This is a genomic window from Sediminitomix flava (assembly GCF_003149185.1).
Taxonomy (GTDB): domain Bacteria; phylum Bacteroidota; class Bacteroidia; order Cytophagales; family Flammeovirgaceae; genus Sediminitomix; species Sediminitomix flava.
This window is the reverse complement of sequence record NZ_QGDO01000003.1, coordinates 230,685-288,355: the sequence shown is the minus strand read 5'-3', so window position 1 is coordinate 288,355 and position 57,671 is coordinate 230,685. Positions and strand designations below refer to the sequence as shown.

Genomic DNA, 57,671 nt, shown 5'->3' with positions numbered 1-57,671 from the left:
TTTCTTCTCCTGTATTATTATCCCTTACTACTTTTACCCCTTTTATTGATTTTTGAGCAGAAAGATGAGCGATATGCCACCTTCGCATATCCCACCAACGCTGAAATTCGCCATTCAACTCAACACTTCTTTCATTCCAAATTCTAGTTCTAAAAATCTCTTTATCTGAAGTATATACAGCATTTACTTCAGGCATTCCTACTCTTGCTCTCACTATATTTATAGCTTCTAATGCTGTTAGGTCACTTCCTTCGACTTGTCCCGTTGGACCGACTGCTTCATTTGCTGCTTCTGCAAAATCTAAATAAGCTTGAGTAAGACGCATATAAGTCCAATTCATGAAATAGTCTCCGTCTTGCGCCCAATTATTCGCCGTCTTAGGAAGAAATTTACGCATGTAGTAACCCGACTTTAGGTCTTCTCCTGCTCCATTATAATCGATGCCATTAGCATTTCGATTTCCACCTTTATCAATTGAAAAATCGATAATTCGCTTCTTACCTTTTTCATCTAAACCATGTTCAGCTCCATGATAAAGTACTGAATATGTCAAACGTGGGTCTCTATTTTTATATGGATTCTGAGGATCATACGAAGGGTCATCTTCAATCGCTAAACCATTTGTAGTTTCAAACATATCTACCAAATTCTGAGTAGCCAAAGTATATCTATTGCTATTCACTCCAAATGATCTAGGAACATAGAGCTGCTTCAATGTTCCTCCCCAACCCACAAATCCTTTACTCAATCTAAAGAAGATAGATTCAGTAGATACGATATCTTCTCTACTGTAAAATATGTTAGAATAGTCGTCGATTGTACTTCCATTATGCAGAGAAAAACCATTCTTTTCCGCAAAAGCTATCGTTTCTGCTGCTGCTTTCGCGACTTCCAATGCTTTGGTTTGATTGTAAGAAAGACTGTATCCATTTACTGCATTCATAGTCGGACTCATGTCATACAACAAAGCCGTACTTTTCAGCATATAAGCCGCAGTAGCAGTAGCTCTGCCAAAAGTAAATCCCGATCTTGAAGCTGGAAGTAACTCAATAGCTCGCTCACAATCTTCTACTATTTTTTGAGTGATGAACTCATATGATTCTTTCGGTAAATCTAAATCTTCATCAGCTTCAAAAACACGATCAATCCAAGGCATTCCTCCATATCTTTTGATCAGCTCAAAATGATAATAAGCTCTTAAAAAGTATGACTGTCCTGTAATCTCTTTTTGTTGTCCTGCCGTAAGAATTGGAGAAACTTCAGCTTCTTCAATACATCGGTTTACTACCCTTAAAGCTGCCATTGCATTGTAAAAAGTAGCTGCTTGTCCATACCCATTCCCACTTGACCATCCTACTTCAAAAGCTCCCGCTTTATTATCATACAAACCTGTATTTACATATTGTGCATAATCTTGCCAAGCAGTCGTACTTGGACACTGAAATTGGTCTGAAACTGTACTTATTGCCGTATTTTGAGAACTCAGATGGTAATCAAACAAACCTTTGTATGCATAATCTAGGTGCCCCAAAAAAGTGGTATAGTTTGAAAAGACTTCATCCTTAGTAATTCCTGAGTCTTCTACTTTATCTAAATATGCTTCACAGGAAAATATTAGTATCGAAGAAAGTGATATCAATATAAATTTTATCTGTTTCATAGCTCCTCAATTAAAAAGTGACTGTCAAACCTGTGTTATAGCTTTTGATTAATGGATAAGAAGCCAAAGTTGCAGCCTCTGGATCAAATCGGTCATCCATATCTGTAAGTGTTAGAAGATTGTTAGCTCCCACATACAATCGAAGTGAATTAAATCCTAATTGCTTTTGTAAGTAATCGGACTTTAGTTGATAACTAAGCTCCAATCTTTTTAACCTTAAATAATCTGCTTTCTGATATGCATAATCGCTGAATTGCTGATTGTGTGATCGAGTACCATTGTTTGATCTAAGAATTGGAACATTTGTAGCCAAGTTGTTAGGTGACCACGCATTCAGATTATGAGGATTTGCTGTTTCATAATCTGCATTTGTAAACTCATAAAGCAGAGCATCGGGTACAACTTTGTATACTCCTGAGACACCCGAAAAAAGACCATTCAACTGAAAACTCTTGTAGGTTAAGCCAAAATTAAAGGCCACATTTATAGATGGATATTCCTGATAGTCTGATACTACTTTATCATTTTCATCAATAACGCCATCTCCATTAAAGTCTATATATTTGAAATCGCCAGGAATTCGATCTTCAGCTCCCCAAACTGAACTTGGTGAGTTATAAACATCGTCCCAATCTTGATACAAACCATCTGTGATTAATGTATAATTTGAACCGATTGGTTTTCCAGCATCTTTCATATAATCTGGCATTTTCACAGGGTCATCTCTAAATACAACTCTGTTTTCAGCATAACTCATATTTAGCTGAAGCATGTATGAAAAATCCTTTTGCACAGGCTTATTCCAAGTCAATGAAATTTCATAGCCTTGACTTTTCGTTTCTCCAATGTTTGCTTCTGGAGCTTCTAGCCCAAACCAATCAGGAATTGTTCTACGCTGCATCAAAATTCCTGTACGATGTTCATTGAAGAAGTCTACTATTGCAGAGAAATAATTAAACAACAATACTTCAAAACCAAGATTTGCCTTTTTTGCGACCTCCCAAGTAGCTTCAGGGTTTGCTGCTTGTCCTTCTTTATATGTACCTCTATTTCCTGCAGGATTGCCTATTGAAATATTTCCACCACCTTCATACAACTCCAAATATGTCCACCTACTAGCACTTTTATCATAACCAACTTCACCATAAGAAAAGCGAAGCTTCAATTCATCAATAAAGTCAAGAGCTGAATTATTTCTAATGAAATTTTCTTCAGACATCATCCACCCCACTGCATAAGAAGGGAAGAAACCAAACCTCAGACCTGGCGCAAATTTTTCAGAACCATTATAAGCTCCATTCATTTCCAAGAAGTATTTGGAGTCATAAGCGTAAGTCACACGACCAACCCAACTTTCTTCAAAAGCAGGCCATTTTACTTTATTGATTGACTGCGAGCGCATGAAAAGACCTAAGGCAGAAAAGTCATGCAAATTTCTGAAAGATTGAGCGTACCTTACAGCGGCCTCATAATACAAGTTTCTTTTATAGGCATTGAGTTTTTCATCTCCTACACTTACAGGCCCTGGAATGTAATTTCCATTTGGAAAACGCAATGTATCTGTTTCAGTATATAAATACGATGGGACATTAAACTCAGAGTTTCGATTGTTCTTATTACTAATCGTTCTGATGTAATCGAACTTTGTGTTGTAAGCAAATTTCCCTGTGAGCGACAAACCTTTAGCTAAGAAGTCTAGCTTCTGATCAAGATGTAAATCTGCGGCTAAAGTATTTGTTCTATTGATATGAACACCGCTATAATTCAGCAATAAATAAGGATTAGAACCTCCTCCATCATGACCGATTTCTCCATTCTCATATTGGATCGGGAAAATATAGTTTGGGGCTTTATAATAAATCAGTTTAAAGAAATCTGATTTCGCCCACGAATCGTCAGAGCTATTCCCATAAGCAGGCTGATTCTTTGTAGAAATGTTACCTGCCAATCCCAGTTTTATATTTGTGGTCGGAGTTACATCCAAATTGAGATTTGTTCGGTAGTTATACTTTTCAAATAGAAATCCAGGATCGTATGATTCGTGCTCAATTGTATTGAAAATATCACCTTCAGTAGCATAACTCAATGAAATGAAATAGTTTGACTTCTTAGTTCCACCACTTACATTGATATTGTAATTTTTTGTCACACCATAATTGTTCACCAACTCATCGTGCCAATCTATTTCAGGATACATGTAAGGGTCTAGCTGGTCTCTATACTTTCGGATATCTTCATCAGAATAATAAGCACTCGGGTCAAATACTCGATCATTAAATAATGCTTGATTTTTCATTTCCATAACCGATGCTCTATCAGCCATTGAAAAATTCGAAATCGGTTGCTTGAATGATAAGTTATGTGAAAAGTTGAATTTCGCTTTTCCCTTCTCTCCTTCTTTGGTAGTGATCAAGATAACTCCATTTGCTCCTTTTGTACCGAATACAGCAGTTGCAGAAGCATCTTTTAATACAGAAATACTTGCTACTTCATTAGGGTCAATATCATTATAATCTCGTTCGATACCATCTACTAAAAATAAAGGTGTATTGTCTACCCAAGACGATTTCCCCCTAATGAAAATACTTGCCGCATTTTCCCCAGGCTGTCCAGACTCTTGGATACTTGTCATACCAGGAACCAAACCAACTAAGGCATTCGATAAACTTAAATCAGCTCTGGACATTAATAAGTCCTCTGATTTAACCACATCAATTGCCCCGACCACACTTTCTTTCTTCTGGGTGGCATAACCAACAATGACAATTTCTTCAATTTCTGTCGCTGCTCTTTCTAGGTATAATGTCAGATTTTTCTGTCCTGTATATTCAACGGTAAGCGAATGATACCCAATATAACTCACCAAAATAGATGTTGTGTCTTTTGGTAATTCAAACTTAAAACGTCCATCATAATCGGTTGTAGAACCAATTGTAGTATTAGGAATATAAACACTTGCTCCTATTAACTCTTCTCCTGTTTCTCTATCTTTTACGATCCCCTCAATTGTTGTGAGTTGACCTTGTCCTAACAAGAAAATAGGCATACAACTGAGTATTATCAGAAATAATGGTTTCTTATAATTCATCATAGTATAGCTCTCTAAAAAGTGGACACTCTAGTTTATAGAATGTTTGCTAACTTATTATGAAGCAAAATTTTTTAATCAATTTTGATGAGGAACACTTCTTCAGAATACTTGGATGAAAGACTAAACAGAAAGGTTCCTTCATTTAGTCTTTCTAACCTAATTGTTTCAGATGGATTTGGATGATATCCTTCAAAAACTAAAGAACCATCTAAAGCAAAAATTTTATAATAAAAAGCGTGTTCCTCTTTGAGATAAAGCACTCGATCATGAATTAGAATGAGGCTTTTTTTTTATGTTTCTTTTTCTTTTTGTGTTGATTCTTATTTGATAAAACTAGCTGTTCACCTTTTGCCCATAAAAGGAAAGACTTCGCTAACCTCCCATTCATTTTACTATTCTTACTAGGGTTTTCATGGAAGAGATGTGTTCCATAAAACAACAGCTTACCTTTTCCGAAACTTCTTTCTATCAAAGCAGGTGTACCATCATTCCAAGAGGCAATTACGTTCTGATCTGCTTCACTAGAAAATACGATCTGATCTTTAGCTACATCAATCGTATTTCCCATATTCAGTTTATGGAAGTTCTGATCGAAATAAAGTGTTGCGGCATCTTTCCCCTCTTTGAAACGATCAATTTCAATATCTAAGTAAGGAATTTTACGTTGCTCACCTTGATACTTTAACTCAGCATTTTCTTCATAAATGTATTCGGCAAATCGACCATTGATCACCGCTTTTAGCTCATCATTTTTAACGTATCCAGCTAATGCCTTTATCGTAGATTTTTGAGTAAATGGCATTGAAGGAATTATTAATGGAATCTCTTTATTGAAGTTTCCGCTTCTGAATTGCTCCTCTGTAACGACATCTATATTGTAACCTTTATCGTAATAGAACCACTGTCTCGCAGTCACGTAACTCCCATAACAATACTCCGCATCTAAATAAGCCAAACGCATATTTGAACTCGGCCATAAGTAGTTCACTTCAGCTTTAACCACTGGTGTATTTAGAATGTTAGACTCCTGACCTACTATAAAGTTTTGTAGAAAGTTCTTCGTTTCATACCATGATGGTTTTTCCACACGATTTCTATCGAGTAATCCATAATGTTCAATCCCGTATTCTTCCGCCCCCTTTTCTGCTTGGCCATTGTAGGTGAAATAAACAAAACCAGTACAACCTGCTTGGAATGCTTCTCCTACCATGTCATTTAAACCTTGAGCAGTAGCATTTCCATTTTTATTGTTGAACTCCCCTAGAAAAACAGGTTTCTCATTCTGAAAAATTGAGCGAATAAAGTTGACTTGAGTACCTACTTTAGATGCATTTTTCTCATAAGGATAAGTATTTATTCCGATCACATCGGCATAGCTATAATTGATAACAGGATCAAGAGCTACAGTGGCGGCAAAAGCACCAGACCATTTCCACATCATGTTTTGAATGTAAAAATGTTGATCATCTATTTCTTTACACTCTTTGATGAGGTCTCCGATAAACCTTGCTTTGGCAATACAATTCCAAGTACTCCAATCCAAGAAATGCTTGCGTTCATTATCAGGCATTTCTTGCCAATTTTCTGGTGGTGTATTTGTATAAGGCTTTACTTTAGAAAAACTCTTATAATCTGTATTCCAAGCTTCATTTAGAAGAGTTATGTTCTGATATTTCTCTTCAGCCCATTCCTTAAATGCCCTTTTGTTGTTCCAGTTATAATCTAACCATTGTACTTTATCTGCAAAGTGCGGTTCTGTGTAAACAGAATACCCAATTATTGAAGCTCTTTCTTTGAAGTGACTAATTGTTTGTTTTACATAATTGTAGTAATGCTCTTTTAAAACGGGAGATGAAAAAGTCATTCGATCATACTGATTGTTCCCTTTCTCATCTTTTACTAGCAATTCTTTCTCAGTGTATTTTTCCAAAAACCAATCAGGATGCCATTCGTGTGCCGATTGATTGAATTGAAGAATCACCATAAGACCAGCATCATCTAGTTGATCAAAGAGTTCATCCAGTTGGTCAAAAGAAAATACGCCTTCTTTAGGCTCAATGTGATCCCAAGCTATATTTAATCTGACCCCATTAAAACCTAAATCTTTAATCTTTTCTATATCATTTTCCCAATGTCCCTCATTCCAATGATCTAAGCCCCAATACTGTATTCCTGCAAACAGAATTGGTTTCCCATCTCTAAGGACAACAGGCTTACCGTTTTTCTTTCCCACCGTTGTAGGTATCAACCCTCCAAAAAGAAAATGGGTATTCAATAAAAGTATAAGAAATAAACTAAGGTTTTTCATTGTGTCGTCTAGCTACGGAATGTGTTGATGATAGAGAAGAAAGGCTAGAAGGAACATACCACTACTCCTTCTTCGCCTTTCTTAAATTGATTTACTTACTTGGCTTGTGCTTTTTTCTTTTTACCCCCTTTGCCTTTTTTCCCTTTTTTCTTTCCAGACTTTTTAGGAGGGAAATCACCTACACGCTTAAATTCTGCAACCTTAGCTCTTAAGTGACGGTATTGTGCTTGTTCGTCTTCTGACAAAACTGTAATTGAATCGGCTAAATTATTCTTTTCCTCAGGGTCAAGCTTTGTATTGTAGAATGCCCCATTGTCGTAATATTTCCACTCTGTATTGAATGCAAATTGTTTTACTGGATAAGTTTTCTTTCCGAAATAACTGATGAAAACAAAATCTCTGCTTTCATTACTTTTCTTACCAATTAATTGCGGATAGAAACTGATTCCATCTAGACCTTCTGGACGATCAATTCCAACAATATCTAACATTGTAGGATAAAAATCTGTCAAGTCAATTAGGTTTACATTCACATCTTTTTTCACCAAACTCGGACAATTGGCAATAAATGGGACATGAGTACCTGTGGTCAGAGATTTACCTTTACCTCCTTTAACTTGCTTATTATTTTGGCTTGTATATACTTTAGATGAAGTACCATTATCTCCCATGATTAGGATTACTGTATTTTCTCTGATGCCTAAATCATCCAATTTATTAACGAGTCTGCCAAGCATTTTATCCATATACTCAACATTTGCCCCGAAGTATGCAGGATCATTCAATGTCAAATCTTCTAATGCAGCATACTCCTCTTCCATATCTGGTGTTGGTTGGAAAGGATCATGAGTTTGTATCATTGGATAATAAAGAAGGAATGGATTGTCTTGATTCTTCTCGATAAAATCTAAGGCAAAATCATTGACTACATTTGGACCGTACTTTCCTTCTCCATCAAGTGCTTCTCCATTTTTGTGTAAAACAGGATTCTTGAATCTAGGTAAACCTTTTTCAACCAAGTTCCACAGACAATACTCGTCAAAACCGAAATAGTAAGGCTTATTCAGAGGGTCTGACTCGCCATAGCTCAATTGCCATTTACCTGCAATTGCTGTAGCGTAACCTTCTTTCTTAAGTGTATTGGCAAATGTAGTTTCCGATGCAGGTAACAGACCAAACTTTTTATAGTTTCTAGAATTGTATTTTCCTGTCATCAACTTCACTCTTGAAGGTGTACAGATTGGAGATGCATGTGCATTTTCAAACTTCATTCCTTCATTGGCTAGCTTGTCCATTGTTGGCGTTTTGATATCATCTGCGCCATAACAACCAACTGCTTCTACCCCAATATCATCTATGAATACCATGATGATATTCTTTTTGTCTTTTTGTTGAGAAAACACCAAAGTTGATGTACTCAACATGTATAGGAATACAAAGAATGCTGATATTTTTTTCATAATGCTTCGCTATTAAAAAATGTGTTTATAGCTATTTATTGTTGATGCTTCTTAAAGATCAAAGCCTAAAAGTGTTATGAGAAAAATTTGAAATAGATTAGAGTCATAAACACTTCTAGATACTTTGACCAACGCTAAGTAGTATTATGCTTTAGCTTTTTTCTTCTTTCCCTTCTTTTTCTTTCCTTTTTTCTTCTGTGTATTTTCAGCTCCTGCTACGCCTTCTTTTACTTCAGGTTTAAACATCGTCTGATACACATGTTGTTGGAAAGTTTTCATCTCTTGAACAAACTCATCGAAGATTCCTTGCTCTTCTTGAATAAGGTTGTTTGTTTCTCCAAGATCTTTTGAAAGGTCAAAAACAGATGCCTCTAGTTTCTTTCTGACAACCTTCAACTTTCCATTTTCTTTGTTGTCATTATAGGCATCAGGATCAATACCTCTATAGTTGTGTGCTTTATGGACTTTCTTATCTCCTTTGCGATAAGCTTCTATATTTTTAGCATTGAAATAATAGAAATCTTTTCTTGGAGAAGCTTCTCCACTCGTCAAAGTATTCCAAATGTTATAACCATCAATGCTATAATCTGGAAGGTCAGCACCAGCAATAGCTGCAACTGTTGGGTAAAGATCAATCTGAGATACCATATCATCAATCACTTGACCACCTTTGATTGTACCTGGCATATAAACGATTCCTGGTACTCTGTGACCGCCTTCAAAGGTTGTTCCTTTCCCTTCTCTGAATGGCCCTGCACTTCCAGAATGTGTTCCTTGTTTTTTTGAAGGCCCATTGTCCGATGAAATAACAACTAGCGTGTTTTTAGCTAAACCTTGCTTCTTTAACTCCTTTACGACTTCACCAATTGACCAATCAATTTCCATCATCACATCAGCGTACAAGCCATGTCCCGATTTCCCTTTAAATTTATCTGAAACAGCTAAAGGCGTATGTGGCATGTTATGCGCTAAGTATAAGAAAAATGGTTCATCCTTATGTTCTCTGATATATTTTGTAGCTTCTTCAGTATATCTGGTTGTAAGTGTACTATTGTCAGGATTTTTCTCAATGATTTCCTCATTTCTGTAAAATGGCAACTCACCATTTACTTTAAGGTCATGTGAGTGAGGTACTCCATAGAAATAATCGAAGCCGTGATTTAGCGGTAAATACTCATCGTAATAACCCAAGTGCCATTTTCCGATAAGAGCAGTTGCATAATCTCTTTTTTGGAGCATTTCTGCCATTGTTTCCAAGTCATAGCTTAAGCCTTTCGGAGTATCCAAAAGTACTTTTGGCATACTAGCTCTAGGAGGATAACAACCTGTTAGAAGAGCAGCTCTTGAAGGTGAACAGATATTTGAGCCTGCATAGAAATTCGTGAAACGAACCCCTTTATCTGCAATTTTATCCATTTGGGGCGTACTGTTTTCAGGCGCACCATAGCAAGACAAATCTGCATAGCCCATATCATCCATATAGATGAACACAATATTTGGTTTTTCTACTCCTTTGATCGCCGATTGAGCTTGTGTCTGCTCAAGAAGACAAAGGATAAGGAATGATATAAAAAATATTGCCTTTTTCATTTTCAAAAAATTAAGATTGTGTCACACCCTTGATAATGATCTCTTTTAGTCTGAAATCATTTTTAGGATCAATTTCATTACTTACTCTCACTTTCAAGCTGTACTTCCCTTTCTTAAGGAATAGCTTACCCACAGATTTAGTACCCCAAGTGTATTCGTGAACCTCAGTTCTCTCTTCTCTATCTGGACTTGGGATTAGCTCTGAAACAAAAGCATCGGTCATTGAAGCTGACAATTGTTGCTCTCCAAGTTCAAGGATCAGTTTAAAACCTGTAAAAGATTCTGAGAGGCTATAAAGTGCATCGAAAGTGTATTCTCCATCTTCAACTACTTTAAGATCCCAACTGATCACGCCTTTTTTATTCTTGAAGTTTTTAGCCCAGTCGTTTGACCAACCTTTTCCTTGATAGCGAACTTTGTTCTTTGTTTTTCCATCTACAGCAGGAAGATATACATACTCTGTATCACCTACTTCAATGCGAGGAACCTTTGGTTCATGACCACCGCTAGTTACATCTATAAACCACTCATGATAAGCCTTTCCCAAATCTTCTACAACTTGAGGATGTTTAGCACTAATGTCAAGCTCTTGATTTGGATCGATCTGCATATCATATAAAGTGGTATCATTGTCTTTACTGAATACCAATCGATACTGCTCCGTTCTTACGGCTCCTGCTGGTGCTTCTTCAAAGTTCCAAGGTTGGTTATGAGTAAAAATTGTACGTTCCTCCCATGACTGTCCTTTCAACAATGGACTTAAATCACTACCGTGAATGTCAAGTTCTGAAGGCACTTCTACATTACATAGTGTTGAAATAGTAGGTAAAATATCAATGTGCGCTGTTAACTCTTTAATATTTCCCTCCCCATATCCTGGCACTTTCATAAAAAATGGTACTCTTACTCCACCTTCATGAACTGTAGCTTTTTTACCTTTCATTCCAGCATTGTATCGCTCTCCATTTGGTCCATTATCTGATGTATAAATGAAGATTGTATTTTCCCATAGTCCGTTATCTTTTAAAGACTGAATCAATCGACCTACATTATCATCGATATTTTCAACCATACCATAAACAGCCGCAGTACGATCATCTAAGCCTTGTTTTTTATACTTATCAAAGTACTCATCTGCAACTTGAAATGGTGCATGTGGTGTATTGTAAGGAACAAAACACAAAAATGGTTCCTTATTATTTTCTTCGATAAATGAAATTGCGTGATCTGTAAGTACATCTGCAATATAGCCCTTAGTTTGTACAAACTCACCCTTTTCATTCTCTAATTTTGTATCAAAGTAATTGTTCCAGTGACCTGCGCAAAAACCTAAAAAAGTATCGAAACCTTGTCCTACAGGGTTATGCGGATATTGAGCACCATTATGCCATTTCCCAAAAAGTCCTGTTTTATACCCATAAGTTTTGAAAAGCTCAGCAATTGTTACTTCCTCGCTATTCATCACTTCTTTTCTTCGAGTCACCCAATTTACACCTGTTGCCAAGTTGTGCCTTCCTGTCAAGAAACTCGCTCTTGTAGGAGCACATACTGCATTGACCATAAAACGGTCAAAAGTAATATTCTCTTCAGCAAAATTATCAATGTTAGGTGTTGAAATATATTCATTACCAGTAATACCCAGATCACCATACCCTTGATCATCTGCCATTACAATAACCACATTGGGTCTTTGCTTTTGCGCTTGTACAGACTGTACACCAATTAGGCATAGTCCGACAAGGATGATTTTCTTTAAAAAGCTTTGCTTTAACATCTTTACTATCTTCTGAGTGTAACTTAAAAAGTAGAAAGGTTCTTTAGGTTCTGATTGCTAAAGAACCCTTTCTGAAAGAAAATTTATTTACTCATCTTTTGTACTGGCTGCTTTGAAAGCATCTGATTCATGGTAATAGCTTTGAAGCTCATTTCTTCAGTACTATCTGAAGATGGATACCACACGACTTCCACAGACTCTCCTGGTAGCATATCAAAATAATTATCTGACCAGCTTCCTGTATGATCTTGACTTTCAAGCTTAACTCCCCTTAAAAGCTTATCAGTTTTAAGTGTAATTGAATACGAATTATCTGCATTCTTAACGATCTCTTGCTCAAGTGTATAATCCGTTACTAATGCCAAATCTTTATTTCTGATACTGAAGTATTCGTTTCTATCAATGACTTTTCCATCTCTAGACAGCTCTGCTACTACTACAAGATTTGCTCTATTTAAAGGAACTAGTGTGCTCGGAATCACAAATTGGAACTTACTTGAATTCGCTTGAACTTGTACAAGCTCTTTATTCTCATAAATTACTTTGCCATCAAAGTCCATTACTTTAAGCGTTAAGTCCGCAGACTCATCTTCAAGTTTATCTGAAACGGTATAGATATGGAAATCTTTATTTTCTTCTGAAATAGATACAATGACATTTTTATAACTATCTCTTACGGCATAATGAACAGCTTTCCAACGTCCTTCATAATCAATACTTGCCCAACTCGCTACTGGCCAACAATCATTTACTTGCCAGTATAAAGTACCCATACAATGTGGCATATTTCTACGATGTGTTTCTACGGCGAATTTCACATCATATGCTTGGTACATCTGAGAGATATAGACAAACTTTTCAAAATCGTCTTTACCATTTACATCAAACTCTTTCTGTACATTCTTAAGAATTCTTTTGTTACCATACTTAGCTTTCTGATGGTTTCTCATAGCCGGAGACCACAAATTCATATCCTCTTCTTTCACATAGTTTTTAAGCGTAGCAACTTCAGGATAACCTTGGTAACCATACTCACTCATAAAACGAGGTACATGTTCTTTGTAGTATGTCCAAGCTTTTGGCCCTTTCCAAACATCCCAAAGGTGTCTGTCTCCTTCATTTTCTAGGTGATCGCCATACTTTCTGAAATAAGGAGAAGAAGCCCAATAATCTCTGTTGTCATACTCACCTAAAACGTTTGGAATTTCTTCAGTAAATAATCTGAAGTAATCATTGATGATTTTGGTAGAATCTGCTTCAGACCATTTCATTTGCTTCTGGATTCCCCATCCAAACCAAGCCCACTCAATCTCGTTATTTCCACACCACATTGCCAATGATGGGTGATTTCTCAAACGAATCACGTTATCTTTTACCTCAGCTTTCACATTTTCAACAAAAGCTTCGTCTCCTGGGTAAAGACTACAAGCAAACATAAAGTCTTGCCAAACTAGAAGTCCATATTTATCACAAAGGTCATAGAATAAATCTCTTTCGTAAGTTCCGCCACCCCAAACACGAATCATATTCATATTTGCATCAGCACAAGCTTTAATTGTTTCCTCTAATTTTTCATCCGAAACTCTGTCTAAGAACATATCTCCAGGAATGTAATTTGTTCCTTTCATAAATACATCTTGACCGTTAAGTCTGAATGAAAATGCGGCTCCTATTTCGTCTTTTGCTGTATTAAGTTCAATGGTACGAATACCAATGTTTTCTACTTTCTCATCTTGTACTTCACCATCGATTGTAACCTGAGCTTTTAATGTATAAAGGTTTTGCTCACCCAACCCGTTTGACCACCACAGTTTCGGATTTTTGATATCAAAGGAGAATGAAACTGCATTTTGTCCTTTTGATAATTTCACCTTAGTATCAGTGTAAACTACACCACTCTTAGCATCCACAATCTGTACTTTTGCTTTACTTTTAGCATGTGAAGTAAGGTTTACCTTTCCTTTTACTGTCACATTTTTCTCAGACATATTGTGCTGCGTATAATGTACATTTTCGATAGTTGTAGCACCCCATGACTTTAGCGTAATTGGACGGTAGATACCTGAACTCACCAAACGCGGACCCCAGTCCCATCCATATTGGTATCCAGCCTTACGAGTCATCACACTCAATTTTTTATCTCCTGTACCTCCAGTTTTCGCATCATCATTGATCGCATAAAGAGGGTAACCTACCTCATCCCATAATGGCTCTGCTACTTTTATTGGAGAATGGAAATAAATTTTCAGTGTGTTTTTTCCTTCTTTAAGGATATTTTTCACATCTACTTTCCATGTACGGAACATGTTATTTGCAGAAAGAATTTTTTCTTCATTAAGATATACATCAGCGTATGTATCTAGTCCCTCAAAAATCAACTCTTGATGATTGTGAGATGAAGTATTCTTATCTACAGTGAAGCTTGTTTGATAGATCCAATCCTTTTTATCAATCCATTGGACTTTCTTTTCGTTGGTTCCAAAAAAAGGATCTTCAATTTTATTATGCTTTAAAAGGTCAGTATGAACACAACCAGGAACAGATGCCTTTAACCATTCTTTCTTTTCTGCTTGGCTAAACACCCAATCCTTATCGATTGTCATCTCTAGAACTTTTGACTGTCCAAAACCTTGGAGCGAAAGCCCGATAAAGCATAATACTAATTGTAATGTTTTTCTGAAGTTCATCCTCATGTCTATATCTATTATCTATGAACGATCAATTTTAAATCTCAATCCGGATAGAATATTTTTTGACTTTGAATACGTTTCAAAAGTACACTTAAAGAAAATTGCAAAAAGGGTGAAATCTCAAAAATAGAAGGGTATATATCTTTAATTACCTGCCTTTAAAGTATCATAGACCCTACTTTTAAAAAGTAACCTTCAAACCAATAACTTTTCTGTTTTTAAGATATGTAGATGTTAAAAGTATCAACTCTAAAATTCAGCCATAAAAAAACTCTGCAAACTCATGATCTTTATCACGAGCTTACAGAGTTAAATTAATCGATTACTTATTTACCTTATTCTTTTACAACCTTGGTCACACCTACATCTTCTATCTGGATAAAATAAACTCCAGTATCTAAACCTTTCAGATCAATTTCTAGTAGCGTTCCATCAGACTTCAACTGCAATACTTCTTTACCTAGTACTGAATAAACAACCACTGATTTACCCTTCTCTATATTCTGGATATTGACAATTCTTGAAGTAGGATTTGGATAGATATTTACAGAGATGCCTTCTGGAGCATCTAGTACTTTTATCTTTTTGAAAATTGCTGATATGGTTCTATCTCCTGCGACACTTTCAAACAAGTACTCTGTTATAGCTCCAACAGACATAGAATCGATAAATACTTCTTGAACTTCATATCCCTCTTCAGGAATGATTTCAAATAATTGATCTTGTCCTTCTACAACCTCTGCTATTTCTGGATAAATACTACCGTTTTCCCCTGCTAAAGCCGGTATGGTATAGATCGGGTAATCTCCAAAAATCACTCGAATGATTTGATCTTCATAAATGTCTGTGAGATTTAAAGTTTCAACCCTACCTAAACTGACTTCATTTTGTAAGACATCTAAAATAGTATATCCAACTTCTGGTGTAAATACCAGTTCAATTATATCATCGAATACCATTGTGGTATCTTGAAGACTTAAAGTACCATTTCCTTCAGAAAGGACTTCTATTGAATAAAGAGCTTTCTCAAAAGTAGCTTCAATAGTATGATAATCTTGAACGTTACTAAATTCATAATTCTCTACAGATCCTATACTATCTCCATCAACCCAAACATTTGATACTTTATAACCTTGCTCTGCTATAAACTCAAAGTTCTTACTTTCTCCCTCATTTACTTCAATTGAACCTGGAGAGATAACTCCATTTTTTGTCCCTTTCACTCTAATGATATAAGAATCTACTGTGCTCTGATCGAAGAAATGAGGACGAACAACACTGTCAAGCTCGGTCTGTACTTTTAGTTTCCAGTCTTTTTCAAAATCCCATGATTTAAAGTTTATTGTATCTGCAAATTGTAAGGTTTCTAGTCCTGCATCTTTTTCAGAAGCTGAAGATATAAGCTGTCCTGTAGTTTCTATGTCCCAGTAAGCATTAACTACACTTGCAGAAGAATTTGAGTTACCAACCAAGCCTCCAACATCTTGAGCCCCCTCAATATGCCCTACAGCATAACTTTCTTGTATTAATGAGGTATAATTTGCTCCAGCCAAGCCACCGACATTTTTATTCCCTATTACAGTAGCATAAGAATAAACTTTACTTAAGATTGATTCATCAGCAATTTCACCTAAAATACCTCCTACGGATTTATTCGATGAGGTTATTAGACCTGAAACCCAAGACTTTTCTAGAATCGTGGCTTTAACTTTACCTGCAATTCCTCCTACAAAATTAAACCCATCAATACTTACGTCTTTAACTTTTAACTTTTTAATCACCGCTTCTTCTGCAAAACCAAACAGCCCTACATACTTTGCTTCAGGTCGATTAATTGTCAAAGAATCAATCTCAAAACCTTGACCATTCAAACTTCCTGTAAATGGTATTTTGTCTGTACCGATTGGTGAAAATCCTTCTTCCAAATTCCAGTGGAATGTCTCTGAAGCATCTATATTTTCTGTAACCAAATAGTGCTTGCTCCAACGGACTGAATCAGACATTCCTGTTTCCAATCCTTCGGATAACCATCTCAATTCGGAAAGATTACTGATTTGATAAGGATCAGAGATTGTTCCTGTACCTATTGTTGGCTCTGTTGCTACGGCCAATCCTGATTTGATAAAGAAGACTTCAAGCGTTTGATTAGCAAATATATCTTGGAAAGTATATTCCGAAATCACTCCCAAATCTTCACCATTCACATAGACTGAATGAACCTCATAACCTTCATCTGCGGTGAACTTAAAGGTCTTCACTTCATCATAGAAAATCGTCGTACTTGACGAATCTACCTCGCCATGGTTTCCTACATTTACCGTAATCTCATAAGGAATTTTCTCAAAACTTGCTGAAATCGAATGTGCAGAAGAAACCTCTACAAAAGTATATTCACTTAAAGCTCCTTGACTTACAGAGTCGACGAACACATCTACAATCTGATAACCATTTTCTGCTTTAATTTTATAAACTCTTGTTTCTCCTTCAGTTAAACTCAAGCTTCTCGGACTTATACTTCCTCCTACACTATCTGCTACACTGATAAAGTGAACATTCGTATTTCCATCTCGGAATAAATAAGGCCTGACCAAACTATCCAATTCAGAAACTGTTTCTAGACTCCAAACTACATCTAAGTTCCAATCCACGAAACTACTGTCTGCTGCAAAGTTCTCGCTAATCAATCCAAACTTCGCTTTTGAACCTGCTGATACAGTCTGCTGAGTAGTTTCTGTATCCCAATAAGACTTTTCAACCTTGGCAGTTGAGTTTACTTGCCCTACTAAACCGCCGTTATTTTCTTCTCCTAAAACTTTACCTACAGCATAACTTTCTAGCACACTTGAATTGTAACAGGCTCCTAAAAGTCCTCCGACATTTCTAATTCCTGTAACATTGGCTAGTGAAAAGCTTCGGTGAACAAAAGTATTTTTACCAATCTCTCCAATTAGTCCACCAATTGATTTCTCTGTAGATTCTAAATCTCCACTTACATAAACTCGTTCTATGATCGAGCCAACAGCTTTACCTGCTAGACCTCCAATAGATGATTTACCTAAAAGTGAGACATCTGTTAAGCCTAATTGATGAATGTGAGCATCTGACACAAAACCAAACAATCCTACTTGTTTACCTTCTGATCTATTAATTGTCAGGGAATCAATCTCAAAACCTTGACCATTCAAACTACCTGTAAATGGTATTTTGTCTGTACCGATCGGTGAAAATCCTTCTTCCAAATTCCAGTGGAATGTCTCTGACGCATCTATATTTTCTGTAACCAAATAGTGCTTGCTCCAACGGACTGAATCAGACATTCCTGTTTCCAAACCTTCAGACAACCATCGCAATTCTGAAAGATTACTGATTTGATAAGGATCAGAGTCTGTTCCTGTACCCATTGTTGGTTCTGTTGCAACGGCCAATCCTGATTTGATAAAGAAGACCTCTAGCGTTTGATTGGCAAATATATTTTTGAAGGTATATGACTCTGACACCAATTGTTCTTCCCCATTCAGTTTAACTGAATACACTTCATAGCCGTCTTCAGGAAGAAAATTAAAGGTCTTTACTTCATCAAATTGAATAGTGGTATCACCTGAATCAACACTTCCATATTTATCAGTAATAAACGTAATTGTGTAGTCTATTTTATCAAAAGTAGCTGAAATCGTTTGTGATGAATTTACATCTACAAAGGTATACGCAGACAGAGCTCCTTGACTTTCATCATCAACCAATACATCTGCGATCTGGTAACCTGCATCTGCTTGTATTTTGAATCTGACGGAATCACTCTGATTCATCTGTAGAGTTCTACTTCTAATTTGCCCTCCTTCACTTTCCAATACTTCTATTGTATAGAGTGGTAATGACTCATGTAAGAATAAATGAGGACGAGCGACACTGTCTAATGAACTGATATTCTCAAGCTTCCATGAATTCTCAAAATTCCAGTCTTCAAAACTCAAAGAGGTATTAAACTCAGAAGTTATCAGTCCAAAAGCATCTGCAGAAGCTGATGAACTTGCCTGATTACTCGTCTCTTTGTCCCAGTATGACTTTAGAATTTGAGCTGAAGAATTTGTAGTTCCTACTAAACCTCCTGTATTACTAGATCCTAAAACTTGACCTACAGCATAACTTTCTAAAACATCTGATGTATATGCTGCCCCTACAAGACCTCCCACATTTTTGGCTCCAAATACATTTGTCAAAGAATACGATTTATGAATCAGAGAACCTTTATTTAGTTCTCCCACTAATCCTCCGACATTCTTATCTGTAACAGAAATATTACCTGAGACATACGTTCTTTCAATCGTCGAACCATATACTTTTCCTACCAGTCCACCAACAAAAGCATTAGCTGTAACACTTACATTAGTTAGACCAACTTGTTCTACATAAGTTCCTTCAGTAAAACCAAATAGTCCAATATTATTATCATTTGGTCTATTAATAACTAAAGAATCGATGGTAAAACCTTGTCCATTGAAAGTTCCTTTAAAAGGTATGTCTTCTGTACCAATCGGACTAAAACCTAATTCCGAATTCCAATCTTTGCTACCCGAAGCATTAATATTATCGATAAGAATGTAATGGCTATTCCAGCGTTCTTTTGTACTTACATCCCTACCTGTTAGTTGCTCACTTGTATTTTGACTTTCATCAATTTCATTACTCAATAAAAAGTATCTACTTCCACTAGCCAAATCATTTGATGTTGATGATCCTCCTTCCGATAGCCACCTTAAATTTGAAAGTGTTTCAATTTGGTATGGATCATCAATTGTTCCGTAGCCCTTAGCCGGCATAGAAGCTAATGTAAGGCCCGATTTTGTAAAGAACACCTCTAAGGTTTGATCTTCAAAAACATCCGTAAATGTATATTCTGTTACGACACCTTTCTCCTTTCCATTAACTAAGACAGAAGAAACTTCATAACCATCTTCAGGCATAAAAGTGAAAGTTCTAGAATCATCAAAAGTAATTTGTAAAGGCGTTTCTGTATCACTTTCTGTTACTGTTCCATTTATAGAGTAACTCAAAGATATATTATAAACAACTTCTTTATATTTCGCCTCGATTTCATGGTTAGACTGAATTGCATCGAAGGTATATTTTGTCAAAACACCTTGATCTACTCCATCTATTTTAAGTTGCTCAATTTCAAAACCTTTATTAGGAACAATATTAAATGACATGCGCTCATTTTCTGCCAACTGAATAGTTGTTGGAGATATTTGTCCACTATCACTTTCTACTACTGTAATCGAATAAGTATTAGAAGGCTCTACCGATAATAAATATGGTCGAGGTGTATTATTAAATTCGTCCTTTAACTCAATATTCCAAACATCTACAAAATTCCAATTCTCAAAATTTGTAGCGACTTCAAAATCTGCAGTCGATAAACCTGAAGTATCATCAGAACCTGCAGAAACTAATTGTCCTGTTGTTACACGATCCCAATATGAATCTAATACTGTCGCTGTTGTATTTTCAATACCAATAAGCCCTCCTGTTTTGTCAGAGCCATTCACTAAACCTACAGCATAACTTTGCACTAAACTTGATGAATAATTTGCTCCGACTAAACCACCTACATTTTTTGGGCTATATACAGATGCAAAAGATGAAGCTCTTAATAAAACAGAATTCTCAGTTAACTCCCCGACAACTCCTCCAACACTTTTACTTACGGCTGAAATACCTCCAGTTACAGATACATTTTCGATAATAGACCAAGATGCCTTTCCTACTAAACCTCCAACAACACTACTTCCTTCTATTTCGGCATTCCTTAAATTCACACGTTTAATCTTAGCCTCTTTGATCTGACCAAAAAGTCCTACTTTACCCGTTTCTCTCTGAATATATAGACTGTCAATGTAATTACCTTGACCGTCAAAAGTCCCTTTAAACTTGTTATTATCATCACCTATCGGAGTAAAACCATAACCTGCATTCCACTCTCGTGTTTCTATTGCGTTAATTGTATCAGTAAGAATATAATGCATTGCCCAACGGACAGAATTTTTTGGTGCACCATTCCCTCCTTCTGATAACCATCTCAATTCTGCTAATGTACCAATCTCATAAGGGTTTTCAACTGATCCATCTCCATTCTCGGGCTCTGAAGCTAAAGTTAATCCAGACTTGGTAAATAACACCTCAAGGGTCTGATCTTTAGTTACATTTGAAAAAGTATAAGAATCACTTGGTGACTTTACCTTTCCATTGACTAAAATTGAAAAAACCTCATAACCAACTTCTGGTGTAAATTGGAAGTTTTTTTCTTCGTCAACATAAATTTCCGTATTTCCTAAATCTATACTTCCATGTTCAGTAGGAAGTACTGTGATTTGATATAGCTCTCTTTCAAATTCACCTTCAATTGTATGATTCTCTTCTACCTCTTTGAAAATATAGCTACCTAAAGGACCTAAACTATCGCCATTTACCAAAAGATTTGATAGCACATAACCAGGACGCTGCCCTAATCTGAATTCTAAACTTTCTCCTCTAAAAAGAAATACTTTTTCATAAGTATATACCCCTTCAGTATTTTTAATAACATCTATAACAAATTCTTGTGCTTGATTTGTATATAGATATGGTCGAGAAACAACATCCCACTCCTCTATTCCGATTTCCCAAGCATGTTCAAAATCCCAAGTTGGAAAATTGTTCGAATCTGCAAACTCTACTGTATTCAAACCATAAATTGATTCATCAGAACCCGATGAAACCAACTGTCCTGTTGTTTCCTTGTCCCAATATGAGTCTAAGACTGTAGCATAATTAATTCCTATTAGTCCTCCAGCTTTGCTGTTTGCTATTACTTGACCAACAGCAAAAGACTCTTTAATCATTGCTTCTGTTGTATTTCTTCCAACAAGTCCTCCAACATTACTATCACCTATTACTCCTGCAAGTGAATAAGCGCGATAGATAAATGCATTTGAAAAGTTATCTCCGACTAAACTCCCTACTGTTTTATCCGTTGCCTCTACCTTTCCTGTCACAAAACATTGCTCAATACTAGATGCCTCACTTTTACCGGCAATACCTCCAACAAACTTTTTCCCTTTGATGTTCGAGTCTACTAATCCTATACTTCTAACTTTTGCACCGTCTTTTAAATGACCAAATAAACCAATAGATTCTTCATTTTCTCTATTAATTACAAGCCCTTGAATAAGGTTAGTCTGCCCATTAAAACTCCCTGTAAAAGCATGAGTACCATCTCCTATTGGAACAAAACCTTTCCCATTATGCCAATCTAAGGTTTCTGAAGCATCTATTGTATCTGTTAAAACATAATGTTTTGTCAAACGGTCGACATCATCAGTATTTTCTGATAACCAACGTAAGCCTGCAAGTGAACTAATCAGATACGGATCAGTAAAAGTACCATTTCCTGTAGGTGCTACTGCTGATCTGATAAAAACAGCTTCAATATTCTGATTTTCATAAATATCTCTAAAAGTATATTCGGTAATTGCGCCTTGGTCAACACCATTGACAGACACTGAATAGACTTCAAAGCCTAAATCTGCTGATATTGTAAACGTTTTCTCTTCGTCAAAATAAATGCTTTCTGTACTTGGACTAATTTGACCATTACTTCCAGCTGATGCAGTTATTGTATAAAGTTCTTTTTCGAAACTAGCTGATATTGTATGATCTCCTGTTACATTCTCGAAAGTATAACTTTCTACAGCACCAACACTTGAACCATCAACTAATACATCAGATAATATGTAGCCTGCATCAGCCACTATTGTAAAAGTTTGATTTCCATTTTCTACCACAGTACTTGACGTTGGTGATATACGGCCACCTAAACCTGAACTCACACTAACCGTGTATCTATCGATAAACAAATAAGGACGAGGGTTCGCATTCAAATTTGTGGTATAAATTGCCCAATCAGAAGAAAAATCCCAATCCACAAAATTTGAAGAATCAGAAAAATCAATTGTTGCTAAACCTACTTCAGTACTTTTCGCAGATGTAATACTAGAAGTTTCTGTATCCCAGAATGTATTTGTGATCATTGAAGAACCATCAGCCAAACCAACTATTCCTCCTTTAGAATTCTCAGAACTCACGACAGAACCTACTGCATAACATTCATCAATTGTAGAGCCGTAGTTTGCACCAACTAATCCTCCTGTATTTGTTAGTCCTTCTACATTTACAAAAGAATATGATTTTTGCAGAATTGAGCCAGCAGTCATACTTCCGACTAAACCACCTCCATTTTTAGTAGTAGCCAATAACTCCCCACTTGCATAAGAAGTATAAATAGTTGTAGATTCTGCTTTACCTGCTAATGCTCCCACTGCATTCTTACCGATAATATTTACCTCTGTAAGACCTAAGTTTTGAACTTCTGCATTTGATAAAACACCAAATAAACCTACAAATTTATCATCTATACGGTTTATTGATAGACCTTCAATTTTGAATTCTTGCCCATTGAAACTTCCACTAAAATTATCAGTATCATTTCCAATCGGGTTAAATCCTAGATCAAAATTCCAATGTACTGTTTCCGAAGCATCGATATTTGATGTCAAAATATAGTGCTTGCTCCAACGATCTGTATCAGTCATACCGCCATCAATTCCCTCAGACAGCCATCTTAATTCTGAAAGATTACTAATATGATAAGGGTCTGTTATATCTCCTGTTCCTGTTGGAATAGTAGCTTCAGCCAATCCAGACTTTATAAAAATAACCTCAATACTCTGATCTTCATAAATATCTCTAAAAGTATAGCTTGTGATAGCACCTTGTTCTTCTCCATTCACAAGAACTGAATAAACTTCATATTCTAAATCAGGAGTTATCGTAAAAGTTACCTCTTCATCAAAATATAAACTTGCAGAACTTGGGCTTATCTGACCATGATCACCTGCAGTTGCTGTAATCGTATAAGGTACTTTCTCAAAAGTTGCTGAGATGGTATGATCCGTTGAAATATCATTAAAAGTATAACTCTCTACTACGCCAACACTTGCTCCATCTACCAAAACATCTGCTACTTCATAACCTGCATCTGCCTCAATCGTAAAGATTTGATTCTCACCTTTTAGAAATTCAGTAGTACCAGGTGAAATACTTCCACCTACATTTTCTGTTACACTTACTGTAAATCTATCAATAAAAAGGTAAGGACGTGGATTAGCATCTAATGCTGTTGAATAGATTGCCCAGTCAGAAGTAAAATCCCAATCAATGAATTGTGTAGCATCTGAAAACTCAGCTGTTATTAAACCAAATAAACTTTCATCTGATCCAAATGAATTTGATTGAGTTGTTGTCTCAATATCCCAATACGAATTTTCTACTAGCGATGAACCGTCTGCTAAACCGGCTAATCCTCCTACTGAAGCTTCTGTACTCAACACACTTCCTACTGCATAACTCTCTCGTATTGTTGAACCATAATTGGCACCAACCAAACCACCTGTATTTGTGAGACCATCAACATTTACAAATGAATATGCTTTCTCAAGTACAGAGCCATTAGTCATACTACCGACTAATCCTCCTCCATTTTTTGTTATTATCTGAACTGATCCACTCGCATAAGAACTTTCTATATTTGCACCATCAAGTTTTCCTGCAATACTACCTACCGCATTTTTCCCTTCTATATCCACAGAAGTCAATCCAAGATTTTGGACTTGTCCACTCGATATTACACCAAACAAACCTACAAACTTCTCATCACCTCGTGCAAGCGTAAGTCCGTCTATCACAAACTCTTGTCCATTGAAACTTCCACTAAAATTATCAGTATCATTTCCAATCGGTCTAAAACCTAGATTTGAATTCCAATGTACTGTTTCCGAAGCATCGATATTTGATGTTAAAACATAATGTTTGTTCCAACGGTCTGTATCAGTCATACCGCTATCAATTCCCTCAGACAGCCATCTTAATTCTGAAAGATTACTAATCTGATAAGGGTCTGATATGTCTCCTGCTCCTGTTGGAATAGTAGCTTCAATCAATCCAGACTTTATGAAAATAACCTCAATGCTCTGACCTTCATAAATATCTCTAAAAGTATAGGTCGTGTTCACACCTTGGTCTTCTCCATTCACAAGAACTGAATAAACTTCATATTCTAAATCAGGAGTTATCGTAAAAGTTACCTCTTCATCAAAATATAAACTTGCAGAACTTGGGCTTATCTGACCATGATCACCTGCAGTTGCTGTAATCGTATAAAGTACTTTCTCAAAAGTAGCTGAGATTGTATGATCCGAGGAAATATCATTAAAAGTATAACTCTCTACTACCCCAATACTTGCTCCATTTACTAAAACATCTGCTACTTCATAACCTGCATCTGCCTCTATCGTAAAGATTTGATTTTCACCTTTTAGAAATTCAGTAGTACCAGGTGAAATACTTCCACCTACATTTTCTGTTACACTTACTGTAAATCTGTCAATAAAAAGGTAAGGACGTGGATTAGCATCCAAAGTTGTTGAATAGATTGCCCAGTCAGAAGTAAAATCCCAATCAATGAATTGTGTAGCATCTGAAAATTCAGCCGTTGTTAAACCAAATAAACTTTCATCTGATCCAGATGAAATTGATTGAGTTGTTGTCTCAACATCCCAATATGAGGTTTCTACTAGCGATGAACCGTCTGCTAAACCTGCTAATCCTCCTACTGAAGCTTCTGTGCTCAACACACTTCCTACTGCATAACTCTCTCGTATTGTTGAACCATAATTGGCACCAACCAAACCACCTGTATTTGTGAGACCATCAACATTTACAAATGAATATGCTTTCTCAAGTATAGAGCCATTAGTCATACTACCGACTAATCCTCCTCCATTTTTTGTTGTTATCTGAACTGATCCACTCGCATAAGAACTTTCTATATTCGCACCATCAAGTTTCCCTGCAATACTACCTACCGCATTCTTTCCCTCTATATCCACAGAAGTCAATCCAAGATTTTGGACTTCTCCACTCGATATTACACCAAACAGACCTACAAACTTCTCATCACTTCGTACCATTGTAAGTCCGTCTATCACAAACTCTTGCCCATCGAAACTTCCACTAAAATTATCAGTATCATTTCCAATCGGTCTAAAACCTAGATTTGAATTCCAATGTACTGTTTCCGAAGCATCGATATTTGATGTTAAAACATAATGTTTATTCCAACGATCTGCATCAGTCATACCGCTATCAATTCCCTCAGACAGCCATCTTAATTCTGAAAGATTACTAATCTGATAAGGGTCTGATATGTCTCCTGTTCCTGTTGGAATAGTAGCTTCAGTCAAACCAGACTTTATGAAAGTAACCTCAATACTCTGACCTTCATAAATATCTCTAAAAGTATAGCTTGTGATAGCACCTTGATCTTCTCCATTCACAAGAACTGAATACACTTCATATTCTAAATCAGGAGTTATCGTAAAAGTTATCTCTTCATCAAAATATAAACTTGCAGAACTTGGGCTTATCTGACCATGATCACCTACAGTTGCTGTAATCGTATAAAGTACTTTCTCAAAAGTAGCAGAGATTGTATGATCCGTTGAAATATCATTAAAAGTATAACTCTCTACTACCCCAACACTTGCTCCATCTACCAAAACATCTGCTACTTCATAACCTGTAGCTGCCTCTATCGTAAAGATTTGATTTTCACCTTTTAGAAATTCAGTAGTACTAGGTGAAATACTTCCACCTACATTTTCTGTTACACTTACTGTAAATCTGTCAATAAAAAGGTAAGGACGTGGATTAGCATCCAAAGTTGTTGAATAGATTGCCCAGTCAGAAGTAAAATCCCAATCAATGAATTGTGTAGCATCTGAAAATTCAGCCGTTGTTAAACCAAATAAACTTTCATCAGAACCTGCTGAAATAGACTGATTCGTTGTTTCAATATCCCAATAAGAATCAGTGAATGATAAGCCAGAATTATTCAATCCTATCAAACCACCAAGGGCTGTAGTTCCTGTTACATATCCTACAGCATAACATTCAGATATGCTACTTGAGCTATAATTTCCTCCTACAATTCCTCCTACATTAGTTACTCCACTTACATCTGCAAAAGAATAAGATTTTGAAACCAAAGCTTCATTTGCATTATCTCCTACAAGTCCTCCTACAGTTTTATTTGTTGAAGTGATTGAACCACTCACATAACACTGACTTACAGTTGATTTCTCATTTTTACCAATAAGACCTCCCGTAAAATTTTGTCCTGAAATGGAAACATCGATTAAACCTAAATTCTTTACTTCTGCACCATCCTTCAAGTAACCAAATAAACCAATATATTTTTCAGTTGATCTATCTATCGTAAGATTTGAAATAACATGTTCTTGACCATCAAAACTACCAAAGAATTTCAGACCATTCCCATTATTTCCTATTGGCCTAAAGCCCGATTCCAAATTCCAATGCTCAGTCTCTGAAGCATCGATATTTGATGTTAAAACATAATGTTTGTTCCAACGATCTGCATCAGTCATACCGCCATCAATTCCCTCAGAAAGCCACCTCAATTCTGAAAGTGTACTGATCTGATAAGGGTCTGCTATATCTCCTGTTCCTGTTGGTACAGTTGCTACTGTCAAACCCGATTTTATGAAAATAGCTTCAATGCTTTGATCTTCGAAAATATCACTAAACTTATATGTCGTTATAGCGTCTTGATCTACTCCATTTACAAGAACTGAATACACTTCATATTCTACATCTGCAGTGATACTAAACGTCACCTCCTCATCAAAAGAAATACTCGCTGTACTTGGACTAATCTGACCATGATTGCCTGAGGTTACTGTGATTGTATATACAGACTTGACAAAGCTTGCTGAAAGTGTATGATCAGTAGTTACATTTTCGAAAGTATAACTTTCCACAGCCCCTACACTTACACCATCAACCAATACACCTGAAATCTCATAGCCTACTGCTGCAGTGATTGAAAACGTTGCATCCTCGCCATCCAGCACGGTCGAAGTTTCTGGACTTATACTTCCATTTGCACCAGTATTCACAGTAATATCGTGCTCTACAACTGTAGGAACGATAAACAGATAAGGACGGACATTGATATCCAGAATTTCTGTAGATAAAGTCCATACGGATGTGAAGTTCCATGTTGAAAAATTCGAAGCATTCCCAAATTCAGCTGTAGTTAAACCTACTTCTGTATCAATAGGAGTACTTATACCCGAAACATCAGTATCCCAAAATGAATCTTCAATAGTTCCATAGTTAAGACCAAGTAAACCTCCAAATTTCGCATTCCCAGAGATCAATCCTACTGCATATGATTCTTGAATGATTGAATTAGTATTATTTCTTCCTACTAGTCCCCCTACATTTTCATTACCAGTAACACTCGTAAAAGAATATGATTGACTCACAGTACCTATATTACTACCATCAGAAGCATTATCTCCAACTAAACCTCCAATATGCTTTGCGGTTGAAGTTACAGAGCCACTCACATAACATTTTGATATCGTACCGCCTTTATTTTTTGCGACTAAACCAGCCGTAAAATTAGCTCCTTCAGTGTTGACATCTATCAAACCTAAATGCTCTACCACACCACCCACGGAAAGGAAGCCGAACAAACCGATATATTTTTCAGCAGGTCTTTTAATGGTCAGACCACTGATCACATTTTCTTGTCCATTAAATGTTCCAGTAAAATTCTGGGTGTCGTTTCCTATGGGCTTAAAGCCTACTCCCGAGTTCCATGAACTTGTTTCAGAAGCATCAATATTTGCTGTCAGAATATAATGAGATGCCCATCTTTCAGATTCGCTAGTTCCATCACTTCCACCTTCAGAAAGCCATCTTAAATGAGCTAAGTTTTCAATCTGATATGGATCTTCTAATGTTCCACTTCCCAAGCTTGGCTGCTGTTGAGCAAACAAGTTCAAGCTCGAAAATTGAAGAATTAATATGAGTAGTATAAAATTTCTCATGGTAAAAAATCTATATAGGCGCTAAGACTTAACAATTGTAAACGATACATTTAAATTCTAAATCAAAGCTAGGAGTCTTTAAACCGCACTAAGGGGTCATATTTTTAATTTCAGAGGGGAAATATCTAAAAAGTGTATTTCTGATTGATTTTGAAGGATATTTTAATTGATGACCAACTTCTTCGTGTAAAATTGACCTCTAAAAAAATACCTAATTAAAAAGAGTCCCTTGTACTTATCTGCTAATTCTATGTGAATAAAGTTTGAAGTATTGTCTTTTAGTTCATCTATAACCTGCCCTTCCAAATTCAGGATTTGTAAATTAGAAACTCCTGAATGTATTATTTTGAACTTTCCATAACTTGGATTAGGCATTATTTTTAAAGTGTGTTGTTCTAATATGTGTTGAATATATATGACGCTTGAATATTCAATTCTATTTCTAAAATCTGTTGTTTTTAATCTGTAAAAGTTATCACCCATGTAAGGCATCTGATCGGTATAAGTATACTCATGTATATTTAAAGAATTACCCTGCCCATTGATCTTCCCTAAGGCTTTAAAATTTACCCCATCAGTACTGCGCTCTACCGTAAAACTCAAATTATCGGTTTCTGTTGCGGTAGTCCAGTTTAAGTTTATGTTTTCATCGACTACTTTCCCCCCGAAATATACTAATTGTACAGGTAATGTTCCTGAAGGATTATAAAAAGTAACCTCTAAAGTATGGTCTGATTCAATATCTGAGAATGTATATGACAAGTCTGAAGGTACAACATCGCCATCAACTTTCAATTCTAAAATCTCAAAATTAGTATCAGGTATAATTGAAAAAGTTTGCGATGCTCTTTTATATAAGGAAACAGTAGAAGGACTAACTTCTCCATTTTCTCCTTGACTCACCGTAATGGTATACATGAAAATATGAGGACGAGTAGTTGAACCATCTACAATGTTATAGGTAGCCAATGTCCAATTACTATCAAAATCCCAAGATGAAAAATTAGAAGCATCGGCAAATTCTAAAGTTGTCAAACCATATAACGTTTCATCCAAACCTGCTGAAGTACCTAAACCAGACGTTTCAATATCCCAATATGAACTACTGACAGCTACACTAGAATTATTTTTCCCAACTAAACCTCCGATATCAGTCCCTGTAGGATCTACAGCTCCTGTTGAATAACTTTCTTCTATAACTGCAGAACCAAAATTTCCTCCAATAAGTCCTCCTACATTTTTTACTCCTTTTACACTAGCCGATGAATACGTTCTTTTTAAAGATCCACTTACCGCATTATCTCCCACAATTCCCCCAATCGTTTTATTTGTTCCCTCTACAGAACCAGAAGAGTAGACTTTCTTTACTGTTCCTTCATTTCTACCTGCTATCGCACCAACATAGTTTTGCCCTATGATAGATACATTCGTTAATCCAAAGTTTTTAACTCTTCCTGCAGCTGCTATATAACCAAAGAGTCCTATGTAATTTGAACTTGGTTTATTGATATACAGATTTGAAATCACATATGCCTGTCCATCAAATGATCCTGTAAACTGATCTGTACTATTTCCAATGGGAGTAAAACCTTGTCCCCCATCATTAGTAGCACTTGCATCAATATCGGCAATCAATTGGTAATATTTCCCCCACCTCTCAGCATCCGTAAACTCACTATCATCTTCAGCCAACCAACGTAAATGATCAAGTTCTTCTATTTGAAATGGATTTGAAAATGTTCCCTCTCCACTTGGCTTAGTCTGAGCTTGACCTACATTATTTAAGAAAACATATACGAGTAGGAATAAAATACTTCTTTTGATAACCATAATAGATATTTTGAGCGTAGAAATAATCCGTACGAAATACACTTATTTTATAAGTGTAAAATTAGTCTCTCACTCACTCTCTCTTGGGGAGGTATTTCGAAAATCAGAGGGTATATATTTTAATATTGGTAGATCAAGTACATTCTTACTTCAAAAAGAAAACATCTGAAAAAGATTCTTGTAGTTTCATTACGGTCTGATCATTGTCCTTTACCGCTCTTTTAATCCAACTAAAGAATGTTTATGGGGTATATTTCTCAAGAATTGAAGATATGACCACTTTTATTCAAACTTAGGCATCCAGAATAAAGTCAGAGAAGTATGATATTTACGATCATAAATTCATTGGCGTAAAAAATACACACTGAAAAGGCTCGCCTTGAAGTATTCATTCATTTAATTTTTCAGATATGAAAAAGATATCGTTTTTAACAATACTCACATACTTCATTTTTTTACACTGCTCCTATAGTCAAGGACAAGAAAGACCAAACATTCTTGTGATCACTGCCGATGACTTGGGCTATGGAGATTTAAGCTCATATGGAGCACAAGACATTAAATCACCTAACATTGATCAGATTGCCCAAAAAGGTATTTTATTTACAAACTTTCATACAACTTCATCGGTATGCTCTCCATCTAGAGCATCTATGCTTACAGGTAAATCACCTGATAAAGTAGGTGTGCCTGGCGTAGTAAGACACAATAGCTCAAATAGCTTTGGATATTTATCTGAAAACGTAACAACGATAGGTGACCTTTTTAAAGATCAGGGATATCAAACAGCTATGATCGGTAAATGGCATTTAGGAGATGAAGCTCCAAACTTGCCAAATGATAGAGGTTTTGAGTTCTATAAAGGTTGGTTAGTAGGGATGACTGACTATTATAAACACGAAAGATATGGTCAGAATTGGATGAGAGAAAATAAAACCCCGATTGTACCAGAAGGGCATGTTACAGATATTTTCACAGATTGGACGATTGATTTTATTAAGGAAAAAAGAAATGAGCCTTTCTGCTTATTCTTAAACTATACAGCTCCTCACTCTCCTCTTCAACCAAGACAAGACTATCTTGATAAAGTTCTTAAGGAAAATCCTAACATAGATGAAGACAGGGCCAAATATGTCGGATTAGTGGAGCATATGGATAAATCTATCGGTGATATTATTTCAACCTTGGAAGACACAGGTCAATTAAAGAATACATTAATTCTGTTCTTATCTGATAACGGTGGTGCATTAAGACATGCAGCTAGTAATGCAAACCTTAAAGGACAAAAAGGAGATATGTATGAAGGTGGCGTTCGAGTACCATTAATTGCGATGTGGGAAGGACAAATTCAAGCAAATCAGAAGACTGATCATTATGCTGCAATCACAGACCTTTATCCAACACTGGCAACTGCTGCTCAGATTTCTGAAGCACATTGGGCTGATGGAATTGATGGTATAAATCAAATGGAGCTTTTTAAAGAAGGAACGCCTACAATAAGTGATAGAACCGTTTTTTACATGAGAAGAGGCAATAATTCAGCTTGTGTAGATGGTACAATCTGTTATGCCATTCAGAAGGGAAAATGGAAGTTAGTACAAAATTCAGCTTGTGAGCCTTTTGTATTTTATGATATGATTGCTGACCCTGAAGAAACAAATCCGATTCCTACAGATAAAATGCCTAAGAAATTTAAGAATTTCCAAAAAGAGATGAGAAAGCATCTAGTTAAAGTAGGAGCTACTCCTTGGGCTAGACCAGCTCAATAGTTCCTACCTTACCAATCCTAATTAAAAGAATCCATTAATAATAAATAGTAAACAGTCTAAAAATGCACCACTACATTGTAGGGTGCATTTTTTTATATATAACCTCTAACCTAAAATTTCTATTCTACATAGTAGACATTACCTAGCGTGTCTAAATAACCAGCCTGTCCACTTTTTTCTGCTTTAACTAAACCTCCTTCACTATAATAAATGATATCAAACTGCACAGGAACTATTTCCTTTCCTGCCTTATTGATCACACCTTTTGCGTAGCCATTTCTAACCACTAAAAAGTCTTTTATGACTTTGCCTTGTGCATTTTTTAATAATTCAATCCCATCGTATTTTCTAGGAACAAGAGTTTCACCATTATTACTGAACAAAATCACCTTGTTTTCCTTTACTCCCATCACATAATCTTCCCAACCAAAAAGTCGATCTAGCTCAATAGGAATCACTGTTTTTCCTTCCAAATTTACCATTCCCCATTTACCCTCTTGTTTAACCAATAGATGCTGATCGCCACCTTCCCAAGAAAGATTTTCATATTTAGGAGCTACAAGTTGTTTACCGTTCTTATCCGACCATCCTATTTTTTTAGAAGTCTCAATCTTAAAAACTTTGCGCTCAACGTTCCACTCTACACTTTCATAAATTGGGTCTAACAGACGATAGCCTTGCAAATCCATTGCTCCATATCTTCCATTTTGTTTATACCAAATTGGAGATTGATCTGACACTAAACCTATCTCATCAAAAATTGCATCAGTCAATAATTCGCCATCTCCATTTACCAATGCCCAGTTTGTTCCAATTCTTACCTTCCCGATCATTTCATGATCTTTTAGGCTAGGCTTTTTCTGTTTCTTTTCATTGAACGGTCTGTCCCAAACGCGATCAAAGTCTGCTGATGTTCTATAACTCGACGATCTTTTATCCTTCAAATGATAGATTTCATCGTAAATAAAATCACTGAGTTCTTCTCCTTCAAAATTTACAAAAGCCCATTTCTTATTCATCTGAACTGCAAATACTTTACTATTGTAAGGTCTTACTTCATGGTATTTTTTTTCAAAAATCTGCTTTTGATTTTTATCAAAAATAAGCATCCCTTCCTCATCGGAAGCTCTTATATAAGTTCGAAGTGTATCTATTTTTGTAAATTCTAATGATCGTTGTTTAGCTGTCTCTTTCTGTACTTCTTTCCATTCCCCACGGCTTTTAGCCCAAATACTTTCGGTGTCAAATACAAAAATAGGTGTTTCAAATTCTGGAAATAGCAACTCATTACCTTCTACTGTATACAATCCAAAAGCATTTTCTTTTCTCACTTGAAAAAAGCCATCCTCTGTCTTCAATATTTGATCATATACTACCGGTATTATTTGATTTCCATCTCTATCTATACACCCCCACAATTGATTATTTCTGAGTAAAAAATAATCATCTTCAAGAGGAATAAGGTCATTGAAATACTCTTTCGAAATACTTTGCATAGACCTATCGATCAACATATACTTACCACTTTCTCGAACGATAAAACGCTCTTCATCTACTACTCGAATTCCATCAAAATATAGTTTGATAATTTCTTTTCCATCAAAGTCTACAACTCCATATTTTTTCTGTTGTCTCATTTCTATAAGATCAACATCTTTCAAGTACCTCAAACCTTGATAACTGATCGGTAAGACTTCTTTGCCTTTCAGTGTAAAAAGTCCTGATTTCCCATCTTTAATGACTTGAACATGATTTTCTGAAAACGGAATAATTCCATCATTTTCACATTGTAAAATATACTTTCCCTTTTCATCCATCAGCCCATAAGTGTTCTTTATGCGGACAAGGTAAGTACCTTCAGAAAAAAAGCTAACTTCATCATAATTAAAAGGAATTACCTCATTTTCTTCACGATCAATTGCTCCCCAAATCTCACCATTTCTGAATGGGATCAATTGGGCATTCGCAATGTTTGAAAGAAAAATAAATGAAATCAGAAAAATAATTCGATGCGAAAAAAACATAATTTCTAATGTTAGTTTGAGTAAAAATTGGGACTCTAAAATGATGATCTGTTCATTATTAAAACTACATGATTTAATATTGAGTTTTATCCCCATTTTCTATGATTTCTAATACAAAGAAGACTACCCCATTTGTATGAGGTAGTCTGAAAATTATAATATAAACTTCATTATTGCTTGATGACTTTAAAAGTCAGATTCTGAATATCAGAATTTAGCTTTACAAAGTATAAACCATTAGCCAAGTTACTTGTATTGAAGTCAGTTGAGTTACTACCAATTTTTGTTTGGACATTGTTAGTCGTAATTAAATTACCAACAGCATCATAAATAGAAATCGTAGCTTCTGTTACTTCATTACTTTCCCAAGCTATTGAAAGATGATCTGAGAACGGGTTTGGATAAGCAAGATCTGTGTGTTCATCTTGAATTTCAACTTGAACTTGACGTCTACTTGCCGGACTTGCACAGTTCACAAAATCAAATCGCATCGCATCTGCAATCACAACTCCATCTGTACCGTCATTTTTCATAACTGCACTTCCTGAACCCGTAGTAAACGAATACGTACCCAAAGATACCCATGTCGTATTATTGATTTGCTGATTGACAGTTACTGTACTCTGACCTTGAGCATGATTGATTTCGATAGGCACATTTGTCGCTCTGTTTGAACCTGCAGTGTAATAAACGAATACTTCATAATCTCCATCTACTGAAATATTAGGAGAATAAGTTACAGCCATACTTCCTTTATTTGCATCACCATCATGACGATACCCTGCTCCGATATAACCTGAAGTAGATGTACTTGAAATCCATGAACCAGTTTCAGCATATTCTGGAGCATCATTATCTATCAATTCAGAAACTACAGCAGGAGGAACACAACCATTATTAGTCAGATCAACATAATAATCTTCAACCTCTCCATAAGTAAAGGCATTACAAGGAGTCAACGTATAATCGGCAGAAGTACCATTCATACCTACTCGCATTATTTTAAGACCAGAACTCACACCAAAAGGAATTGTAATTGTTCCTGTTACAGCTGAAGTACCTGTACCATAAGTATCGAATAATTCTTCACCAGCATCATCAAAATCACCATCGGCATTGAAGTCGATCCATACTTTCCAATGCTCTTGATAGCTAGAACTCAAGAAACCTGGAGTTAGACTTAATCCATAGCTTTCTCCTGTAACTACATAAATAGGGTTAGCTGTGTAATCGCCATAACCATTATCATTTGAAGAAGTATTAGAATATGACCCTACACTTACATTGGCTATCCATTCATACGTTGAGTTATGTGAATCACTAGCACAAGGTGCTGGAGGATTTTGAGGCGTATCATTTATTGTAATACTAACTTGAGCTGAAGCTAAAGCACCATCGGAATCCGCAACTTGATACACTAAGTTATCTACACCAGAATAGTTAGAATTAGGCGTATAAGTAATTTCCCCTGTAGTACTATTCACTGTAGCTTGACCATTTTGAGGATTGCTTGTCACTGTTACTGATGAAACATCTAAACCTTCTATATCAGAATCATTGGCAAGTACATCAATAACTACACTTGAATTTATAAGTAATTCAGCTTGGTCATTTTGAGCAGATGGTAGATCGTTGATCGGATTTACTGTTACATAAATCTTCTGATATTCAGATACTCCTCCAACACTATTTGCTACTCGATATGATAATGAATCATTTCCAAAGAAATTTGCATTTGGCGTATAAGTAACTACTCCTGTTGCATTATCGACACTTGCAGTACCATTTTGTGGTGCTGTTAAAGCTATTGAGTTGAAATCCCAAGTTCCTTCAACTACATCGTCATTTGCCAGAACAGATATCGCTACAGAATTGTCTTCATCTGTAACTGCATTGTCAGCAACCACAATTGGAGAACTAGGTGTAACCAAAGACTGACATTCTTTGAAAACTAAACGAATTGCATCTGCAATTACATAACCATTCGTTCCTGTTGTCTTCAATTCAATCTTAGCATTTGGCCCTGCCGCAAAGTCATAACTACCTAAAGAAACCCATTTACTATGGTTCTGTTGTTGGTTTACCAATACCGTAGAAACACCATTATAATGCGTAATATCAAACGGTACATTCGTTGCTCTATTGGTATTTGCAGTATGTAAAGTGAATACTTCATAAGTACCAGAAGTAGGAATAACAGCAGTATAGATTACTTTTTTATTGCCTTTATCTGCATTTCCATCGTGCAAATAATTTGCGCCTAAATAACCAATCTGCGAAGTACTTGTATTCCAGCCGCCTTCTAATGTTGCACTTTCACTATCCATTTTCATTGGTAAAACTATTGGACAATCTGTGTGAACAAATCCTGTATAGCTAGCTTTTGGAGGTAAGAATGCCTGAGTCTGATAGTTATTCGCTTGTAAGTAAGCATAATCATCTACTAATTCTGTGTGATACCAGATCACTTGCCCATCCAAACCTCTTGATCTTGTGGTATTGATCTTTGCTGAAATTGTTGAAGAAGGAATCGTCTGTCCATTAAATACAGAAGTCATACCAGGTACAACTTTAGAATTGTCATTCACCTCTGAAAGCTGTCCATTTAGGTCTGATGAATAAACCGAATTAGAATTACGATAAACCTGTGGAATAGCATAATCCAAATGATCAGAATTCACCCATTGGGGCCAATCTTGACAGAAATTGTCGTAACCATACGGATAAACAATAGGTGCATTACTTACCGAAATATTAGGTTCAACCTCTTTCATTCTGTCATAGAAACGAGCCATGAAATCATTCAATTTATCAGCTCTCCAACGTTGGAAATTCGCATCTGAAGTATTACTTGGAGGTAATGTTCCTTTTTCAGTTAAATACATTCCCGAAGTGAAATCATCATAACTACAATCCAAACTAGGGAAACGAATACGATCCATTTGGATACCATCAATATCATATTTACTTACGACCTCTACCCCTAAATCCGTAAGGAAAGCTTGAACTTCAGGGTGAACATGAATCAACCAATGTACACCGGCATCATAGCTTTTTGTACCATCTTGCTTTTCAGTAATCCACTCTGGTTTTTGAGTGACGATAGGTTCATTAGCTGTTCCTCCAGCAAAACCCCACTCAAACCAAGCGACAACTTTCAAACCGTTGTTGTGACCGGCTGTAATCATTTCAGCCAATACATCTCTACTTCCTTGCTCTGGGAAACGATCAATTCCTAACTCTGATTGCAATACATCACTAGGGAAATAAGTCATACCGTATTTCCAAACAGGAACATATACGATATTGAAGTTTCCTGATGCGATTTGTTGCATTGCGGTATTGATTTCAGCATTAGTTGGTGGTGTTTTCCCAGTCCAAGTATACCATGTACCACGTAATTCTTCTTCCGAAGAAACGGAGATCAACTGCGTTTTAGTAGATGTTTTTCCATCATTATCAGTAACTGTTAGCTTTACGGTATAAGAACCATTCGCTTGATAGAAATGAGAAGCTTGAAGTCCAGTAGCAGAACTACCATCACCAAAATCCCATGCATACTGTGCAATTGAACCATCTGAATCTGATGAAGTACTTGCATCAAAATCAAGTGAAGTTCCAATACCAGCAGGCAAACCACTTACAACAAACTTCGCTGTTGGTGTCCCATCTTCTAACATTAGATCAAAGTAATCCAATAACTGTCCTGCAAAGGAAACTTTACTACTCTGGTCAGATACCGTTTCGAGAGGGAAAGATAAATAGACTACTCCACCTTCTTCTTGAGAACTACCAAATGTTCCTTTGTAAGCTACTCCACCTTGTTTTCCTGCACTTGCATAATTGAATATAGCCTCAGCACCTGATTGTGGTGAAATTGCATCTGGATAATCTTCTTGATACACTTGACCAAAGTTCAACACTGTACCTTCAAATAAGGTAGAAGTGATTCCTGTAGCTGGCGTATAAGAAATCGAGCCATCATCTACATAATTAGCTTTAAGGTAATTGTTATAGAAGTTTTGGTCTGTGCTACTTCCTTTCGCTGATAAATCCCAACCAATTTCAGAACCTGTCACTAGAAGCTTACCTCCGTTTTCAAGATAAGTCTTAACCAATGCCTGTTCCGCATCACTGAATGTTTCTGCAATAGTTGACTCATCTCCTAAGAACCAAATGACCATGTCATAATCTTGCAGATAAGTCAAACCACTTGTTAGAGCTTCATTCGCAATCGATGAAACCGATAATTGGCTTCCTTCTGCATCTCTAAATACTTTTAAGTAATCTGCAGCAAAATTATGCGTTACACTTCCCCAAGAAGCACTTCCTCCAGTTCTATCAAAACCATCTACGATCAATACTTTCTTTCCATTGGCATTGTCGGAGCGAACATACACATCACTACTTTCACTTTCAAGACCATCATCACCAACAGCTACCAATTTTAAAAATACCGTAGACTCTGCCGTAGGAACTTCAAAAGCTGAAGTAGATGAGAAAGTAAAACTAGATGTTGAAGGTGAAAGAGAAGCTTCATTTGCGGCTATTTGCCAGTTACTCAAATTATCAGATGTAGAATAATAAATTCGGTAACCCGACAAATCTGTTTCAGTATTCGCTATCCATTCCAAAGTAAAGCTTCCATCTACATTATTTTTAGAAGTTAAAAGTCTTGGACGAGATGGTGCATTACAGTTATTATTCTGACAATAAGAACCGTATTCTTGTGTAACAACATCAAAAACAGCATCTACAATATCAAACCATAATGAAGAAGGGTCTGTGTAGGCATTTGCATGCATAGCAACAGATACATCCATAGAAGGGATATAGTACATGTAACTTTTATAGCCTGCCAAAGTACCTGTGTGACCATAATGCGTAACGCCATTATCTGAGAATCTTCTTGTTCCCAAACCGTATGAGCTATTTCTCGTTGACGGAGCAATCATTTCATTTAGTGATGAAGAAGATAAGAATCCTTCACTAAAAACAGCCTTTGCAAATTGTGCTACATTCTGAGGAGTAGCCACCATTGAACCTGCCGTAGTAATTGAACTTTTATGATACTCGTAAGCTCGACTATTTTCGGCTAAGTATGGAATTTTGTTTGATGGATCACTGCTGTCATCTAAAAAGCTTAGGTCTAAGCCCATAGGTTGTATCACCCACTGATCCATTGCTTCTCTTGCTGAAATACCAAGCTTCGCCTCTACCAACATTCCTAAAAGATAAAAACCAGCATTGGAATATGAATATGAACTTCCTGGTGAAAATGAAGGACCTAAAGCATTTGAGTAAGACATCACTTCAGCATCAGTAAATACTTTATAGGGTTGAGCTGTAGCCAAACTCCAATAGTTACTGTTATTAAAATGGTCATATACACCTGCCGAATGGTTAAGCAATTGACGAATGGTCATGCTATAATTATTGGGTAAACCAGATACAATCAGGTGATCAGACAATTTATCGTCAATATCAAAGTATCCAGCATCCTGTAAACGAAGTACCAATGCTGCAGTAAAAGTCTTTGAGTTACTAGCGATGAGAAAGCGACTTTCTTCTGTAATAGCGGAATTGGTGTAAATATTCCCGATACCTACAGAAGTAAAAATCATTCCTTGATCAGGGGTTGAAACGGCTAAACCTATACCTGGAATACTTGTTTTTTCCCAAGCGGTACGTAATGCATTCTGTAATTTGTTTTTGAAAATCTCTTGGGCATGAAGTGAATGATACCCAAAGAACAACGTAAGGAGTAGGGCTCTCCAGTAAATGTGTTTCATTTCATAAGTAAATTGAGGGTAAAAAAAAGACCGTAGCATGTTTCCACACTACGGTCATATCTAAATTTGAATTAGTTTTTCAACATTCTTAAGTAAGAAGTTTTACCATCAGCTTCAATCACTTGAACGATGTAAACTCCTGTACTAAGTTGGGCTGTTGGAATATTCAAGACATTAAGTCCTTTAATTCCTTGTTCTACCGTTTCTCCTACAAGTTCACCTGTTTGAGCATATAGTAGAATTGTAACTTCACCCTCTACCTCTGAATTAAACTTCACTTGTGCTCTGTCAACTACAGGGTTAGGGTATAATACTGGTGATTCTAATCCAGCAACTCCGTCTTCAATTGACTTACGAGAAGATGCCACATTACAATTCACAAAGTCAAATCGCATAGCATCTGCGATAACTACACCATCAGTACCATCATTTTTCAAGACTGCATTTCCTGAACCTGCCAAGAAGCTGTATGTCCCTAAAGAAACCCAAGTTGTGTTGTTATTCTGTTGATTAACGATTACTTGAGTAGTACCATTTGCATGATTGATATCTACAGGTGCATTTGTTGCTCTGTTTGAACCAGCTGTATAGAAAATAAATACTTCATATGTTCCATCTACAGTAATATCTGGTGCGTATGTTACAGATGCATTTCCTTTGTTTGCATCTCCTTCATGACGGTAACCTGAACCAATGTACCCTGCTGTTGATGTACTTGAGATCCACGTTCCAGTTTCAGAATATCCAGTATCATTATTGTCAATAACCATAGATGTAACCGCTGGAGGAGTACAACCCGTGTTATTGATAAAGATATAATAGTCCTCAACCTCACCGTAAGTAAATGCATTACATGGAGTCAGCGTATAATCTGCTGAAGTACCATTCATACCCACACGCATTGTTTTTGTACCCGAAGTCACATCAAATGGTATAGTAATAGAACCTGTAACAGCAGCAGTACCTGTTCCGTAAGTATCAAACAATTCTTCTCCTGCATCATCAAAATCACCATCAGCGTTGAAGTCAATCCAAACTTTCCAATGCTCTTGGTATGCAGTACTTTGGAAACCTGGTTTCAAGCTAATTGAATATTGACCTCCAGTGCTTACACCAGAAATAGTTTGAGAAGTATAATCTCCATATCCACCATCACTACCTGACGTATTACTAAATGCTCCAAAAGTCACATTATCAATCCACTCATAAGTGGCATTATGATTACTCGAAGCACAAGGGGCAGGTGGTAAATCTGTAACACTAATTGTTACTGTTGCAGTATTTGACGTTAAACCTGATTGATCTTGTACAGTATATGTAAAGCTATCAGTTCCTGTAAATCCTACATTAGATGTATAAGTAATCACACCTGTAGATGCATTTACTGAAGTAAAACCATTTGAAACAGCTGAAACAATAGTCACTGTTGAAACGTCTATATCGCCATTTGTATCAGTATCATTCGCTAATACAGCTAGAGCAACTGCTACCGCAGATTGTACTGATTCTGAATCATTGTTTGCTACTGGTGCTACAGGAGTTGGAGCAGTTAAAGATACGGTATAATCCTCTACTTCACCATAAGCAAATGAACCACAAGAATTCAAAGTATAATCTGATGAAGAACCATTCATTCCTACACGCATACGTTTATTACCCGCACTTACACCAGCAGGAATTGTAAGCGAACCTGATACTGCATTTTTAGCAACACTACCTATTGCGTAAACTAGTTCATCAGTATCATCAAAATCACCATCTTCATTAAAGTCAATCCATACTTTCCAATTCTCATTATAAGCTGTACTTGCATAGCCTGGAGTCAATGTTAAACTGTAAGTATTTCCAATAGTTAGTGGGAAAGATTCAGCTGTTTTATCTGCATAACCACCATCACTACCACTTGACTTAGTAATAGCTCCAATTGCAACACCTGCAATCCACTCATAAGTCGTATTGTTTCCTTGAGCAGCACAGTATTGTACATTTCCTGCAATATTTACAGATGCCGTGAACCCACTTTCGTTACTATTTTTATCTAAAGCCGAAACTACAAAGTAGTTATCTGTTCCTGTTAACCAAGCTGATGCTACACCCACTGAAGTTTCTCCAGTTACAGCAACTAGCTTTGTTCCATCGTGAAGATTTGTTGTTAGTTCAGCTAAAGAAGAAAATCTATATACAGCATAACGCTCAGCTAAATCGCCATCTGATGCCGCCGAAGGAGCATCCCAAACCAAGTCACCGCCTTCATAACGGAAGTTAGAAGGCACATTCGGACAAACTGATTCTTTCCAAGACATTGTTGGAACAACAGATGGATATTGGTACTGATCACCTTGAAGTGCTGTTTTAATCCCTTTATCGTTATCTGTAAGGTTATTTGTCGTGAAGAAAATTTGACCTTTTGTCGCCTCATTCTTCGCTAATCTGTTCTCATCAATCATTGATTGAATAGTAGATGCAGGCCAACTTCCAGAATCAACAAGACGATATAAACCAAGTCCTGGGTAATGTAGCTTACCTGCCGCTGCTGCTTGGTCATCCCACCAAGTTGATAATGCAGCATAATCTTGTCCGCCACCAAAATCCCAATACAATTGAGGAGAAATATAATCTACAGTACCTGCACTTAACCAAGCCAAGGCATCAGCGTAAATTACATCATATGCAGACATTCCAGAAATTCCTGAAGGAACACCACTTTTCCAGATACCAAATGGAGAAATACCAAACTTGATACTCTTATTTTGTGCTTGATTTACTAGTTGAATTTCATCAAACACCATTTCAACTAATTTATTTACATTGTCTCTTCTCCAATCCGCAAGACTCAAACTATTCGGGTTATAACTTGCAAAAGCTGAAGCATCTTGGCTTCCCATACCAGAGTAAGGGTAGAAATAATCATCAAAATGAATACCATCTACATCGTAACGACTTGCAATATCATTGATTACTGAAACTACATAATCTCTAACCGCAGGAATACCTGGGTTAAGAATATCTCTTTCAGTGAAATCCATCACCCAGTCAGGATGTTGGCTAGCTACGTGAGAAGATGAAAGGCTAGGCGTTCCTTGTTGTGCCCTGTAAGGATTTAACCAAGCGTGAAGTTCCATACCTCTTTTGTGAGCTTCATCAATTGCAAAAGTAAGCGGATCGTAGAATGGCGAAGGAGCTTGCCCTTGCTGACCTGTCAAATAATATGACCAAGGATCTATAGTTGAAGCATATAATGCATCACACTCTGGTCTTACTTGGAATAAAATAGCATTTACACCACTTTCTTTCAATCCATCTATCAAACCGATAAGTTCAGCTTGTTGTGCTGCCACTGATAGATTTGGAGAAGATGGCCAATCAATATTTGCTACTGTAGAAATCCATGATGCTCTGAAATCTCTCTTTGGCTTATCAGGATTAATTTCTGTTCCTTCACCTGCACAGTTAAGTAACTCTAAAACATCAATATTTACAGTTGCTACATTTGAAACAAGTCCTTCTGTATCTGAAACTTGATAAGTAAAACTATCTGAACCAATGTACCCTGAAGAAGGAGTATAATCAACTTGACCATTATTTACTACCGCTGTTCCATTGCTTGCGTTTGCTACAATTGTCAATGTTGAAGCATCAATATTTGAATCTGTATCATTAGAAAGTACATTGATACTAATAGCTACATCTTGTGTTGTTGACGCTTGATCATTATTCGCAATAGGAGCTACATTTACAGCACTTACATTGAAGTAATCCAATACTTTACCCATCAATGTGGTTTGGTCACTTAAGGCAGCTGTTTCTGCAGGGAATGAAACGTAAACCACAGCTCCAGACTGTGTTCCGCCACCAAATGTTCCTGTATATGCCACACCACCAGCTTTACCAGCTTCAGCATAAGTCAAGATTGAAGTTGCACCACTTACAGGATCGATATCATCAGCATAATCTTCTGTATATGTGATTCCGAATGGCACAGAAACTCCTGCGAATGCAGTTCCTGAAACTCCTGTTGCTGGTGAATAATTTCCAGCACCATCACTTTGGTAAGCAGCTTTCAAGTAATTTGTATAGAACGCTTGATCTGTTGAAGTACCTTTCTCCCATAAATCCCATCCTACTTCTGATCCACTTACAAATAGCTTTCCACCTGCTTCTAAATAGGCTTGTACTTTGGTCTGTTCTGCTGTTGCGAATGTTTCAGCGTTCGTAGACTCATCACCCACAAACCATACAACCGCTTCATAGTCTGTAAGTACAACCGTACCATCTGCTACTTTTGAGTTATCTGTAGACTCTACAACCACACTTTTACTATCTCTTAGAGATTTGAAATAACCTGTAACAAACGAATGTGTAGCTCCAGTATAAGAACCTGTATTTCTGTCAAAACCATCTACAATTAAGACTGCATCTCCAGAAGTATTTGACGAACGAGAATAAACATCTGAAGTTTCGCTTTCCAAGATTACACCTCCTGTACCAACAGAAGTAGCCACTAATCTGAAATGATAAACATCGCTAGAAGGGACATCTACAAAATCAGCAGCGCTGTTCAGTGTTACTTGTGTCGATGATGAAGTCAATGTGTTTTCATCAGCTGCCAATTTCCATGAAGTCAAGTTATCATTTTCAGCATAGTACAAACGATAACCTGTAGCTCCCGAAGTCAATGACCATCTTGCTTCTACTGAAGTACCTCCATTTGGGTTTCCAACAAAAGCTAAAGTAGGACGAGCTGGAGGATCACCAAGGTCAATCATGGTCACATCTGTTTGAGTATATCCTCCAGAAGTAACCGTTACATTCTGAATGGTTGTTGCATAGCCAGATTTGCTAAACTCTATCGTATAATTTCCTGCGTCTAACCAATCAAAAATGTAATAACCGTTGTCTGCATTATCTACTGTAACCGTTCTCGCATCTGATGTACCCGGGTTGATCGTACAAGTAACTGCATTAATAGGTGTTCCAGAATTATCTCTTAATAAACCACCAACTTCTCCGTATGGAAGTTGTCCTGTATTATAAAACTCAAAGAATGATTTGGCCATAGCCCAAGCAGCCGCTCTTCTGTACATGCTACTCATCAATCTCTTACCTTCTGGCAAATTATCATGGAATGAACCTTCTGATAATGTAGCAGGCATTTGTGTTCCACTTAATACACCCAAATAGTAAGGAAGAAAATCTCTATCTGCACGATTGTAAGCGTCTGTCGTATACATATAATCTTTCAATCGCTGAGTCATAATACCTCCCATAACTTTGGCATCTGGCCAAGATGGTGTACTATTTATTCCTCGATAAAGAAGAAGTGTATAGTTTGCAGAACCACCACCCGCATTTGTATGAATGGAATGCATATAGTCCGCATCAAAAGCATTGGCTACTGCTACCCTTTCTGATAATGAAGGATCACGGTCTGGAGCTGTAATGCTATTGTTGGTTTTTGTAAGTTTTGTATTGGCACCTACTTCATCTAAGATATCTTGAAGAATAAGCCCCATTTCCCAAACACCATCAGATTCATAATATGTAAATCCATTTCCTAAAGGTGTTTCTCGGTCATCTGAATCGTGACCTCCATGACCAGGGTCGATTGCAATTTTCTTTCCTGTCAAAAGTTGAGGCACATTGGCAGGGACTTGTGCAAAAGTTTGGGCACTAAAAAGCAACCCTCCTATGCACAAGATAGAAGTGATATATTTTTTCATGATTTTTCTAAATAGAATGTTGAATTGAGGTTGAATAAAATGAGATATGTGAAATGAATACCTCGAATTTTATTGACTTACCTCCATCAAATAGATGTCACCTTCAGGAGTATTGAAAACAACTTGATCCCCGACCATATCAGGATATAATGCAATTTGCTTCATTCCTTTAGTCAAGTTTTTACGCTCCTTTTGAGCGATAGAAATTGTGTATATATCTGACTTTGTGAAAGAATCATGATCTTCCTCGGTTATCATGTACACAATCTTGTCATTTGTAACCCATTTAGGATTTTCTAGATCTCCAAGGTCATGAAGAATCTTTCCTTTTAAGTCACAAACGTAGGCAGATACACCTACTAGTTTAAATAGCACTTTTGTTTTGTCAGGAGATAACGAAACCCATATATAATCCTCCTGATCTCCAAATGGTGCAATTCTCTTTTCAGAACCATCCGAGTACGCTACCACAAAATCATTAAGTGTTTCAGAAGTTGATGCATATGATACTTCTTTTTTTGAAACTCTCTTATTTGACATTACTTGAGTTTTTGCCCATTTTTTAGGACTTACTCCTGTGGTTGAAATAGTTTTAGAAGCATTAGAAGTTAGACTTGCTCGTTTAAGGACTGTTTTATTAGTACGTTCCTTAAAAACAACTTCTCCTTCGTAAAAAGAAGGTTGATAACCAGCTCCTCTTGCTTTAGATAAAACAGTTTCTTTCTTGCTTGAAAAGTCAAAATGTTTCAGCCCGATCAAGCCTGGTGAAGTATAAACCACTCCAGAACCATCAGGTGCTAATGCAACGCGATACCCTTTTACGTTCAATTTCGTCACTTTTTTTTCTTGAGCCATGGCTGACGTAACCATGATCATTAAGAGAAGAGTTAAGGTCTTTCTCATACTGAGTCGTTTTTGAGTAAAAAATGTGAATGTATACCCTTATAAGGATGTCCTTGAACACAGATACTAGTCCATTTACACAATGTCCTTTCTCCTCTTTCTTTCTATGATGTGACTTAATAGATATGCTAGTAAAGTGTAAGTTTGTAGCTACATTCATAAAATTAGAAAGCTTTATTAACATTTAAGTCACTAAATACCATGAACACTATAACTGAAATCAGTGATTTTCGGCTTAAAGTGGAAAAAATAGCATAAAATTATAGTGATAAATGTTAAACGATATACATAAACAAATCCACTATCAGACCAACAAAAGTAGATTTACATTTAATGAATTTTGAATCTCTTTAAATTGAATTTCTCATTTTACATGATGTTATATAGGTATTGAAAGCGTTAAAAAGTAGCGATAGAATGGTGTTAAACTTCTATGAAATAAGAAATTGTACATTTTCGAACGCAACTGTCTCAATCCCGAATACTTCTTTTTCTACTACCACAGTTACAAACTCACATAACCGACTAAATAACAACCACTTATGATTTACCGGCACAACTTTGGCATTTTAAAACCATGTACAACAACAGTACAACTCATTCAGATTCAGTGTCAAAATAACTTATACTCAAATGAAAAAATTGATCTTTACTTTCGCTACAACTATTGCCCTTTCTGCAAACGCATTTGCATCAAATGATTTATTCGATTTAGATGCAAACAAATATGATAGACTCAGAAAAAAAGTAGCTCTATCTACTGCGATGGACTGGGAAACACCTTTAGCAGCTGCAAAAGTATGTGTAAAAGACAAGCAAAATATGTCTGAAGCTTATACTTGGATTGAACACTCAATTGCAATCAAGGAAACAGCTTCAAACCTAGAATTGAAAGGTGATTATTTAGCGCTTCATTGTTTAGATCAAATGGCTTTTGAGTATTACCAAAAAGCTTTGGTTCAAAAAATTGAAAAAGGAGAAACTAATTTCTCTAGTATTCAAAAGAAAATCTTAGCTCTTAAAAAGTAAGAAGCTTTAACAATAAGTTTTTCATTCTCCGATGAAATCAATGAGTTACACTACTCTTCATCATAAATTTTGTAGCCATTCAAATAGTTTTGAATGGCTACTTTTTTATAACTAAATACCTGTATTCTTTTCAATCAGAAGAAAACGCAATCCCCAAGCAGGCAATTCTTCACCTTCTTGATAGTTTTCCATTTTATCTCCATTAATATTTGACAAGTAAATATTTGAGACTTTCTCTGAGGTTTCCCATTCTAATTGTTGAGGGGCAGCAGAGGCATTCAAGATTGTTACGAGAACTGTATTGTCTGACATCGGTCTTGAAGCTGTAACAATTGTATGTTCTGACTGTGGAGTTAAGATTGCTTCAAATCCGTTATTTGCTGTTTCACTAATCAGAATTGGCTGAGAGATTTCAGTACTGAATTTTTTGGCCTGACTAGATACATAACTGCCATGTGGTTTTAGGGCAAATCGGAATTGATGCCAGCCATCTTGACTCGCCTTGTAATTAGTTTCCCAATAGTTATTCATCAAGTAGGCATAGACCGTTTGGGTCGGTTTTACTTCTTGTACCCAACCGTAAGAGAGAGCATCGGTTGTGATTTCTCCCAGTTCGATCATTGGAGCATCTGGTGAGGCCCAAGTGATACCATAATCAATATTTGAAACGTCTACATATCGCTGTACGGTAAAGTAGTTTTTACAAGAACCTTGCAACTGCTCTACTTCTGGGATGTATTCACCGAATGGCACATCTATACGAACATCTCCATTTTCTACATTGAACGGGAATGCAATATGGACTCCTTCAGGATCGTAAATGTTGGTTTTATTGATACGGTTATCAATTCCAATAGAATTATCAAAAGCATTGATCGTGATGTAACGTTTCCATTCTTCTGCACCCGGTGCTGATGATGTAATTTCTAAAGTACTCAACACACCTCCTGCTTCTATGATATTGATTTGAATATCATTTCCAGTTGTTTTTGGAGCTTTCGGATTTCTACCTGCTACATAGTAGTAGTCGTTTAGTCCTTTCAGCTCTTTTGTATTTGCAAAATTCTGCTTTCTGACTTTATCGTACAATTTGGTTATAGCGCCTGTCTCTGTGTCTATCTCAAGTGTTAAGAACTCACTTTTGATTGTTGTGTTTTCTGTCGTAAGTGATTTAGGGGCGAATGCATTCCCTTTTTCTACAAAAATTTCTTTTGTACCATATGCTTCCAGATTTTCTACCCAAACAGCTAATTCTCCTGTGTTCAGACGTTGCGAAGGAAGTAGATTTCCATTTTTGTCAACTACTTTATCTCCTTTTTCAGATTGCTCTTTTGACAAACGGATAATTCCCGACCTTTCCCAACTCAATGAATTGGTCAATACAATACCTTCTGATTTTTCTGAAGAAGCCAAAGCTAAATCCAATAATTCCGAGGCAATGCTATCTGCTTTTAGTGCAAATGATTGTTTGACGGCCCATTGTGAATGTACAAAATCAGCTTCTGGTTCAGAGATCGAATTGTAAGCTCCCCAAGTGTGCTCGTTGTAAAGTAAAACACAACGCCAAGCCTCTTCAAATTTCTCATTTGGGATTTGTACTTGGTTTAAAGAAAGCAAAGTCATGGCTTGAGAAAGACGCTCAGATGCATTTCTTACTATTGCTGTTTCTTTTGAGGTAGAACCCGCACCATCTTCCCAATAAGGTGTGAAATCTCCTTTTACAACAGGCAGTTGATCTCCGTATTTGTCTTCAAATGCTTGAAAAGATTCGGTTGTGGTAGAAAGAATTACTTTCGGTGTTTCATAAATTTCATTCCATTCTTTCACAGTTTCACTGATTCCTTGGTCTACAGGGCCATTGTCAGAACCTACTGTATATCTTAAGGTTGTGATGTCGTAAGGGTAATTTCGGTCATTCAATTCGTTTAGATAATCAAATACCGATTTTGGAGTAAGCAGTACCTTTAAGTCTGTAAAACCTAAACCGGTGTGGAAATGAGAATATCCTTTCTCATGAACCCAAACCATGATTTTTTCTTCACCTGATGGCGATATCCAATAGAATGGTCTGTCTCCCCAAGTTGAGATCGTTCCGCCAATTCGGTGGAAAACGTTTGTTCCTGCGGAAAGATATTTCACTCCAGAGTGAGCCAATACGGGAACCAAACCCCATGTATAGCCTGGTACGTCGGTAATCATTGCAGAAGTTAATGGCACACCTACTTCGTCAGAAACTTGTAAGGCATCAAAAGTAGATTCTACCAGCTCTTGCGGATTAGAGAGTCCTGTGAGCATGTTTCCATAGAGGCCTTCTAGTGCAATCGAGCCATTTTTTACAGCTTCTAAAAATGCAGTTTTCTGAGCAGGGCTTGCTTGTTTGAGGTAGCTTTCTACTGCCCACATCACTTCTACTGACCATTTGAATTTTGAGCCTTCAGGATAATTGGCTGTCTTTTGGCTCATCATTACGGCATCGTCAAGGTTTTTCCATTGCATTTTCTCAACCTCATCTTGCGTATGTGTGTAGCCAATATCTACGTGAGAATGATGTAATAAGTAAAGGTCGTATGGTTTTACAGGTGTTAGTGTCAAAGTTCTTTCATCGAGTACCTGTTTATTGACTATGACTTTTACAGGCATTTTTGTTTCCTCTTCTAGCTTTGGCACTTTTACTCTAAAAACATTAGCTCCTACATTGAGTGTCACTTTTTCTTTTGACTTGCCCGCTATAATAGTGGCAGAAGTAGGTTCTCCATAATGTAGAATAGTTGTTCTCAACAGTTGCTTAGAACCTTTAGGTGTTTTGACAACGGCAGGTTCTTGTTTCCAACTTACATTTCCTTCAAGTCCATATCGGAAAAGCATCATCCAACTTGACTTCCCGATACTAGGAGCCACAGCTTTAAATCGGATCGGTTCATCTCTTGGAAGATCTTCTGCTTTTATTTTGAAGAATACATAACCAAAAAGGTCGCTGTAAGTGTCAATCATTGTGCCTTTGAATGTCAGAGAAGATCCGTTAGGTCCTTCTGCGTGTACATCTTGCAAAATGCTTTCTTCGGGAGCTTTGAAGGTGAAATATTTTTTATCGTTGAGGTAGAAATCATAGCTATACATTGCACGATCAATATCAACTCCCATGATCGCCCCAAATTCTACATATTCTCCTTTGAAAGAACTTGGTATGGCTTCGGATTCCCATTCCATACTGTTTTTGCCTTCCATACAACGAATGAGCATGGCTTGACTGGCATCTTCTTGAGGAGATTTGTAAGGCATCAATTCTCCGTGTTTGTGCTTTGTAAACCCTTTTAAGAATAATTTTTCTTGTGCAAATAGGCTAAGTGGTAAAAGGCTTAGTAAGAATAAGCACAGTGTTAATCTTACCGATCTTTCTTTACTCCTTGTCATGTTTATTAAGTGTGTGGTTGTCGTTTAGTTTACTTATGGTAAGTAAGAATGCTTGTTGAGAGTAAAGATCTATAAAATGCGTGAAGATTACATTTATCAATTGTTAAACCATAAATGTTAACAGTTACATATTCAATTTATTACAATAAAAGTAAATCAGAAGAGTGTAAAAACTATTTCTTTAAGAATTGAAAACAGTTATTTAAAAGCAGAAAATCCTACTTAAAATCTATAGCCTCGATTTTAGGTAGGATTGTAGCATTTCACACCAACTAAAAATAGGTCATCATACGATACAGAACTTCATTAAACTAAGATATAATCGTTCCCCTAATAGAATTTTAGAAATTCACCCGAATTGAAAATCACTTTATATCTAACAAAAAATAGTGTTACCACATAAGCACAACACAAACTTAGTGGCAACACTTTAACACATACTCGAGAACTATCTAATAACTATTTATATCACTTTAATTATTCCTCAATCCCCCATAGTTTAGAGAACAAATCAGGTGATGCTTTCAAATATTTTGGCTTTGAAGTTTCTTCTATCCAATAGCTCTTTATTTCTTGATTTAATTGAAGCCTCGCATCTATATCTTGGAAAGTAGGATTCGTCTTCCACATTGAATAGTTATGCCAATCTGTATTTATATAATGAATAGCCTTAACAACATCCTCATTTTCATAGACTACTTGGAAAAATGGTTTGAACCATTGCTCCAATGCTTCTTGTGCTTGAGTAGGATTATCCAACTTTGTTTCTTTCGTCTTCCCATCTGTTTTTATAGTTTCAGTTGGTAAAGTTGGAGTAGCTTCAGCGATCATCACTGGCTTCTTGTGGTCTCTTGCAAACTGAAATAAAGGAGCTGCTTCAGGATGTCTTGCAAAATGTGAATACGCACACCAATCCACGTACTCATCACCAGGATACCAATCTTTTAAATCCATATAAGATGATCCCCAACCCGTACTTTGCCAAACATAAGCAATGTTATCAATCTGCATAGAGTCATACATATGGTAGATTCTTTTATAAGCTCCAAGGTAGCCTTCTCGATCATAATGATTCCAATCATGGCCATCAAATTCATAACCTATTCTTAGAAAAACAGGTCTATTTCCTAATCCTTTGATCCATTCTCCGAGAGCGATAACCATAGAATCCATTTCACCATTGGCTGTTGCATTTTCGTAATCAACTAACTCCAAACCAATTGCAAGTGCCGAATGCTGGAAGTCTGTATCATCAATTTGCAGTTGCATATTGTTAGGTCCATCCCCCCAATCATCTGTTGTTACTAAACCAGGTAACAATTCATACTTATGATTTATTTCTCTTTGTGGAGGTAAAATCTTTGTGTACATCGTGAAACCACCTGGCGTTTCAAAATGGTCTAAATAGCCATCATTGTACTCATCCAATCCGCCTAATGCAGCTAAACTCTGACCTGCAAACAGAATAACTTCTCCATCTGAGGGTTCAAATTTGGCTCTAGGACGCTCATCTGTTGAAGCTTCTAGAGTCGCTTGTTCTTTTTGTTCTCCACATGCCCAAATTGAGAGACTAAGGAGAAACAACGCTAATACTTTTAATCTGCTCATCGTCTATAATTCTTCGTAAGTAAACCAATCGAAATCGGCATGTTTATTTTGTCCCGTCAAATCCTGACAACATACCCCAACAAAACTTCCAGTAAAAGCAGGGCGATAGATGTCACCAAGTCCATCTCTGACATAGTCATCTGATAAAATGCTGCCATCTAAAACCTCCCCCGCTTTTTGCCACTCATTATTGTCTACACTGTAGAAAAACTGAAGTTTGTCTCTGTTAAAATCTGCTCGTAGATAAACACGAGATTGATCTCCCAATTGGATTGGTTTATCCATTGGTTCCGATGTCCCATACTTATTACACGCTATAATATTGAGCACCGATTGTCCGTTTTCATCACCACTTAGGTGTAAATAGTAGTAATGAGAAGTATTGTAATAGCATACCAAGCCTGCCATTTGTTGAAAGCTTTCAGGAGAAAACTCTAAGGCTACTGTGGTTACACTATGAAATGCCTGAACTCTTCTAGCAATTAAACTTTGATGATGTTTAGAGGTAAGAGATTGACGGCCATACAAACGTAGGAATCCTTCTCTTTCAGAAAGACTTAACCAATCCTCCGAAACAGGTATTCTTAAAGACTGAAAATGAATATTTAAAGAATCAGATTCAAAGTCCTCAAAGAATAATGTTGAAGGCTTATAATCTACTTCTGGAGATGGTGATTCTAACTCAACTCTTGGTAATGCACTTCCGCTACTTGCATATAACCAACCATCTTCTCTCCATTCTACTTTCTCAATAGCTGTCTCTCTTCCTAAAATACATCTTCCTATATTGGTTAGCGGTCGCCCAACTAGAAACACACAATACCAATCACCATTTGGCGTTTCTACAATATCTCCATGACCAGCTCTTTGAAGTGGATGTGAAGAATGATTTCTTGCCGATATCACAGGATTTTCTGGATGAATTTCATAAGGTCCCATCAGAGATTCAGACCTAGCCAAAGAAATCGCATGTCCATACTCTGTTCCTCCTTCAGCAGTTAAAAGATAATAATATCCATTTTTCTGATAGATATGAGGACCTTCCGTTATTCCTAACTCACTTCCTTCAAAAATATGCGCTGATTTCCCGATTAACTTCTGTTGCACGTTGTCATATTCTTGAATGATGATACCGCCAAAGAACTTTCCTTTTCTATGGTCTACAATCATAGAAGTGAACCATTTTCTGCCATCTTCATCATGGAAAAGTGATCCATCAAAACCACTACTACTCAGATAAATTGGCTCTGACCATTCACCTCTGATATCATCTGTAGTGACCAAATAATTTGGCGTATCTTTCCAAACTCCATCGAAAGACTTCACATTAGAATAAACCAAATAGAAAGTACCATTATCGTAGGTCAGACAAGGTGCCCATACTCCACAAGAGTCAGGTACACCAAGCATATCCAACTGACTTTTTCGATTCAGTGGATGTCCTATCAATTCCCAATTAACAAGGTCTTTTGAATGATGAATCTGAACACCCGGAAACCATTCGAAAGTAGAAGTTGCTATGTAATAATCCTCTCCCACTCTGATAATTGAAGGGTCTGGATTAAAACCTTTAAGTATCGGATTTTGAATTGTTTTCATAGCCTAATGTCCAATTATTATTTTCTCTTCCACTACTTCATCTGCACTAGTCACAACTTCTCCTATAAGCTCTTTCTCAACCTGTTCCAATGATTTCCCTTTCGTCTCGACTACTACCGTCAATGAGAAGATCAGACAGATGATCATAAAGATTGCAAAAACAAGGAAGGTTGTGCTTGCTCCTAAAAGCTCCAATTCCATTGGAAACATTGTTGCCACCGAAAAACTTGTAATTCCGTTTAGTGCTCCAAAAATTGAAATCCCTAAAGCTCGTAGTCTATTTGGTAAAATTTCTGGTAGCATCGCCCAAGTCACAGGACCTAAAGAGATTGAGAAACCAGCAATAAATCCGAGAATACCTACTAAAACCAACACATCATTAATACTAATACTCTTATTTAAGATCATACTCTTATAAGATGAATTGTATTTTGAAAGTACAGCTTTCTCAATAGCAGCATCTTGTTTCATTCCATCCATCATGTAATGATGAATTTCTCTGTAAAATGCCTCTCCTTCATGATGCTTCAGCTTATTCCCCCTACTTAAAAGCTTAGACTTAATATTGTTGAAGAAAACTAACTCACCGTCAAACTCTATATCTTCAATTGATTTAAGTGTATTTACGAGTAAATCAACTTCTGCATACAGACTTGCTTTTTCAATCGGAGATATCCCTTTTTCAGCGTTTTCAATATTACTTCTTAAATCATATTCAATTGTCATTATACTTTCTTCATTCAGCGTATAAGTGGCTTTATAAAAACCAAAAGACGCAATCAATAAAGAAATAGACATCACAGAGGTTCCAATAACTAGAAGTGGTTTTCTTCCTAGCCTGTCAATCAAGAACATCGATATGATTGTCATTCCCACAAATACCAAACCTACCACTATTGACTGAAGGAATGCCGCATCTTGCCCTCCACCTGTAGATTGGAAAATCATAGGCGCATAATAAAGCACAGCATTAATCCCCGATACTTGCTGAAAAAATGCTATACCAAAACCAATAAGTAGTACCAATTTCATTTTCTTAGAAAAGAACTCAGATAATCCACCCTCTTTTCTATTTTCATCATCTTCAATACTCTTTTTAATACAGTCGTACTCTTCTTCTGCCAAAGCTGGTCCACCTATTTTCTCTAGGATTGTCTTCGCTTTTTGATCATATCCTTTTTTGATTAACCATCTTGGGCTTTCTGGAATGAAGAAAAGTAAACCAAAATAAGCTACTGCCGGAAAGAAACCGACACCCAACATCCAACGCCAGTTCAGTTCTGGGTCATCTACCCATTGTAAAATGTAGTAATTGGAAAAATATGCAATAGTAAGACCTAAGACTATATTTAATTGGTTAAATGTAACTAGCCGCCCACGCTGATCTGGTGGCGCAATTTCAGAAATATAAACTGGAGCTGTAAGTATTGCAATACCAACTCCGTAACCTGCTATGAGTTTAAAAAAGATAAAAAGAAGAATGTTTGGAGCTAAAGCCGTACCTAAGGCTCCTGCCATAAATAAAAAAGAAGTAAAAAATAGACTAGGTCTTCTACCCCATTTATCGTTAAGAAAACCTGCTGTAAGGTTTCCAAAAAATCCCCCTAAAATAATCACCCCAGTGGATAAACCTATCAAAAATGGCTGATCCGCAATATCAAAAGTATTTTTATAGAATGGAACAGCACCTGAATTCACAGTCCCATCAAATCCCAATAAAAAACCGCCAATAGATACAATAAGGGCAACCAATACTGAATAATACGCTCGCTTTTTCATGATTGCATAATGTTTGAAGACTGTTCTTATATCATTTCAATTAACTGATATAAAGCAAAGCCTCCGTACAAAAGTCCTAGAGGCTTTGCTTAACTTCATTACCTGATTAGTAGCCAGGATTTTGTTGAAGAATATCAGCTCCTACCACGTCAATTTCCGATTGTGGAATTGGTAATAACTCATCTCTACCCGATTGGAAATTCTTTCTTTGGAAAGTTGCATTTGAAGTAGCATCACCCCAACGAACTACATCCGAGAATCTATTCCATCCTTCAGTTGCCAATTCTTTTCTACGCTCGCTTTTAACATCGTCCATTGTGTACGAACCTAAAGCTGTAAGCCCTGCTCTTTCACGAACGGCATTCAATGAAGCAAGTCCGTTTCCACCGCCACCCATTGCTGAAGCTTCTGCGTGCATTAGTAAAACTTCTGAATAACGGATGATTTTTTCATTCAATGGAGATTGTGACGGTTGTAATAAGCCATCCAACACATCCCAATCAATGATGTATTTACGAGTGTAGTTACAGTCTTCAAGATTTGGTCTCAACCAACTTACATTCCAATCTAGCACAACACCATCTGTCGCCAATATTTCATCAGCTGAGATTGTTTCATCTCCATTGTAATCTCTTGGAGGACACCAGTTTGCTGCAAGATTTGGAAGATCACCTCTGATATCCATACCTACTGAGATAAACGTATCTTCATAACGAACATCGTTTACTTTATCATATTGATCTACAAGTTCTCCCAATGGCAACATATTACTCCAAGACGTCCATCTACCAAAAATCCAAGGGTAACACATTTGCCACATACCCGAACCTTGTTGGCTTTGGCTTGCTACTTCAAAGAAATCAGCACTAAAACCATCTTCATATTGAATTTCAAGAATTGATTCTTTACCATTCTCATTATCAAGCTTAAAGTTTCTTCCGAAATCTTCTTCTAAAGCATACTCACCAGAATTGATAACAGCCTCTGTATAAGCAATTACACTAGCATAATCTTCTTGATAAAGTTTAGACTTTGCCAATAAAGTTTGTGCTAAACCTTTCGTTACTCGCCCTTCTACTGTTCCTGATTTTGTTGGAAGATCATCAACAGCATCCATCAAGTCAGCGTCAATTTGTGCGTAAATTTGAGCTGCCGTTGCTCTTTCTCCTGAAGGGATTTCAGAAGGTGATGCAATTGGCTCTGTGATCAATGGAACTCCACCCCACATTCTTACCAATTCGAAGTAGAAGAATGCTCTGAGTGTTTTTGCTTCAGCAATTACTTGCGCTTGAAGTCCTTCTGTTTCCCATCCATCAAATTCTTGTGCTTTCGCGATTACAATGTTTGCTCTAGAAACTCCACCATACCATTTTTGCCATAATTTCTGAACACTCACATTGTTTGATTGCATCAATGAGAAATCGTCCATGATGGTACCTGGTGTCCAGAAGTTTGCAAATTGAGAGTGCAAATCGTCAGCTCTGATTCCTTGCCACATCAATGGGAAAACATGTACCCCATCCATTACTTGCCATTGCAATACATCATAACTTGCATACAATGCCGCCATTAGGTTTGGCTCTGTGTTATAGCTATCACCACTTAATTCTGTAACTGGT

General features: G+C 36.6%; 21 protein-coding genes (2 of these 21 cut by a window edge). 3 read left to right on the top strand and 18 right to left on the bottom strand.

The genetic code is table 11. The features are described 5' to 3' along the window. The 9 genes from BC781_RS13085 to BC781_RS13040 form a co-directional block, all read right to left on the bottom strand. Nucleotides 1-1,660, bottom strand: the 5' portion of a protein-coding gene (locus BC781_RS13085; RefSeq protein WP_109618409.1) for a RagB/SusD family nutrient uptake outer membrane protein. The gene continues 122 nt to the left of window position 1, outside the view; only the first 1,660 of its 1,782 coding nucleotides appear in the window; its start codon is at nucleotides 1,658-1,660; its stop codon lies beyond the left edge, outside the window. 10 nt (nucleotides 1,661-1,670) lie between these two features. After that, a complete protein-coding gene (locus BC781_RS13080) occupies nucleotides 1,671-4,751 on the bottom strand; it encodes a SusC/RagA family TonB-linked outer membrane protein (protein ID WP_109618406.1) in 3,081 nt (1,026 codons plus the stop codon). A 271-nt stretch (nucleotides 4,752-5,022) separates the two neighbouring features. Further along, nucleotides 5,023-6,984, bottom strand: coding sequence for a beta-galactosidase (locus BC781_RS13070; RefSeq protein WP_158281469.1), 1,962 nt, complete (start codon nucleotides 6,982-6,984; stop codon nucleotides 5,023-5,025). Nucleotides 6,985-7,154: 170 nt separating this feature from the next. Then, on the bottom strand, nucleotides 7,155-8,519 hold the full coding sequence (locus BC781_RS13065; RefSeq protein WP_109618400.1) for a sulfatase-like hydrolase/transferase: 1,365 nt from the start codon (nucleotides 8,517-8,519) through the stop codon (nucleotides 7,155-7,157). Nucleotides 8,520-8,663: 144 nt separating this feature from the next. Next, nucleotides 8,664-10,109 carry a sulfatase family protein gene (locus BC781_RS13060; protein ID WP_109618398.1) on the bottom strand — a complete coding sequence of 482 codons (1,446 nt, stop codon included), beginning with the start codon at nucleotides 10,107-10,109 and terminating at the stop codon, nucleotides 8,664-8,666. A gap of 10 nt (nucleotides 10,110-10,119) precedes the next feature. Further along, complete coding sequence (locus BC781_RS13055) at nucleotides 10,120-11,883, bottom strand: arylsulfatase (protein WP_109618396.1); 1,764 nt, start codon at nucleotides 11,881-11,883, stop codon at nucleotides 10,120-10,122. An 83-nt stretch (nucleotides 11,884-11,966) separates the two neighbouring features. Then, nucleotides 11,967-14,486: a beta-mannosidase gene (locus BC781_RS13050; RefSeq protein ID WP_158281468.1), complete on the bottom strand. Its 2,520-nt coding sequence runs from the start codon at nucleotides 14,484-14,486 to the stop codon at nucleotides 11,967-11,969. Between the two features lie 422 nt (nucleotides 14,487-14,908). Further along, nucleotides 14,909-28,588, bottom strand: a complete 13,680-nt coding sequence (locus BC781_RS13045; protein WP_109618392.1) for a T9SS type A sorting domain-containing protein — start codon at nucleotides 28,586-28,588, stop codon at nucleotides 14,909-14,911. A gap of 162 nt (nucleotides 28,589-28,750) precedes the next feature. Beyond that, on the bottom strand, nucleotides 28,751-30,418 hold the full coding sequence (locus tag BC781_RS13040) for a T9SS type A sorting domain-containing protein (RefSeq protein ID WP_109618390.1): 1,668 nt from the start codon (nucleotides 30,416-30,418) through the stop codon (nucleotides 28,751-28,753). 410 nt (nucleotides 30,419-30,828) lie between these two features. Here BC781_RS13040 and BC781_RS13035 point away from each other — a divergent pair, with 410 nt between their 5' ends. Then, a complete protein-coding gene (locus BC781_RS13035) occupies nucleotides 30,829-32,187 on the top strand; it encodes a sulfatase family protein (RefSeq protein ID WP_109618388.1) in 1,359 nt (452 codons plus the stop codon). Between the two features lie 119 nt (nucleotides 32,188-32,306). On the opposite strand, the gene BC781_RS13030 is transcribed toward BC781_RS13035, so the two are convergent. From BC781_RS13030 to BC781_RS13015, 4 genes are all read right to left on the bottom strand, one after another. Next, on the bottom strand, nucleotides 32,307-34,211 hold the full coding sequence (locus BC781_RS13030) for a WG repeat-containing protein (RefSeq protein WP_158281467.1): 1,905 nt from the start codon (nucleotides 34,209-34,211) through the stop codon (nucleotides 32,307-32,309). A 170-nt stretch (nucleotides 34,212-34,381) separates the two neighbouring features. After that, nucleotides 34,382-40,003 carry a golvesin C-terminal-like domain-containing protein gene (locus BC781_RS13025; RefSeq protein WP_158281466.1) on the bottom strand — a complete coding sequence of 1,874 codons (5,622 nt, stop codon included), beginning with the start codon at nucleotides 40,001-40,003 and terminating at the stop codon, nucleotides 34,382-34,384. A gap of 71 nt (nucleotides 40,004-40,074) precedes the next feature. Then, nucleotides 40,075-45,723, bottom strand: coding sequence for a family 10 glycosylhydrolase (locus tag BC781_RS13020; protein ID WP_109618382.1), 5,649 nt, complete (start codon nucleotides 45,721-45,723; stop codon nucleotides 40,075-40,077). 69 nt (nucleotides 45,724-45,792) lie between these two features. Then, the gene (locus BC781_RS13015; RefSeq protein ID WP_146201685.1) at nucleotides 45,793-46,626 is read right to left on the bottom strand and encodes a TolB-like translocation protein; all 834 of its coding nucleotides are present in this window, start codon (nucleotides 46,624-46,626) and stop codon (nucleotides 45,793-45,795) included. 417 nt (nucleotides 46,627-47,043) lie between these two features. On the opposite strand from BC781_RS13015, the gene BC781_RS25870 reads away from it, so the two are divergent. Beyond that, nucleotides 47,044-47,172 (top strand): mechanosensitive ion channel domain-containing protein, encoded by a 129-nt coding sequence (locus tag BC781_RS25870; RefSeq protein WP_394342332.1) that lies wholly within the window; start codon nucleotides 47,044-47,046, stop codon nucleotides 47,170-47,172. A gap of 87 nt (nucleotides 47,173-47,259) precedes the next feature. Further along, nucleotides 47,260-47,655: a hypothetical protein gene (locus BC781_RS13010; protein WP_109618378.1), complete on the top strand. Its 396-nt coding sequence runs from the start codon at nucleotides 47,260-47,262 to the stop codon at nucleotides 47,653-47,655. A gap of 111 nt (nucleotides 47,656-47,766) precedes the next feature. Here BC781_RS13010 and BC781_RS13005 read toward each other — a convergent pair whose 3' ends face one another. The 5 genes from BC781_RS13005 to BC781_RS12985 form a co-directional block, all read right to left on the bottom strand. Next, the gene (locus BC781_RS13005) at nucleotides 47,767-51,066 is read right to left on the bottom strand and encodes a glycoside hydrolase family 38 N-terminal domain-containing protein (protein ID WP_109618376.1); all 3,300 of its coding nucleotides are present in this window, start codon (nucleotides 51,064-51,066) and stop codon (nucleotides 47,767-47,769) included. A 477-nt stretch (nucleotides 51,067-51,543) separates the two neighbouring features. Continuing rightward, nucleotides 51,544-52,674 carry a glycosyl hydrolase gene (locus BC781_RS13000; protein ID WP_109618374.1) on the bottom strand — a complete coding sequence of 377 codons (1,131 nt, stop codon included), beginning with the start codon at nucleotides 52,672-52,674 and terminating at the stop codon, nucleotides 51,544-51,546. A 3-nt stretch (nucleotides 52,675-52,677) separates the two neighbouring features. Continuing rightward, the gene (locus tag BC781_RS12995) at nucleotides 52,678-54,273 is read right to left on the bottom strand and encodes a glycoside hydrolase family 43 protein (RefSeq protein WP_109618372.1); all 1,596 of its coding nucleotides are present in this window, start codon (nucleotides 54,271-54,273) and stop codon (nucleotides 52,678-52,680) included. A 3-nt stretch (nucleotides 54,274-54,276) separates the two neighbouring features. Next, complete coding sequence (locus tag BC781_RS12990) at nucleotides 54,277-56,052, bottom strand: sugar porter family MFS transporter (RefSeq protein ID WP_109618370.1); 1,776 nt, start codon at nucleotides 56,050-56,052, stop codon at nucleotides 54,277-54,279. Nucleotides 56,053-56,158: 106 nt separating this feature from the next. Continuing rightward, nucleotides 56,159-57,671, bottom strand: the 3' portion of a protein-coding gene (locus BC781_RS12985) for a RagB/SusD family nutrient uptake outer membrane protein (RefSeq protein ID WP_109618368.1). 89 nt of this gene lie beyond the right edge of the window; 1,513 of the gene's 1,602 nt are visible here — the last part of the coding sequence; its start codon lies beyond the right edge, outside the window — the gene reads right to left on this strand; the stop codon is at nucleotides 56,159-56,161.

What these genes read in the sequence shown, in the direction of transcription:
- BC781_RS13040 (WP_109618390.1), bottom strand. Translation starts at nt 30,418, where the DNA reads ATGGTTATCAAAAGAAGTATTTTATTCCTACTCGTATATGTTTTCTTA.
- BC781_RS13065 (WP_109618400.1), bottom strand. Translation starts at nt 8,519, where the DNA reads ATGAAAAAAATATCAGCATTCTTTGTATTCCTATACATGTTGAGTACA.
- BC781_RS25870 (WP_394342332.1), top strand. Translation starts at nt 47,044, where the DNA reads ATGGTGTTAAACTTCTATGAAATAAGAAATTGTACATTTTCGAACGCA.
- BC781_RS13055 (WP_109618396.1), bottom strand. Translation starts at nt 11,883, where the DNA reads ATGTTAAAGCAAAGCTTTTTAAAGAAAATCATCCTTGTCGGACTATGC.
- BC781_RS13005 (WP_109618376.1), bottom strand. Translation starts at nt 51,066, where the DNA reads ATGACAAGGAGTAAAGAAAGATCGGTAAGATTAACACTGTGCTTATTC.
- BC781_RS13045 (WP_109618392.1), bottom strand. Translation starts at nt 28,588, where the DNA reads ATGAGAAATTTTATACTACTCATATTAATTCTTCAATTTTCGAGCTTG.
- BC781_RS13080 (WP_109618406.1), bottom strand. Translation starts at nt 4,751, where the DNA reads ATGATGAATTATAAGAAACCATTATTTCTGATAATACTCAGTTGTATG.
- BC781_RS13030 (WP_158281467.1), bottom strand. Translation starts at nt 34,211, where the DNA reads ATGTTTTTTTCGCATCGAATTATTTTTCTGATTTCATTTATTTTTCTT.
- BC781_RS13015 (WP_146201685.1), bottom strand. Translation starts at nt 46,626, where the DNA reads ATGAGAAAGACCTTAACTCTTCTCTTAATGATCATGGTTACGTCAGCC.
- BC781_RS13000 (WP_109618374.1), bottom strand. Translation starts at nt 52,674, where the DNA reads ATGAGCAGATTAAAAGTATTAGCGTTGTTTCTCCTTAGTCTCTCAATT.
- BC781_RS13060 (WP_109618398.1), bottom strand. Translation starts at nt 10,109, where the DNA reads ATGAAAAAGGCAATATTTTTTATATCATTCCTTATCCTTTGTCTTCTT.
- BC781_RS12995 (WP_109618372.1), bottom strand. Translation starts at nt 54,273, where the DNA reads ATGAAAACAATTCAAAATCCGATACTTAAAGGTTTTAATCCAGACCCT.
- BC781_RS13010 (WP_109618378.1), top strand. Translation starts at nt 47,260, where the DNA reads ATGAAAAAATTGATCTTTACTTTCGCTACAACTATTGCCCTTTCTGCA.
- BC781_RS13025 (WP_158281466.1), bottom strand. Translation starts at nt 40,003, where the DNA reads ATGAAACACATTTACTGGAGAGCCCTACTCCTTACGTTGTTCTTTGGG.
- BC781_RS12990 (WP_109618370.1), bottom strand. Translation starts at nt 56,052, where the DNA reads ATGAAAAAGCGAGCGTATTATTCAGTATTGGTTGCCCTTATTGTATCT.
- BC781_RS13035 (WP_109618388.1), top strand. Translation starts at nt 30,829, where the DNA reads ATGAAAAAGATATCGTTTTTAACAATACTCACATACTTCATTTTTTTA.
- BC781_RS13050 (WP_158281468.1), bottom strand. Translation starts at nt 14,486, where the DNA reads ATGACAATCGATAAGGATTGGGTGTTTAGCCAAGCAGAAAAGAAAGAA.
- BC781_RS13020 (WP_109618382.1), bottom strand. Translation starts at nt 45,723, where the DNA reads ATGAAAAAATATATCACTTCTATCTTGTGCATAGGAGGGTTGCTTTTT.